Here is a 57,671-nt window from a genome sequence, read left to right as displayed (position 1 = left end):
CAAAATTTTGTCGCTATTTTTTTGTCCGCGATCGACTCTTGCGATGCCAAAAACAACTGGATCTTTGTAACCATCTTTTTTTCTAAATTCTTCAAAAAATTCCTTAAATTCGTTTGCGTCTTTGAACTCTTTAGACATCTATTCTCCTTTAAATTTTTTCTTAGTCTAGCCAAAAATGGCTAAAAATTTTATGATTTTAAAGCATTTGAGTTTTTTGATAAATTTATAAATTATAATAATGATTAACCTTATCATAAAGAAAATAGAAATAAAATGTCGCAAATTTTACAAGGAGACAAAATGTCAAATCTAGCTACCAAACCAAAATTTGCCTTAGCTGCGTTGATCGGCCTCGTCGCTGGCGTAGTTTCAGCTTTTGTCAAATGGGGTGCAGAAGTACCGCTTCCGCCAAGAAGCCCTATGGATATGTTTAACGCAGCTTGCGGACCAGAAAGTGCCATCAGAGCGGCTGATGCGATCGACTGCTCGAGAAATTTCTTAAACCCGCCTTATGTATTTTTAAGAGATTATGTCGGTATCGCCGATCCAAACGCTGCTATCTACGAGTTTGCAAGACATGCCTTTAACTACGTGATGCTAACGCACATCATATTTTCAGTAGTCTTTGCCGTTGGCTACTGCGTCGTGGCTGAGAAATTTCCAAAGATCACGATGTGGCAAGGCGTGATGGCGGGCATTTTAGCAACTATCGCAGTTTATGGTATCTCACTGCCGCTTCTTGGCCTCACTCCTCCACTTTGGACACTTCCTTGGTATGAGTACGTCTCTGAGCTTGTAGGTCACATGATCTGGTTTTGGTCAATTGAAATCATCCGCCACGACCTAAGAGCTAGGATCACAAAAGAAAAAGATCCAAGCGACTGCTGCAACGCTTAGCTTATAAATTTGCTGTTTTGGGCGCAAAACCTAAGACAGCAAAATTTAATCATTTAAAAACTCTAGTGCCTCTTAGATCGCAGCCAATACCTAAAGACAAAATTTTCATCATTTTTGCAAAGCTTGAAAAACTTAAATTTATATAGCTTTTAATTTAAAAATTTAAGCACTTAGCACTCACTACTAAGCTCTAAATTTTCTAAACTAAGCGGCTTTTCGCCCTCAAAGATCACCCCAATACCAAATGGCTCACAGATATCTAGCGCACCCTCGGCAAAGCTCATCAACCACTGCTTATCACGCGCATAAAAGGTGCATTGCGGCGAGCTAAAGGGCAGGTCACAAACTGGCACGTCAAGCAAGCTAAGCTCGTCCTCACTCAATTGATACTTTTGCTTAAGCTCATCTTTTAAAAAGACAAGCGCCTCTTTTATGTGTTGGTCGATATCACTGGCAATTCGCTCTGCTAGCAAAGTAGTCTCATCGTCTGCGACAGTCTCGTCTTTACAGACAAGGCAAAACGGCACTTCTCCAAAGCTCTCGCTTTTTAGCTTCAGCTGCGCGTACCAAATAAAACCATCATCTACCGCGACTTTTTCAAGCTCGCCAAATTTCAAAGTCATTTTTTATTCTCATTTTTGTGATTTTGCTACTCTTATGAAAAAGAGCCAATTTTAAGCAAATTTATCGTGATTTAAAATAGAGACAGCTTGTAAATTTGCCCTTTTAACATAAAGCAAAAGCTAAATTTACAAGCAAATTTTCAGTTTTTCTGACTATTTAAAAGCAAAATTTATCGTCAGTGCCATTTTGCTTGCGCATAGCTTTAAAGTTAGCAAGATTGTCTTTGTCTAAAAAGTAATCTTTCTCCTTTTTATTGCGGGCTTCAAGCTTTTCTATGCCTTTTGCAAGGGCTGCTTTTCTATCTTCGTGAGGCGAGCTAAATTCTGGCGAAAACATCGCTTCATAGGCATTTTTCTTAGTCCATTCAAGCGCTTTGTCAGCGATCTCTTGTTGCTTTTTGATATCGCAAAATGCATAAGGATTGACCACGTCGCCAACAAGCTTCATAAACGCCCCTATCGCAGCCACCACATCAGCGAATTTCTCGCCCTCCATGTCTATAACGCCTCTTAGCAAGATCGCGCGATTTTTTGCCGCATAAAACCAAAATACCGCATCATCGCGAAGTCCAAGATCATAAGCGCGAGCTGAGAGGACAAAAAGAGTTATCGGACTAACTAACTGCGAAGCGTCCTGCACGATCTTTTCTGCCTTTTTAAAATCCTCTACTTTGCCACTTTTTAGTAGCTCATCTATCTTGTCATAGACCTTGACATATTCCACCTTGCCAGCATTTGCTGAGTAGTATGGCGTGACGTAGATGTCGATACTTCTTACTTTGCCATCATTTGCAAAGCCAAATACCGCTCCAAAAAGTAGCGCCGTAAGCAGTGATAAAATTTTCATTTTAGCTCCTTGATTTAAATTTTTTATTATTTTAACTAAAAGCAGTTGAAAAGATTAGGATAAATTTAAGAAAAAGTCCGCAAATTTAAAGCGGACTTTGAATTAATTTTTAAAACTATGGATAGGTGCTGGAATTTGTCCGCCACGAGCGATGAAGTCTGCGCTCGAAGCCTTATTTATCTTCATCACAGGCGCTCTTCCTAAAAGGCCGCCAAACTCGATCATATCGCCCTCACGTCCAAGAGGTATGATACGAACGGCCGTTGTTTTTTGATTTATCACGCCGATAGCCGCCTCATCAGCGATCATCGCAGCTATACTCTGGCTTGGCGTATCCGCAGGTATGGCGATCATATCAAGCCCCACCGAGCATATCGCCGTCATCGCTTCAAGTTTTTCTAAATTTAGCGATCCTGCGCGCACCGCAGCTATCATGCCCTCGTCTTCTGAAACCGGGATAAAGGCACCACTTAAGCCGCCCACTTGATTGCACGCCATGACGCCACCTTTTTTGACCGCGTCATTTAGCAGAGCAAGTGCCGCAGTCGTGCCGTGCGTACCAACAGCCTCAAGCCCCATTTCCTCAAGCACTCTAGCCACTGAGTCGCCAACAGCTGGCGTTGGGGCAAGAGAGAGATCAACGATACCAAATTTCACCCCAAGGTGCTCGCTCGCCATTTGACCGACTAACTGACCGATACGAGTGATCTTAAACGCCGTTTTTTTCACAGTCTCAGCCACCACGTCAAAGCTCTCGCCACGCACCTTTTCAAGCGCTCTTTTTACTACACCTGGGCCTGAAACGCCGACGTTTATCACCACATCAGCCTCGCCCACGCCGTGAAATGCACCAGCCATAAAAGGATTGTCCTCGACTGCGTTTGCAAAGACAACGAGCTTTGCACAGCCCATCTCTGAAGCTGCCGCCGTCTCTTTTATGATGCGCCCCATGTCACGCACCGCGCTCATATTTATGCCACTTTTTGTTGAGCCGACATTGACACTTGAGCACACTTTTGCAGTTTGAGCGAGCGCTTGTGGGATAGAATTTATCAAAATTTCATCGCCCTTTTGATAGCCCTTTTGCACTAGAGCCGAAAAACCACCTATAAAATCAATACCAACTTCAATAGCCGCCCTATCAAGCATCTTTGCGATCATCACGTAGTCTTTTGCATCCGTTGCGGCGCCGATTATCGAGATAGGCGTCACGCTCACTCTTTTATTGACGATTGGTATGCCTAGTTCAGCGGAAATTTCGTTGCCCACTCTAACTAGGTCTTTGGCTTTAGTGGTGATTTTTGCGTAAATTTTATCGCAGGCTTTGTTGATGTCAGGGTCGATGCAATCAAGCAAACTAATGCCCATCGTGATCGTTCTGATGTCAAAATTTTGCTCCTCGATCATCGAGATCGTTTCGGTTACATTTTTGATATCCATCTTTTGTCCTTAAATTTTGTGCATCGCATCAAAAATGGCTGAGCTTTGGATATTTATCTTTACTTTTAGGTTCTCTCCAAGCTTATCTAGCTCCGCTCTTAAGGCTGTAAAGTCCTTATTTTCATCGCTTGAAACCACCGCCATCATCGTGAAAAAGTCGCTCAAAATAGTCTGGCTTATATCATCTATATTTAGCCCTAGCTCGCTAAGCTTTGCTGAGACGCCAGCAACGATGCCAACTCTATCTTTTCCGACCACGGTTACGATCGCTTTCATCTTTTCTCCTGTTAAATTTTCTTTTTAATGATTGCATTTTGGCTCCAAAATTTAAGCCCTGCATCAAGCAAAGCCAAATTTTGGTAGCCAAATTTAATTAAAATTTGCTCTAAAATTTATCTTTTGCAAATTTACTTCGAGCAAGCACTCTTGCCGTCATTTACTGGCTGGATCGCTGAGTTATCAGCCCCGCCGCCGTTATTTATATTTTCTATTATCTCCCAAAGTCTTGCAGCTGCGCTCTCGTAGCGTTTTGCAGTGACTGAGTTTGGCTCGTAAAAGCTAACTGGCTTGCCACTATCGCCACCCACTCTAACCGCTGGCTCGATAGGAATTTCAGCCAAAATTTGAGTGTTGTAAGCCTTTGCTACCTCTTCAGTCGTGCCTTTGCCAAAAATATCATACTCTTTGCCGTTATCTGGGCAGATAAAGCCACTCATGTTCTCGATGACGCCAGCGATTGGGATGTGAAGCTTCTCAAACATATCAAGCGCACGTTTGCTATCGTCAAGTGCTACTACTTGAGGCGTTGTGACACAGACACCTGCTGTTACTGGCACGCTTTGAGCTAGAGTTAGCTGTGCGTCGCCCGTTCCTGGAGGCATGTCGAGAAATAAGACATCAAGCTCGCTCCAAAGCACGTCTCTTAGTAGCTGCTCGATCGCTTTCATTATCATCGAGCCACGCCAGATAAGGCTCATGCCCTCTTCCATCAAAACGCCCATACTCATCATCTCCACGCCGTGACTAAGTATTGGCTTTAGCTTGTTGCCAACGACTTGTGGCTGAGTATTTACTTCGCCAAGCATTCTTGGGATATTTGGTCCGTAGATGTCAGCGTCTAAAATTCCCACTTTTTTGCCTAGTTTTGCCATTGAAATGGCTAAATTTAGCGTTGTGGTTGATTTGCCAACGCCGCCTTTGCCTGAGCTTACCATTACGAAATTTTTAACTTGAGGCGCGATATTTTTGCCACTTTGAGTGTTGCTTTTCTCCTCAGGTATCTTTGGCTGTATCAAATTTAGCACGTACTCATTTGAGCCCATGACACGTTTGATGTCTGTTTTTAGCTCGTTTGCCACATCAGAGCTTGAGCTAACGATCTCGACTTCGATTAAAATTTTATCGCCAAATTCGATATTTTTTACAAAGCCAAAGCTAACTATATCCTTCTCAAATCCCGGATATATGACACCTTTTAGTCTATTTAAGACCTCTTCTTTATTTAACATTTTTCTCCTTTTTCTAGATCTTTTGAAATTTTATATGCACAAAATTTTGGTCCGCACATCGAACAAAAATGAGCGCTCTTAAACGCATCTTCTGGCAAGCTCTCATCGTGAAGCTCTTTAGCCTTTTTTGGATCAAAGCTAAGCTCAAACTGCTTGTTCCAGTCAAATGCATATCTCGCATCACTCATCGCATGGTCTTTTTCGATGGCTCCAGCCTTGCCAAGTGCGACGTCTGCGGCATGGGCTGCTATCTTGTGAGCTACGATGCCCTCTCTTACGTCATTTTCATTTGGTAGTCCTAGGTGCTCTTTTTGCGTCACATAGCAAAGCATGCTAGCGCCGTGATATGCTGCCATCGTGCCACCTATCGCTGATGTGATATGGTCATACCCCGCGCCGATATCGCTAACAAGCGGCCCAAGCACGTAAAATGGGGCGTCATGGCAGAGCTCTTGTTCGATTTTCATATTATACTCAATTTGACTTAATGGCACATGACCAGGGCCCTCTATCATCACCTGCACATCTTTCTGCCACGCACGAAGTGTTAGCTCTCCAAGCACCTTTAGCTCACTAAGCTGTGCCTCGTCTGTTGCGTCATAAAGACATCCCGGTCGAAGTCCGTCGCCAAGCGAGAGCGAGACGTCGTATTTAGCGCAAATTTCTAAAATTTGATCAAAAATTTCATAGAAAGGATTTTGCCTATTTAGCTTTGACATGTAGCTAGCGCTCAAGCTGCCACCGCGGCTAACTATGCCCATTTTACGCTTTTTAACAAGCGGCAAAAACTCACGCAAAAAGCCAGCGTGTATCGTAAAGTAACTAACTCCTTGCTTTGCTTGCTTCTCAAGCACGCTTAAAATTAGCTCATTTGTGATATTTGTAACCTCTTTTGCCTCTTTTAAAATTTCATACATAGGCACCGTTCCAACTGGCACGCTTGAATGCTCTATGATCGCACTTCTAATGGCATCCAAATCGCCGTCCGTGCTTAGATCCATAACCGTATCAGCGCCAAATTCTAGGCAAATTTCAAGCTTTCTTAGCTCAGCGCAAATGTCACTGCTTAGGCTTGAGTTGCCGATATTTGCATTGACCTTTGTCTTTAGTTTTCTGCCTATACCCATTGGCTTTAAATTTATGTGATTTACATTTGCTGGGATAATGATCCTGCCGTTTGCCACCTCATCCATGAGCAAATTTTCGCCTATCCCCTCGACCTTTGCCACATAGCTCATCTCCTTTGTGAGCTCACCACGCCTAGCATAATACATCTGCGTCTTTTCTCTCATGAGTAGCCTTTTTAAATTTATAAAAAAGCTAATTTTAATCCTTTTTATATTTGAACTAACTAAATAAATCTAAATTTCTACTCTTTTTTAAAAAGATTTTTTCAAGTTTTAGAATGTATAATTCCGTAACAATCTTCAAAGGAGCTACCTTGCTTGATATCTCACTTATAATGCTTGGAGCCGGAAATTCCAGCCGTTTTGAGCTACCTGTAAAGAAGCAATGGCTTCGTATAGGCAGTGACCCACTTTGGCTATTTGCCACTAAAAATTTGAGTAACTTTTACACATTTAAAGAGATAATAGTCGTTAGTAAAGAGTGTAAATATATGTCTAAATTTGCTCCAAATTATAAATTTGTTGATGGTGGCGAGACAAGGCAAGATAGCCTAAAAAACGCACTTGAGCTAGTAAGTAGCGAATTTGTCCTAGTTAGCGACATCGCGCGCCCTTGCATATCAAGCGAGCTCTTTCACAAGATCATAGAGGCGGCCGCTCAGGCTGACTGCGTGGTCCCTGCGCTAAAGATCGCAGACACTGCTTATCTTGGCGAAAATGCAATCGATAGAGAAAAGGTAAAACTTATCCAAACGCCGCAGCTCTCGCGCACAGCACTTCTTAAAAAAGCTCTTAGTAGCGGAGAAATTTACACAGATGATAGCTCGGCTATGAGAGGCATTGGCGCAAGTGTTTGGCACATTTTGGGCGATGAGATGGCTAGAAAGATCACTTTTAAAGAGGATCTTGCCAAAATTTCAGCCCTAAAAGCACCAGAAAACGAAGTCTTTGTCGGCAACGGCTTTGATGTGCATGAGTTTGAAAAGGGCCGTCCGCTTGTGCTTTGTGGCGAAAAGATCGACTATGAGTTTAGGCTAAAGGCTCACAGCGACGGCGATGTGGCACTTCATGCGCTAACAGACGCTATCTTGGGAGCTGCTGGGCTTGGCGACATAGGCGAGCTCTTTCCTGATACGGACGATAAATTTAAAGATATTAGCTCTATTTACTTGCTTGAGGAGGCCTATAAAAGAGTGCAAAGCGTGGGCTTTGTGCTAACAAACGCTGACATAACGATAATGGCGCAAAAACCAAAAATCTCAAGGCTAAAATCAAAAATGGAGGCAAACATCGCGCAGGCTTTAAATTTGAGCCAAAACCGCATAAATGTAAAGGCGACGACGACTGAGGGGCTTGGCTTTGTCGGTAGATGCGAAGGGATCGCTGTCATGGCAAGTGCTAGCCTTAAATTTTACAACTGGACACAAATATGAAAATTTTAATAGTAGAAAACGAAATTTACCTAGCTGGCTCGATGGCTAGCAAACTAGCTGACTTTGGCTACGACTGCGAGATTGCAAAGAGCGTCAAAGAGGCTTTGAAATTTGAAAATTTTGACGTAGTGTTACTTTCTACCACACTCCCAGGGCAAGACTTCTACCCAGTCATAGAGAAATTTAAAAGCTCTATCATCATCTTGCTCATCGCCTACATCAACAGCGACACCGTGCTAAAACCGATACAAGCGGGCGCGGTGGATTACATCCAAAAGCCATTTATGATAGAAGAGCTTGTTAGAAAGATAAGACATTTTGAAGAGTTTAGAGGCTTTAAAAACGAGATCAAAAACTACGAAAACTATATAAATTTCGCTCTAAAAGATTACGAGATACCTTGTTTTGAAGCTAAAAAGATCAAATTTCCACTTCTTTTAAAATCAAGCAAAAATGGCTACAGCGATAAATTTATCTTTAACTATGTAAAGTCAAACAAAACTCCATTTTTGTTTTTGGGCAAAGCCTGTTTTAGTGAGCTTGAAAAAGCACTTTCTCAAAGTGGCAACGAGCTAATATACATCACAAATCTTGAAGAGCTAAAAGATGATGAAAAAGAGAAAATTTTAGAGCTTTGCAAGAAGAAAAAAGTAGCTATCCAAACTAGCGATTTTGCGCAAAGTGCGCCATTTGACGAGCTTGAACTATCCATCAGAGATAAAAACTTTGACATCGGCGAGATCGCCACGATCGATGAATATATAAAATATATCATCGTTAATTATCAAGATAAATTCCCCGACACCGAGCTAAGTAAAAAGCTTGGAATTTCTAGAAAATCACTTTGGGAAAAGAGAAAGAAATATGACGTCAGCAAGAAAAAATAGTGAAATTTCTATAAACACCGAAGTTTATGGCGCCTTAGAGCTTATCAAAAACAAAATTCTCTCAAATTTTAGTGCCCTGATGAACGATGAGCAGATAAAAGAGGTCGCAAAAAAGGGCTACTTTAACGGCGAACCGATGCCCTACTCTTTTGGCTTTGCCCCATTTGGCGAGGTCAATCAAAATATCGCTAGCAAGCTGCATGCTGGGCAAAGAGTAAATTTAAATATGGACGGCAAGATCGTTGGACACATCGACGTGGCAAAGGTCTTTAAATTTGATGAGAGCATGCGAGCTAAAAATATATTTTTAGCAAATGAATCAAACAGCGAAATGTCGCTAAATTTAGGCAAATACGGCATAAGCGGCGAGTTTGAGCTATATGATGAGAGCCTCCAAATAAGTAAAGATGCGCTAAATGAGCTGATAAAAGAGAGTGGCGCCAAGAAGATAACGGCTGTCTTTTTAACGGCTGATCCATTTAACCGCGCGCATGAACGCCTAGTTAGGATGACTATCGACAAGGCCGATCTCGTGGTCGTTTTTCTCATCAGAACGCGCGAAGAGAGGCATATCGACTATGAGATCAGAAAGCAGGTGCTTGATTATTTCAACCAAAACTATTTGCCGACAAAAAAGGTCTTTGTTTTCGCACTAAAAAACACGACCCTTTTTAGCTCGCACGCCAACCCAACGCTTGAGTGTATCGCGGCCTCAAGGCTTGGTGCAAACAAGCTCGTCATCGGACAAAACCACTCAGGTATCGGAATGTTTTTTGACCACAACGAGGCACACACGATCCTTGATATCTACAAAAATGACCTAAATTTAGACGTGATCGTCCTGCCTGAGCTAGTTTATTGCAACAAGTGTAAGACGCTAGTTAGCACCAAAAGCTGCCCGCACGGACAGCACCACCAGATCAAATACCACCCAGACGTGATCAAGGAGTTGCTATTTAATGGCATAATGCCACCAGCCATACTAGTAAGGCCTGAAATTTCAGCGCTCATCTTAAGCAAACTCTATGTAAATCGCTTCAAAGACATACAAAAGCTCTGCGACGATCTCTTTGTAAATTCTGGGCTGCTTGAAAACAAGACCGACCGCGACTTTTATGAGGAGCTCATGAAGCTCTACCAGACATCGTCACTCACTTAAGGAAATTTATGCAAAAGCTATTTTTGACATTTTTTGGATTTGGACTTTTACCAAAGGCACCTGGTACTTGGGGCTCGGCGGCTGGAGCTGTGGCAGCTTATTTTGTGCTATATTTTTTCTCAGCGACCACGCTTTTACTAGCTAGCATTTTGTTATTTTTGGTGAGCATTAGTGTCATTGATGATTTTGAAAAAAAAGTAAATTCACACGACGAGAGCTTTATCGTGATCGACGAGGTTGCTGGCGTTTGGCTTGCTATCGCCATTAGCGGAGCTACGATCTCTCAGCTAGTTCTCTCGCTCGTGCTCTTTAGGGCGCTTGATATCAAAAAACCATCAATCATTGGCCGGATCGACCGCAACGTAAAGGGCGGACTTGGTGTCATGGGTGATGATATGGTCGCTGGATTTTTCGCTGGTATTATTAGCGCGATGATATATGGTGTGGCTATGAAATTTGGCCTGGTTTTGCCGTAAGCTGAGCTAGCTATCTTGCTGGCTCTTTTTAGATTTAGCCCTCTCTGCTCTTTTTCCATTTTAAAAATTCATCCCACTCTTCTTTTGAGACTAGAACTTTGTCGTTAGAATTTTTCTCATCCCTGCTGAGAAATTTATCTTTGTCGTGATTTTTTCTAAAGACGATCATATTATAAAGTGAAAATTTTAGCTCTTCAAAAAGGCTTAAATTTTTCACATTTTCAGGGGTTATCTCATTGCCATTTTTGTCACGTCCTTTGCCACCTAAAAATAGCAAATAAACAAGCGGAGTCATGAAGCTAAATCTTAAAAGAAGCGCCCAAAAGCAGTTTATAAAGCCGTGATTGTATTTAATGCAAACGTAAAAGCCAAAAACGGCGTAAATAGCTATTATAAAAAGCATAGTGTAAAAAATATAAGCTAACCCATCATCGTTTGAAACGTCAAAATACTCACATACTGCACAAAAGATAGCTACAAAGATGGGAAATATCACGAGTGGAAAAATGAGATGCAGTCCGATCAAGTCAAATTTACTCAGATAGACTTTTATATTTCGCCTGCCAGCAAAGATCATCAACAAAATAGCTAGCACTATCGGCAAAAAGACTAAACTAGCATAGAGATCATTGATGTCCAAATTGCACTCCTATTTTTGCTTTGTAAATTTGAGTTTTGCTAACGACGTTTTGCGTTCTTAAATTTAAAAAAGTTAATTTTACCTGCGATTTTTGCGGTTTTCTATGCCTATCCTCTCACTATCTTCGATCTCTGCAACATAGCTTGGATTTTTCTTTTTAGCCTCTTTGTCTAAAAAGCTAATAAGCTTTGCGTCGGCATTTTGATGAGAGCAGATTAGGATTATAAAATTTATGTAGTTGCTAGCTTCTTTTGGAGCAACCTGATTTTTTTTCGCTGGTATTATAAATTTCTCTCCAAAAATTTGTATAAGCTCGAAAAGCTCGTTTTTGCTTAGAGTTTTATCACCAGCAAGTTCTTCAAGCTTTTCGATCGTGATCTCTTCTTCACTCTCAGCTTCTAGCCCTCTTGCCAAGACTTGATGATCTTTGTTTTTTAGCAAAAGATAGACTAGCGCACAAATGGCCACTATAAGCAAAAAAATAAAAAAGACTATCAAGCCTTTAAGAAGCATCTATAACCTTGTGCAAAGAGAGCGTTTCGTAAATGCAAGAACGCTCATCGCTATCATAATGGCGATGCTTATCCAGACAAAATCAGGCACTGGAAGCGGATCTCCAGCTGCGTATGAGTGCATGCCAGCTAGATAGAAATTTACCCCAAAATAGGTCATTATGATCGACCAATAGGCAAAAAATGATGCAACAGCAAATGCGTATTGATTATTAAGCTTTGGTATAAATCTCATGTGAAGCACTGCCGCATAGACAAGGATCGAAACTAGTGCCCAAGTCTCCTTGCTATCCCAGCCCCAGTATCTACCCCAGCTCTCATTCGCCCAGACGCCACCTAAAAAGTTTCCAAGCGTGAGCAAGCTAAGACCTAGTATCATCGCCATCTCATTTATGCGTGTCGCTTCAGTGATATTGCGCGCGATCTCTGTATTTGGCTTTTTCTTGTTTTGCAAGATGATAAGCAGCAAAGTAAAGCCGCCAAGCAGTGAGCAAAGACCCAAAAAGCCATAACTTGCGGTTATGATAGAGACGTGGATAGTTAGCCAGTAGCTCTGAAGCACAGGCACAAGCGTCGTGATCTGCGGATCCATCCAGCTAAGGTGTGCGACAAATAGCGTAACACCAGCTAATATAGATGTAAGCGCAAGTGCGATCGGACTGCGTTTTGCAAAGATGATGCCTGAAAGTCCAAGCGCCCAAGCGATATAAACCATCGACTCGTATGCGTTACTCCAAGGTGCGTGCTCGGCGATATACCAGCGAAGTCCAAGACCTACCGTGTGCGCAAGAAAGGCTAGTAAATTTATAATATATACGGCTTTAACTATGCCATTTATCTGTACTTTTGGTGCTAGCATCTTGACAAAAACAAATAGTAAAAGCGCAAGTCCAGCCAAAAGATATATCGGCGTCAAGCGGTCAAATACTTGAAATTTATTAAATAAAATTTCTATGTCTATTTTTTTCTCACTTGGCATGACGGCAGAGCCGTATTTGTGCTGATAGGCTGAAATTTTCTCAAGCGCCGCATCCGCCTTACTCCAGTCATTATCCTTTGAGGCTGCATCAACAGCTGAGAAATACTCTCTCATCATACCAACGACTAGCTCAGCCTCTTTTGGCGAGAAGTACATCATCGCACTAGCTGGCGAATACCAAGAATTTGACGGATCATCTTGTTTTGGGAAAATTTTGAAAATTTCACCGATAAATATCATATAAAATACATTTAGTCTCTCGTCGATCTTTATCACATCTTTGTCAAAAGTATTGCGTGAGCCTGGGTGTTTGCGGTTTGCTATCTCGGCAAATTTTGTTAGTTTATACTCGCTTCCACCATCTTTTGTCGCTTTAAAAAATTCATCAAAGCTTGCGTATCTTGCATTTTCATCGACGCCTAGCTCTTTTTTTAGCTCCTTGCTTTGACCAAGTGCGATGATCTTCTCATTTCGCCAAAAATCAGGCGTTACCATTATAGAAAGCATCGCTTGGTTTGAATTTAGGCCACCTATGCTCTCGCCTCTATGAATTTTGTTTAAAACCTCTTTGCTAAGCGTATCAAATGGCTTCATCCTGCCATCTGGACTTTGCACGATAAGCCTAGCAAGCTTGTCTGCATGCTCTTTGCTGATATGCGGCAAGAAATCCTCTGCCTTTAGCGAGCTAAAATTTAAGCCTAAAAGTAAGACCGCTATGAGAGTAGCTACTTTTTTACCGCTTTTTGTTGATTCATTATCTATTAGTTTTGCGAGCTTTCTAAAGCGGCTGTTAGGATTTATGACATTTAGCAAGAAGCCAAGACCTAGCAAAAAGTAGCCGATATATGTCGGGATCTTGCCTGGGTCTTTATTGACAGAGAGGATCGTACCTTTCTCGTCAGTATCGTATGAGCTTTGGAAAAATCTATATCCATCATAATCAAGCACGTGGTTCATATAAATTCTATAATCAAACCCAGGATCATTTGTGCCATCTTTTACCACAACCTCGCTTGAGTAGCTCATAGGAGAATTTGAGCCAGGATATCTTTTTAGCTCAAAGTCCTTTAGGTAGAGGCTAAATGGAAGTTTTATCTGCTGAGCTCCCCATGAAGCGTTAAATTTCTGTCCAGCCACAGCGATACGTGAAGGCTCCATTAGGTTGTAAAATACATGCATCTCTTTACTCTCACCTTTGTAGTTTAGCTCAGCTATCAATGCGTTAAACTCACTATCCTTTGAGCTAACTAGCTTTCTTGTGGCGTGTGCTGAGACTAGCCTTGGGGCAAAATTTATATTTGAGATAGTATATAAGCTGCCTGTGCCAAATTCATTCACGCTGCCAGCTTTTAGCTCAGTTTTTGAGCTATCTGCCATAGTAAATTTTGAAAGATCAGCATTTGAAGTAACAGTGAAATTTCCATCATTTAGTCTAAAAAGAACATATTTTTTATTTTCATCTGGTTTAGCATTAAAGATAAAGCTGATATCTCCAACCCTCGCCTCTTCTTCTTCAAGTAAAAATATCTCTTCACTTTCGCTCTCGTTTGAGACTACAAACTCAACGACAGGCTTTCCGCTATCATCATTTACAAATTTATAACTTGCATTTGGCACAAATTCTTTAAATTTTAAACTAGCCTCTCCATCTGCTGTTTTTAGTTTTAGATCAAAGCCCTTCTTTACATCAGCAAGTCCTAAGGGCATAGCCGAGCTGATTTCTTCGCCTTTGTCGTTAAGCGCTGTTAAATTTATATATGAAACCTTCGTGCTAACGACGTTTGAAGCAGTGTTTTCACGTATATGCATATCGGCTTCAAAGCCAAGGTATCTTGTGATGCCAGCACCGATTAAGATGACGATAAAACCTAAGTGAAAGATGAGTGATGGCAGTTTTTTAGGATCGATTAGGTTGTATCTAAATATATTGAAAGCTAAATTTATACCAAGCAGTAGTTGGATAAGCGCAAACCAGCCAGCGCCATAAACATAGTACCAAGCTGCTTCAGTGCTAGTTTTGCTCTCTATTATTGTGGCGGCTCCACTAGCTATGGCAAAGATTATCATCAAAACGATAGCTGAGCCCATACTTAAAAATAATGTTTTTGGATTTAACATCTGCTTCCTTTTATTTATATTGTGGCAAAGCTACCGAAGTGAAATTTATCTTAAATAACTGCCCTGCTTTGTTTCGGTTGAAACTGGTTTATTTTCGTTTGTATCTTGATCTGCAAGTGCATCTTTGCCTTTTAGATAGGCTAGTATTGCGCCTAGATCATTGTTTGAGACGATCTTAGCTTGGTTTTGCATAACGTTTTTACCGCTACCACCAAAGCTTGAGTCACTTCTATAAGAGATGATGCTATCTTCTATATCTTTAGCATCCATGTTTTTAAGTGGTGTTGAGCCAAATGGTCTTTTATCTGCGCTTTCACCATGGCAGCTAGCGCATTGTTTCTCATAAAGCTCTTTTCCTAAAGAGACGCTATATCTACCTTTTCTATCAACGCCAAATTTTAAAATCCTATTGTCTTTATAGCGTCTTGGATCTTCATCGACATAGACATTTACTTTTTCATTTCTGTCATTAGCCTGCTTTTTTGCCATTTCGGCAAGCTCTTTACCAAACTCACCACGAGCCTCTATATAATAAACCTGAGAAGCTGCAAAGGCATTTGCCACCAAAAAACACGCCAAAAAAGAAATTTTGATATTTTTCATGAGTTTCCTTGAAATTTTGCTCTAAATTTAAAAATCCCGGATCAGATTGCTCCGACCCGGGATTATATCATAAGTTGATTAACGAGCTATGAATTAGAATGAGTATTTAGCTTCAAATCTAAATTTGTCATCTTTTGTCTTCACATCATTAGGTAGTTTGTGAGTTTGGAAAGAATAAAATGAGCTAAATGTTAGCTTTTTGTTGTATTGGTAAGCAAATCTTGGAACAAATTCCTCAACTTTATCTTTTTTATCTGGGTTGCCAACACCATTTGATGTTTTTTGAGTACCTTTTACGTAATCTAAACCAACTTTGAATTTATCAAATGTATACGCACTTGTTGCATAGAAGAAGTTACCTTTACCCTCTGCATATGTCCAGTCAAATACATCTTCACCAGCAGTTATTAGACCACCTTGATCTTCAAAGCTAAAAGATGTTACTCCTTTATCTTGTGCTTTCCAGCCGATATAACCAGCAGCTAGATCAAGACCAAATAGTGAAGTTGAAAGTTCACCAGCATAGAAGTTACCATCATTGTATTTAGTACCACTCTTTGATGTCAAATGTCCTTTTGCTTCTTTATCGGCTGTACTATTTGCATAGTTAAGTCTTGCACCTACAGAGACATCACTAGTGATAGCAAAATTTGCAGAAACATCGGCTGCAAGAACATCAGCTAGATTTGTTAAGCTTGCATACCATAGTTGGAAGTTAATAGGATCATATGAACCAGCAATGCCAGCTGCATATAGATTACCAACATCATAGTCATCTAAAAGATTAGTAGCTTTAAATTTAGAGTTTTTTGGATCCGGTCCAGCATACAAAGTGCCATCACTCTCGCCATTACCTTCAAGAGCATCAAAAGCTAAAGCTGTTAGAGTAAGACCTTCGATATCTTCATTTACTACTCTTACACCAGTACCGATAGCATCATCAGTAAAGTATGAGCCGATCTCTTGTTTACCAGCTGTTATAGTAGTACCACCGATCTTATAGCCAAGATAGAATTGGTGAACATTAAATCTTTTAGTTGTGTCTGTTTTATCTGTACCAGTACCTGCATTGTCACCTGAGCCGTCAAGAGAACCATATCTCAGTCCAATAACACCAAAGAAGTTATCATCAATAGCGGCTTTAAAATTTGTGATCATTTTAAAACCATGACCATCACCATCGTTAGTTCCATTTTCTTTAAAAACGTCTTTTTGTTCCTTATTATACTGATGCGTATGAGTATATCTATATCTTGCAAATCCTGAAAGATCTACATTTTTTATAGCTTCTTCAAGTGGAGTAGCACTCGCTACGCTTGAAAATGCGCCTAAAGCAACCAAAGCGGCTAAACTAATTTTTGTTAGTTTCATTTTTTCTCCTTTTAAGGTTTTTGTGTTGACGATTATAATCAATAAATTTTAATATGAAGCTTAAAAAATCATAAAAATTTGCATTTTTGTTACCGATCGTTTACCGATTTTGACCAAAAAGAGGTGTATTTTGATAATTTAACCTTTACAAATGAAACTTTTAAAAAAGGTATAAAAAGAAAAAGGGGCCGTTGCTTTGCCCCTTAAAAGGAGTTCTAGTTTTGATTGCTGATGAAATTATATATGCTAGCAGTAAATCAACGGTAATCTAAAAAGAAATTTTCTCCTCTTTTGGTACTTCAATATTTGTTTTTATATTTTTTCTTTTTACGACTACTTCATTTTGTGGTTTTCTTATGCCATTAAATGCGCCTCTAGAGCCGCCCTCTTTTATAAGAAGCATGTCTATGAGCTTATCTGCGTAAAAAGTCGCATAGACAAGATCGCCTTTATCGTAATAATATCTGTTTGCACAAAAATTTGCTTTGTTTAGTTTGTGATTTTTCACATCGCTGGCTACTATCTCGTAGCAGTATTTCGAATCTTTATAGCTAACATCTTTTATGAAGCCTTTAATGGAGCTTTTTGCAGGTATGGTTTTAGTAGCTTGCCTTGGTTGCTTGCGGACTGGTGGGTTGTCATCAAAAAATGAACATCCCAAAAACATAGTGGCTACTGCTATAGGAAATAAAATTTTAGCTTTCATATTTTCTCCTTAATATAAAGAGCAAAGTATAGCTTTTAAGATTAAATAAAATTTGCTGGTTTTTAAAATTTGAGTTTTGTGCTTACATTAATATATAAATTTCTTGGGAGAGACTCCCAAGAAATTTAGGCTGATACGTTTAAGACGTTACCACCAAGCTCGGCGATCTTTTTATCGAGCGTCTCAAGGGTCTTTTCGATAGTCTTTTGTGAAATTTCAGGAAGCTCTCCGCCCCAAATTTTCTTTGCATCCTCAAAACCCTTTGCCACGCCCTCTCTACCAGCTTTTAGCTTCTCTACATCATCACCTGCGCCATTTAGCACAAAGCCAGCTATCCTCTCGGCTGTATTTGCAATGCCGAAAAAGCCATTTTCACTAACTAGCTCACTCGCCTCATCACTACTTAGCTCTCCTAGAGCTTTGCCATTATAGCCGATGCCTGCTAGATCAAGTCCAGCTAAAATGTCTGATAAATTTTCAGGTGTGTTAAAGCTTAGACCACCTTGTGCTAGTAAATTTGAGCTAGCGCTTTGAGTGATCTCTTTTTGATACTGCAAAAAGTAGCTATTTGAGATCTCTTTTGCGCTTAAATTTGAAACCTCAGGCTGCTTTTTAGAAACCTCTTTTTCATCTTTGTGAAGTGAAATTTCTGATTTTACATTTTCTTTTACACTTGAAGTGTTGTATGAACTTACGATTTGACTGATTTGCATATTTGGCTCCTCTAGGTTTATAAAAACTATATCGCCAAAAGGTGGAATTTATTTAGGATAAAGCGGGAGAGCTCCCGCTGTAATTATTTGCCAAGTGTTGCGTTTAGCATCCAGATGGCTTTTTCAAATTTCGCTATTTGATCTTGAGCATACATTTGAGTTGTTGTGTCACCCTCTGCAAGCTCATCAAGCTTTTTAAACTCACCCAAAAGGTGCTTGTAATCAGCCAAAACAATATCCAAAACTTCAGTCGGAGTGTAGCTCTCTTTTGGCTCGTGTTTTATGTGAGCGACTTTTGCTAGCTCCTCAGCCTTTGCGATAGGTCTGCCGCCAAGCATAAGAGCTCTTTCTGCAACTGCATCAAATATCTCACTCATATCTTCATAAGCTTTTTCTGTGTATTCATGGACGCTAAAAAATTGAATACCTTTTACATTCCAGTGAAGATCGTGAAATTTAATGTAAAGTGCGTTTGCATCGGCTTGAATTGTGTTTAACTGTAAAATAACTTTTGACATTTTTGTCTCCTTTTTTATTGTTTAAATGTGATGAAATTATATGTAGTTAGAGTTAATCACTGGTTAATCAAATAATAAAATTTATTATTTAGTATAAATTTTGACTACAAAATAAATTTATCTTGTAGTCAAATGTAGAATTTGGAGATTTGTCTATTTTTTATAAGGTGTAGTTTTGTAACCTTGCTCAATCAAACTACTCATGCCACCATCTAAATTTATAATCTTAAGATCTGAATTATCTATCGCTGCAGCTGCTGCCGTGCTTCTTCTGCCACTTCTACAAACAAGTGCGATAGGCTTTTTGATATCAACCGCCTTTGAAAGCTCATCTAAAAATGTACTCTTGTCACTTGGATCAAAAGTAATGGTCTTCGCACCAGTTATAATGCCAGTCTCTTGCCACTCAGATGGAGTTCTAATATCGACAATCTGATCATATTTTTTGATCTCATCTGGGCTTATACTAACAGTTTTGACATCAGCTGACAACATACAACAAACGGCTCCTAAAAGTAAAATTTTTTTCATCTACTCTCCTTAAATAAATTTTTGAAATGTTAGCATGGATTATTAAATATATAAAATTTTTGTTGATAAATTTTATCGATGATGAAGAAATGTAAATAATACAATTAAGAAAGAAATTTTACATATCAAAACTACTTATAAAAGAATATAAATTTAAATATAAAAGATTAAACACTCTATAAAAGATTTTTATTGCATGATATTAAAAGCAGGAGTGGTGTCCCCAACAGGGTTCGAACCTGTGGCCTTAGAATTAGGAATTCTACGCTCTATCCAGCTGAGCTATGAGGACAAATTTGCAAGTTAGTTTTAAATTTTTATCCGAGTAGTTAAATTTTAAAGGGCAGAACGCTCTGCCCTATTTTGGCTAATTATCCATTTCTCTTTTTAATAATCTCTTCACTTACGTTTTTAGGAACTTCTTCGTAGTGATCAAATTCCATAGAGTAAGTCGCACGACCTTGTGTCATTGAGCGAAGATCTGTTGAGTAACCAAACATTTGAGCGAGTGGACAATAAGCTGCAATGATTTTTACACCATTTCTATCATCCATTGAATTTACTTGGCCGCGGCGCTTATTGAGGTCGCCAATAACATCACCCATATACTCTTCTGGAGTCTCGACTTCAACTTTCATCATAGGCTCAAGGATAACCGCACCTGCTTTTCTAGCGCCCTCTTTAAAGCCCATTGAAGCAGCAAGTTTAAATGCCATCTCAGATGAATCCACTTCGTGGTAGCTACCATCGAAAAGTGTAACTTTAACATCTTCAACTGGATATCCAGCAAGAACACCGCTTTGAAGCGCTTCTTTACAACCTTTTTCAACAGCTGGGATGTACTCTTTTGGAACAACACCACCTTTGATGTCGTTAACAAATTCAAATCCGCTAGCAGCTGGAAGTGGCTCGATGCGTAAGAATACGTGACCGTATTGACCACGACCACCTGATTGTTTAGCATACTTATACTCTTGCTCAACTGCCTTACGGATAGTTTCGCGGTAAGCGACTTGTGGCTGACCAACTTCAGCATCAACTTTAAATTCACGAAGCATACGATCAACAATGATCTCTAGGTGAAGCTCACCCATACCGCTAATAATAGTTTGTCCGCTCTCTTCATCAGTGCTAACTCTAAAGCTTGGATCTTCTTGAGCTAGTTTTTGAAGAGCTATCGCCATCTTCTCTTGATCTGCTTTTGTTTTTGGCTCAACTGCGACACTGATAACTGGCTCTGGGAAGTCCATTCTCTCAAGGATAACTTTATCTTTTTCACTTGCAAGAGTATCGCCAGTTAGGGTATTTTTTAGACCAACAACAGCGCCGATCTCACCAGCGAAAAGTTCTGTAATCTCTTCACGTTTATTTGAGTGCATTTTTAGTAAGCGGCCAATTCTCTCTTTGCAGTCTTGAACTGTGTTGTAAGCATAGCTACCACTTTCAAGGCTTCCTCTATAAACACGGATAAATGTTAGCTGTCCAACAAATGGGTCAGTCATGATCTTAAACGCAAGAGCAGCAAATTCGCCATCATCTGTACTTTCAACAGTCACTTCAGTGCCATCTTCGTAAACACCATTTATCGCTGCGATCTCATCTGGAGCTGGTAGATAATCAACTACTGCGTCAAGTAGAGGCTGAATACCTTTGTTCTTAAACGCAGTTCCGCAAAGCATAGGCGTGATAGTCATTCTTAAGCAGCCTGCTTTTATACCTTTTTTGATCTCTTCTTCAGTTAGCTCTTCGCCTGCAAAGAATTTCTCCATCAAGCTATCGTCTGTCTCAGAAACAGCTTCGATTAGTTTTGCGCGGTATTCTTCAGCCTTATCTTTAACTTCAGCTGGAATTTCTTCTTCTACATAGTCAGTTGGTTTTTTCTCATCATTCCAAACGTATGCTTTCATTCTTACAAGATCAACCACACCTTTAAAGTTATCCTCTGCACCAATAGGAATTTGGATAGGTACTGGATTTGCTTTTAGTCTTTCTCTGATCTGCTCTTCAACTCTAAAGAAATTTGCACCAATTCTATCCATTTTATTGACAAAAACGATTCTTGGTACGTGATATTTATTTGCTTGTCTCCAAACAGTTTCAGACTGTGGCTGAACACCACCAACAGAACAAAACACAGCAACAGCACCGTCAAGAACACGCATAGAACGCTCAACTTCGATAGTAAAGTCAACGTGTCCCGGAGTGTCGATTAGGTTTACTTGGTAGCCCTTCCAAAACGCTGTAGTTGCAGCTGATGTAATAGTAATACCACGCTCTTTTTCTTGCTCCATCCAGTCCATAGTAGCAGCGCCATCATGAACCTCACCTATTTTATGGCTCATACCAGTGAAGAACAAAATTCTCTCGCTGGTAGTTGTTTTTCCAGCATCAATGTGAGCCGCAATACCGATATTTCTTACCTTATGTAAAGGCGTTTTTCTCTCTGCCATACTAATTCTTTCTTACCAGCGGTAGTGAGCAAATGCTTTATTAGCCTCTGCCATCTTGTAAGTATCTTCCTTCTTCTTGAAAGATGCACCTTTTGAATTTGCCGCATCTAAAAGCTCATTTGCTAGTTTATCAACCATTGTTCTTTCGCTTCTTTTTCTAGCAAAAGTTATAAGCCAGCGGATAGCAAGAGCTTGTTGGCGAGCTGGGCGAACCTCAACTGGCACTTGATAAGTAGCACCACCAACACGGCGTGATTTAACTTCTAAAATAGGTTTTACATTTTCGATAGCGTCGTTAAAAACATCGATGCCTTTAACCTCAGCATTTTTCTTTTCGATAGCTTTAATAGCACCATACATTATCTCTGTAGCGACGCTTTTTTTGCCATCATACATAAGAGAATTAATAAATTTAGTGATTATTTTATTTCCGTAAATCGGATCAGGTAAAACTTCCCTTACAGGAGCTTTTCTTCTTCTCATTTTGATTTTTCCTTCAAATTTTTATGAAATTTTACTCAAACGTTTGCAAATTTAAGCAACGTCTGCGAACCTAATTTTTTACTTTTTTGGAGCAGCAGCACCAGCTTTAGGGCGTTTTGCACCATATTTAGAACGAGAAACTGTTCTTTTTGCAACACCAGCAGTATCAAGTGCACCACGAACGATGTGATATTTAACACCTGGTAAGTCTTTAACCCTACCGCCGCGAACTAAAACGATACTGTGTTCTTGTAGGTTGTGACCTTCACCGCCGATATAGCTGATGACTTCAAAACCGCTTGTAAGCCTAACTTTGGCAACTTTCCTCAAAGCTGAGTTTGGTTTTTTAGGAGTTGTAGTATAAACCCTAGTGCAAACTCCTCTTCTTTGAGGGCACTCTTTTAACGCTGGAGATTTTGACTTAACAGTCACTTTCTTGCGTTCATTTCTGACCAATTGATTTATGGTTGGCACAATAATTCCTTTCAACTAAATTTATTAAAAAGACCTAATTTTATTTAAAAAAAGCTTAAATAACGGTTAATAAGTTAGACTTATTCATACGTTCCTTTTTTTATAAAACCGCTGTCATCTTTTAAAATTTCGCCCTTTGCAACGACAAATTTAATCTCAAATTTATCATCTATCAGCAAAATATCTGCATCGAAATTTTCTTTTATCTCGCCTTTTTTATTTTGTAAGGCCACACTTTTTGCCACGTTTGTCGTAAAATATGGCAGTGCCTCCTCGATACCAAAGCCATCTTTTACGAAATTTATAAACTCTTCATATAAGCTCTTAACGCTAGCGATGCCAATTTTTAGTAAATTTCCGTCGCTATCATAGCTAGAGTAGCTACCAAAGCCGTCTGAGCTAATTGTTATCTTATTTGTCGGTAAATTTTCTTTTTTGACGCGCTTTACAGCCTCAAGTGGCGTAAGTCCTGGCATGCAGGTAAAGTCGATATAGCCGCCATCTTTTATAAATTTAAAGCTTTGTTTAAAAAGCTCCTCGTTTCTATTTACGTGCGTTGGCTGAAATAGCGTGATCGGCATGTCGTACTCATTTAGCACTTCGTAAATCAAATTTAAGCCCTTTTTGCCATCACCCATATGAAGCGTGGTGTGGCCTGACTTCGAGCTGATCATACCAGCCACCCTGCCAGCAGAGACTATGTGAGCGAGTTCATCTTTGCTCACGCTTGATGAACGGTGGTCGCTTATGGCTAGCTTAGTGCCGATTATGGGACCAACAAAGACGATATCTTTTTCGATCTCGCCAGTTATGGTTGGCGTTTTAGAGCTGTATGCACCGGTGTGAGCGTAGCATGTGATACCCTCGTCGTTTAGCGCGTGTGCTTTTGCGACTAAATTTTCAACGCTTCTTGTCGTGCTGTCAGTTCCAAGTAGGCCAACAGCCGTCGTTATGCCAGCTTCTATTAAATTTGATAGCATGATCTCAGGCACTCTAGTCTTAAAGCCACCCTCGCCGCCACCTCCAGTGATATGCACATGCTTATCGATAAGGCCTGGTATGGCTGTAAAATTTGAAGCGTCGATCACCTTTACATTTGGTAAATTTGGCTCTAAATTTTCAGCTATGCTAACGATCTTACCATTACATATAAATATATCTTTTTTGCCAAGAAATTTTGGCGAGTAAATTTTGACGTTTTTTATGAGTATCATTTGGCGTCCTTGTTTATCTTGGCTATGCCGATGCCAGTGAGTGCTAAAATGATGGCAAAGACAACGCCCATGTAGTTTAGTATCGCCCATGGCAAATACTCTACCGTTGGCACGCCAAGTGTAGCTGTCATATATGCGCCTGCTGCTGACCAAGGTATGAGTGGGACGATCACGGTGCCAGAGTCTTCAAGCGTTCTTGAGAGGTTTTTGGCTGCTAAATTTTTCTCTTTGTAGAAATCTTTAAACATCTCACCAGGGATGAGGATAGAAAGATATGAACTACCTGTGACAAATGCGACAGTTAGGCATGAGCCGATAGTCGAGATGATGACGCCTGCTGCTGATTTGACCTTTGCCATGATAGTGTGAAGCACCTTTGTAAGCATGCCGGTTTTTGAGATGATGCCAGCAAAGCCCATAGCGCAGATGACTAGGATGGTGGTTGAATTTACCGAGCTCACGCCGCCTCTATTTAAAAGCTTGGTGATATCTTTTGAAAACTCCATATTAATGCCGCTCATCGTGACGTTAAAGCCAGTCATCACTGAGATAAAGCCATTTTTAAAGCTAAAATCTTGAACGATAACACCAAGAAGCACTGAAAATAGCGAAGCTATGATCATGACAGGTATCGTTGGCCACTTTAGCACCGAACCAGCCAAGACAAAAAGCACAGGCAAAAGCAAGATGATGTTCCAGTGAAAAATTTTATCAAGCTGACCTTGAAGTGCCAAAACCGACTCTGAAACATTTGCGCCACTGCTTGCAGCTTCGCTACCAAAGAATAGATAAGCTGCTATCGCAACGATAGTTGCCGGGATAGTCGTATAAAACATGTGTTTGATGTGCTCATAAAGCTCTGAGCCAGCTGCTATCGGAGCTAGGTTTGTCGTGTCTGAAAGTGGAGAGAGTTTATCGCCAAAGTATGCTCCTGCAACTACCGCACCAGCAGTTGCTGCTAAATTTACATCAAGACCTTGGGCTATACCCATGATGGCGACACCGACTGTGCCAGCAGAACCCCAAGATGTGCCAGTTACGGTTGAGATGATAGCTGCGATGACAAAAGCAGTTAGGACTAGATACTGCGGACTTATAAGATCCACGCCGTAGTAGATGATCATAGGGATAGTGCCTGAAAATACCCACGAGCCAATAAGCAGACCGACTGCCCAAAGTATCATAAGCGCCGGGAGTGAGCTAGAAATTTTCTCTATGACGCCCTCTTGAAGCTCGCTCCAGCTATATCCTAGTCTCCAAGCGATGCCACCAGCCACGAGGGCTGCTATCAAAATGATCGGCTCAACCTTTAGCTTCATATAACCAACGCCAAGCGCAAGGCCTACGATCATAACCAAGATAGGCGTAAGGGCTAGCAGAAACGAAGGCTCTTTTTTTGTCTGTTCCATCGTGTGTCCTTTAAATTTGAGATAATTTTCAAAATTTAAAGGCAAAAAACTTAAAGTGTTATAAAAAAATAAACTAAATTTAAATTTTAAATAAAATGTGTGAAAATTTAGCACATTTGATATGTGCTAAATTTAGATCAGTCTTGCTTGATAGCGTATTTACCGCTGCCAGTCGAGATGATGCAAAGTGATATAGCGATATAAAGATATATAAGCTCTGCTTTAAAGCCATTTACATTAGTTAGTTCAAGTAAATTTGATAAACCAAAATATGAATACAAAATGACAAGACTAGAGCCAAAAACTAGGAGCGCGCCAAGCCTTGAGTAAAAGCCAACAGCGATCATTATAGGGGCTAAGACCTCGCCAAGATAGGCAAAATACGCCAAAAAGCCTGGCAGCCCAGCATCAACTAAAATGCTCTTTACACCGCCAACTCCGTGTAAAATTTTGCCAAAGCCATGCATAAAAAGGCAAATTCCAAGACCTAAGCGTAGAAATAAGAGTCCGAGATCGACATTTTTCATAATATCTCCGTTACATATTTTTAGTTAGGGATTTTATTTAATATTGATTAATGGCTTGTAAATTTTGAAATTTTGTAAATTTAAGTGGGAAATTTATGAGAGGTTTAAGCCCCAAAAGCGGGGCTTAATATATTAGTTTTCTTTGATCTTTATCTTTTTATCTTTGTAAAAACCAGTACCAACTGGGATCATACGTCCAAGGATGACGTTCTCTTTTAGATCTTCAAGATAGTCAAATTTAGCAGCGATTGACGCTTCTGTTAAGACCTTAGTTGTCTCTTGAAATGACGCAGCAGAGATCACACTATCACTTCCGATAGCCGCTCTTGTGACACCAAGAAGGATCGGCTCAGCGATAGCTGGCTCGCCACCCATTTTCATAATACGCTCGTTCTCTTCTTTAAATTTGTTTCTTGAAACCATGTCGCCAACGATGAAATTTGTATTTCCACTATCGACGATTTTGACTTGGCGAAGCATTTGAGAGACGATGATCTCGATATGCTTATCAGCGATCGCAACACCTTGGCGGCGATAAACTTGCTGAATTTCACTGATCAAATAGTAGTGAAGCGCCTTTTCACCAAGAATTCTTAAGATATCGTGGCTTGAGATAAGTCCGTCTGTTAGTTTCTCACCAGCATGGACAAATTCGCCGTCTCTTACTTGGATCTGGCGGCTCTTTTCTATCAAATACTCAGCTGTCGTGCCATCTTCTGCTTGGATGATGATGCGCTCTTTTGAGCGAAGTGGCTTGTCAAATCTAACAACGCCATCGATCTCTGCAACGATAGCTGTATTTTTAGGACGTCTTGCTTCAAATAGCTCACTAACTCTTGGAAGACCACCGGTAATGTCTTTTGACTTGGCAACAGCTTTTGGAGTCTTAGCCAAAATGTCAGCTTGAGCTACTTCGTCGCCACTTGAAACAAAGATCGCAGTTTTTGGATCAAGCGGATACTTGATCAAATGTCCGCTCTTTGTAGTGATAATGATCGCTGGTTTTACGCCACTTGGCAAATACTCGTTGATAACAAGACGTCTTTGACCAGTTGCCTCGTCAGCTTGCTCAGTCGCACTATATCCTGGCTCAACATCTTCAAAGCTAACCACACCAGCCTCTTCTGCGATAGTTGGAGTTGAGTATGGATCCCACTCAGCGATTATTAGCTTATCATCTTTTTCAGGTAGTGAGACCACTGTCGCTCTTTCTACCGCATCATTATCTGATACTTGGATGATAGAATTTCTTGGGATGTAGTGGCGAACTGCCTCACGTCCGTCCTTGTCAGAAACGACAACAAAAAAGCCTTTTTCAGTTACTTTGTGACCTTTTTTGATATCTTTTAGTCTATCAAGGAAGTCACCTTTTAGTATGAAAAATTTAACCACACCATTTGCATCTGCTGTGATCTTTCTAGTTACTGGATCGCCATCTGAAATTTTAAGCTCACTTGCGTATGGGATACGATTTGGAACGTTCCAGCCCTCTTTTATTATCTCGACGATACTTTCGTTTTCTTTTACTTTGTCGCCATTTACATAAGGGATATACATCTTGCCTTCGATCTTACCGCTAACGCCAGCTAGTTCGTTTGGTTTAGCAAGGTCGTTTCTTCTGATAGTATATTTGATCTCTTCTTTTTTGCCTTTGATAACGATATTTACGTCTTCGTGAGCATATTCGATCTCGATTTTACCATCAATTGTTGATTTTATCTTTGGCTCAACAAGTAGCACAGCTGCACTTCTTCTGTTTGCAACGATTTTCTTGCCGTTGTTCTCGTATGTACTAAGGTTGTAATACCTAATAAAGCCCTCTTTTTGAGCGATGACTTGGCGGTCTTGTTGCTCAGTAGAAGCCGTACCACCAATGTGGAATGTTCTTAGCGTTAGCTGAGTACCTGGCTCACCGATTGATTGAGCCGAGATGATACCGACAGCCTCGCCTGGTTTTACAAGTTTGCCCTCACCCAAATTTAAGCCATAGCATTTTGCACAAACGCCTTTTGGCGCCTTGCACGTGATAGGTGTTCTAATGCTTACTGATTTTATGCCAGCTTCTGTTATAGCCTTAGCTTTCTCTTCATCAAGCAATGTGCCTTCGCTAAATAAAATTTCATTTGTTATAGGATCGATCACATCATCTGCTAAAACACGGCCTAATACTCTCTCTTCAAGGCTCTCTATTAGCTCGCCGCTCTCTGTGATATCTGTGATCTCAACACCTTCGTGCGTACCGCAGTCATGCATAGTGACTTTAACATTTTGAGCAACGTCGATTAGCTTTCTTGTTAAGTAACCAGCGTTGGCAGTTTTTAGCGCAGTATCTGCAAGGCCCTTTCTAGCTCCGTGGGTTGAGTTGAAGTACTCCATTATGTTTAGACCTTCACGGAAGTTTGAAATGATCGGTGTTTCGATGATCGAGCCATCTGGTTTTGCCATAAGACCACGCATACCGGCTAACTGACGAATTTGCGCTGCACTACCTCTCGCACCAGAGTCAGCCATCATATAAATTGAGTTAAATCCGCCCTTATCATTTTGGATAAGCTTCATCATCTCGCTTGCAACGCTGTTATTTGTATCTGTCCAGATATCGATGATCTTGTTGTATCTCTCACTATCTGTTAAAAGACCAGCGCCGTATTGCTTTTGAATTTCACGAACTTTTTTCTTGGCTTCGTCGATATATTTTTGCTTGCTATCTGGCACGATGATGTCTGCGATAGAGATAGAAATTCCCGCTTTTGTAGCATATCTAAAACCTAAATTTTTAAGCTTATCAAGGAAGTCAGCCGTTACTTCAAGGCCGCCATTTCTATAAACATAATCAACCAAATTTGCAATGTCTTTTTTCTTCATGATCTTATTCCACATATTTTCAGGGACAAAATCAGGTAGTATCGCTCTTAAGATTAAGCGACCAGCCGTTGTGAAGATGATCTTATTATCAACCATTGTCTTAATTTTAGCGTGAAGGCCAAGGGTATTAGCCTCCTCAGCGATCATTACTTCATCGACGCTTGAGAAAATTTTATTTGCACCTTTTTCGTCATTTCTCTCTAAGCTTAGGTAATAAATTCCCAAAACCATATCTTGTGAAGGGACTGTGATAGCCTTACCACTTGCAGGAAGTAAGATGTTCATTGAGCTAAGCATCAAAATTTTACACTCAGCGATAGCCTCTTGAGATAGTGGCACGTGAACAGCCATTTGGTCACCGTCGAAGTCAGCGTTGAACGCCGCACAAACTAGCGGGTGAAGCTGGATCGCCTTACCCTCAACAAGCACTGGGTGAAACGCTTGGATAGAAAGTTTATGAAGTGTCGGAGCACGGTTTAGCATGACTGGATAGTCTTTAACAACCTCTTCTAAGCACTCCCAAACCTCATTTGTCTTATCTTCTATCATCTTTTTAGCTTGCTTAACGGTTGTCGCATAGCCTTTTTCTTCAAGGCGAGCAAGCAAATGTGGCTTAAATAGCTCTAAAGCCATCTTCTTTGGAAGACCGCACTGATCCATCTTTAGCTTTGGACCAACGACGATAACAGAACGTCCAGAGAAATCAACACGCTTACCTAGCAAATTCTGACGGAAGCGTCCTTGCTTACCTTTTATGATCTCGCTTAGTGATTTTAGTGGGCGCTTATTTGCACCTTTTACTGCATTTGCTCTGCGGCCATTGTCAAATAGCGCATCAACAGCCTCTTGAAGCATTCTCTTTTCGTTTCTGATAATGATCTCAGGTGCGTCAAGCTCAAGCAGACGTTTTAGACGACTATTTCTATTTATTACACGGCGATATAGATCATTTACGTCCGAAACAGCAAATTTACCACCATCAAGATTAACAAGTGGTCTAAGATCAGGCGGAAGAACTGGTAAATTTGTTATCATCATCCACTCTGGGCGGTTGCCTGAATTTAAAAAGCTCTCGATAACTTTTAGGCGTTTTACGATGGTCTTTTTCTTAGCCTCAGAATTTGTAGCCTCCATCTCTTCTTGTAGCTGATTTAAAATTTGAGTTAGATCAAGCTCAGCTAGCATATCATAGATGACCTCGCCACCCATTCTAGCACTAAAACCACTCTCTTCATATCTTGAAGCTAGGCTTTGATATTGCTCTTCGTTTAAAACGTCATATTTTTCAACTTTTTTAGAATTTTCATTGTCATAATAAGCCTCGCCAGCATTATCAACAATATATGCCTCATAGTAAAGTACGCGTTCAAGGTCTTTCATCTTAATACCAAGAAGCGCACCTATACGGCTTGGCAAGAAATTTACATACCAGATATGAGCAACTGGAGTTACAAGCTCAATGTGACCCATGCGAGAGCGACGAACTTTAGATGTTGTTACTTCAACACCGCATTTTTCACACTTGATGCCCTTATAACGCATCTTTTTATATTTACCACAAAGGCACTCGTAGTCGCGAATCGGTCCGAAAATTTTGGCACAAAACAAGCCATCACGCTCAGGTTTTAGCGTGCGGTAGTTGATGGTTTCTGGTTTTTTAACCTCACCATAACTCCAAGATTTTATCTTCTCAGGACTTGCTAAACGAAGTTGAAAAGCTTCAAAATCACGAGGTCTATGCTCTTCTTTTATCTCAACTGGTTTTAAATTAGTTAGTTTCATTTGTCTCATCCTCATCATATACTTCCACATCAAGAGCTAGTGATTTTAGCTCGTTAGTTAGAACAAAGAACGTCTCAGGGATACCAGTCTCAGGAACGTTTTCACCTCTTGTTAAAGCTTTGTAAGCAGAAAGTCTTCCCTCGACATCGTCTGATTTTACAGTTAGCATCTCTCTTAGTGTATGAGCAGCACCATAAGCCTCAAGTGCCCAAACCTCCATCTCACCAAACCTTTGACCACCAAATAGCGCCTTACCGCCGACTGGTTGTTGCGTAACAAGACTGTATGGTCCAGTACTTCTTGCGTGAACTTTTTCATCAACCAAGTGGTGAAGTTTTAGCATATACATACAACCAACATTAACGCGTTCTCTTATCTTTGAGCCTGTGCGTCCGTCATATAGCTCAGTTTTACCGTCACTATCTATCTTTGCCATCTCAAATAATTTTGCAAATTCGTCAGCCTTAACGCCTTCAAAAATTGGAGTTGCAAATCTTACGCCATTACTCCAATCTTTTGCATACTCAAGAAGCTTCTCATTACTCATCTTACCAAGAGCTTTTTTAGCATCCATTAGCTTAGCAACGCTTGCGATCTCTATCATCTTAGCTCTTAGCTCTTTTATCCACTCGCCTTTTTTGGTCTCAAAAATTTCATTGATCTGCTCACCTAAGCGGTAGCCAACAAGACCAAGGTGGCTCTCTAAAATTTGACCGATGTTCATACGGCTTGGAACGCCAAGTGGGTTTAACACGATATCAACGATCTGACCACTTGGAAGATACGGCATATCGACTTCTCTAACTATATTTGAAACGATACCTTTGTTGCCGTGACGTCCAGCCATCTTATCGCCAACTTTTAGCTTGCGTTTTGTAGCTATATAAACTTTTACAAGTTTTACAACGCCGCTTGGTAAAATGTCATCTTTTTCTAAAATTTCTATCTTAGCGTCGTGCTCTTCTTTAAGCTTTTTCTTCTCATTTTGGAAGTAATTTTTTAGCTCATCATATTTCTTTTGGATATCTTTTGAAAAGCTCTTTACGATAGCATTTAGGGTAAATCTGTTGATATTCTCAAAGTCAGCTTTGTTGATCTTTGAGCCTTTTTTATACTCTTTTTTATTTACCTCTTGATCGCTCGCTAGTGGGTTTTTAGAAAGAAGCGCTGTAACTTTTAGCATCTCTTCTCTGTCTAGCATAAGCAATCTATCATGGTGCTCTTTTTCTAAAAGCGTCTTCTCTTCTTCATAAGCTTTGTTCGTTCTGCTATCTTTTTCATAACCTTTTTTGGTGAAAATTTTAACATCAACAACCACGCCTTCCATTGAAGCTGAAGCATAGAGCGATTTATTTACCACATGGCCAGCTTTTTCACCAAAGATCGCACGAAGTAGTCTTTCTTCTGGAGTTGGCTTAACCTCACCTTTTGGCGATACTTTACCAACAAGGATCATACCAGGCTTAATCTCTGTACCGATTTTAACGATACCACTTTCATCAAGGTGCATAAGCTCCTCTTCTTTGACGTTTGGTATATCTTTTGTTATCTCTTCAACGCCGTCTTTTAGCTCACGAGCTTCGATCTCTTTTTCATAGATATGAACGCTTGTAAAGGCATCTTCACGTATCATTTTTTCACTAATAACGATCGCATCCTCGTAGTTGTAGCCATTCCAAGGCATAAACGCGATTAGTGCGTTTTTACCGATAGCTAGCTCGCCTTTTTCCATACTTGGACCGTCAGCTATGATTTGATTAGCAACGATCTCATCGCCTTTTTTAACGATCGGATGTTGTGAAAATGTCGTATTTTGGTTTGTTCTTAAATTTTTCTCTAAAGAGTAGTGATCGATATATGGACCAGCTTCATCTTCACCAAGGATAAAGATATTTTTATTATCAACCTTTTCAACCACGCCGCCTCGTTTTGCTTTTACGCTCTCCCAAGCATCTCTTGCGATAACGCTCTCCATGCCTGTTCCAACAATAGGGGCAGTTGAACGAAGTAGCGGCACTGCTTGACGTTGCATGTTTGATCCCATAAGCGCACGGTTGGCGTCATCGTGCTCTAGAAATGGGATAAGCGAAGCTGCAACACCAGCTATCATACCAGAGCAAAGGTCGATCAGAGTAACATCTTCTCTACGAGCAAGCATCATCTCGCCCTCTTTTCTAACCTCGATCAAGTCCTCAACGATATGTCCATTTTCATCAAGTTTAGTTGATGCTGGAGCGATAACATTGCCCTCTTCTTGAGTCGCTGTTAGATAGACTATCTCATCAGTTACCTTGCCATCAACGACCTTTTTATATGGCGCTTCAACAAAGCCAAGCTCATTTACTTTTGCATAAGTTGAAAGGGTGTTAATAAGACCGATATTTTGACCTTCTGGAGTCTCAACCGGACAAATTCTGCCGTAGTGAGTTGGGTGAACGTCACGCACCTCAAATCCAGCACGCTCTTTTACCAAGCCGCCCTCACCAAGCGCAGATAGACGACGCTTATGAGTAACTTCACTAAGTGGGTTTGTCTGATCCATAAACTGGCTTAACTGACCGCCTGTGAAAAATTCCATGATTGTTGCTGTGATCATTTTTGGATTGATAAGATCATAAGGCATGATCTCGTCAGTATTGTTGCTCAGGCTTGTAAATTTATCACGGATAGCCTTTTGCATCTTAACAAAACCAAGGTGAAGCTCACTAGCAAGCAGCTCACCTATCGATCTTATACGGCGGTTGCCAAGGTGATCGCGGTCATCAATGTGGCCTTGTCCATTTTTAACTTTTATAAGATATTTTGCAGTTTTGATGATATCTTCGCTAGTTAGCAAAGTAACATACTCTGGCACATCAAGCGAAAGCTTGTGGTTCATCTTCATACGACCAACTTTTGTTAAGTCATATCTTTCAGGGTTAAACAATATATCATTTACAAAGCTTTTTGCGGCCTCTTTAACTACTGGCTCGCCAGGTCTCATGACCTTGTAAATTCTAATTGCAGCAAGGTCATTTTCATCATCAACGCCCTCGGTTTGTTTTAGAACTTTAAGCATGTCATTGTCAGCTATAAATGAATTTATGATAGCGTCGTCAACACCAGCTGCGGAGTTGTTTATGATCTCGATACTTTCATGCTCAGCTAAAATTTTTGCAAGTTTATTCTCATCAAGAGCAGATAGTGTGTCATATAAAATTTCGCCGCTTTCTGTGTTTATCACAGGGTTTGCCAAATATCTACCAATAAGTGCTTCGATCGGATACTCGACAAATTTAACGCCATCTTCGATTAATTTATCAGCTTTTTTCTTTGTTAGGCGCTTGCCAGCTTGATGAAGAACATCACCCTCTTCATTTTTTATATCATACTCAACTCTTCCTAGATAATCCTCTGGGTTAAAAAGAGTTAAAAATTTATTATTTTTAATAACTAAATTTTGTATCGGATAAAATAGCTTAATAATGTCTTGTTTTTTATATCCTAATGCCCTAAACAAGATAGTTACAGGCACTTTTCTGCGCTTATTTATCCTAACATATAAAATATCTTTTGTGTCATATTCAAAGTGCAACCAAGAGCCACGATCTGGGATTATTTGGGCTGTATAGATAAGTTTATTTGCAACAGTCGCACTCTCTTCTTGCTTAAAGATAACGCCAGGGCTTCTATGAAGTTGATTTACAACAACACGCTCAACGCCATTTATAATAAATGAAATTCTATCTGTCATCAACGGAATTTCACGTATGAAAATTTCTTGCTCTTTTATATCTTTAACACCGACTTTATCACCAGTCTTATCATCTTTTTCATGGACAATAAGGCGTATTTTCATTTTTAAATTTACAGAGTACGTAAGACCCCTTTCTATGCACTCTCTGATTGTATATTTTGGTTTTCCAATCTCTGAGCTAACATATTCTAAAGTCAAACGATTTTGCGGATCATGTATAGGAAAAATCGATTTAAAAACTTTTTCGATACCGCTTTCTGTCTGATTGTTATTTAGATTTAAAAAATTATCAAAGCTCTTTTTTTGTAGTTGTAGTAGGTTCGGAACGTCTATCTCTTTAACGACATTAGAGAAGTCAACTCTAAGACGATTTCCTGAGTATAAGCTATTTAACATTGCATCTACCTCGTGGTAATTTTGAAAGAAAAGTATAGCCTTTTGCAAGGCATCTAAAATTTAAAAAAGAGAGAGCCTCTGCCCTCTCTTGAAATATTAAGCCTAAATAATAAAAAATTATTTAAGTTCAACCTTAGCACCAGCCTCTTCAAGCTCTTTTTTAGCTGCTTCAGCTTCGTCTTTGCTAACGCCTTCTTTAAGAACAGATGGAGTTCCTTCAACTGCGTCTTTAGCCTCTTTAAGGCCAAGACCAGTAAGTGCTCTAACAACCTTAATAACGTTGATTTTCTTATCACCAGAATCAACAAGAACGATGTTAAATTCTGTTTTTTCTTCAGTAGCAGCTGCACCAGCAGTAGCAGCTGCACCACCAGCTACCATTACAGGAGCTGCACTAACGCCAAATTTCTCTTCAAACTCTTTTACAAGTTCGCTAAGTTCAAGTACAGAAAGATTAGATATAAACTCTAATACGTCTTCTTTTGTAATTGCCATTTTTTAATCCTTATTATTTTAATTAAGCTGATTGTTCTTTTTTCTCTTTAAGCGCATTCAAACCAATTGTGAAATTTTGAATTGGCGCATTCCAAACTTGCAAAAGCATCGCAATAAGCTCATCACGGCTAGGCATTTTAGATAGAGCTTTAACTTTATCAACGCTTGCAACTTCGCCATCAATATAAGCTGTTTTAATTTTGAAAAGGTCAGCATTAGCCTCTTCAAATTTTGCGGCTACTTTAGTTACTGCTAATTGATCTTCACTCCAAAGATAGATATTTGTATCTTTAAGTTCCATTCCGACTTTATCAGAATTTTTAAGAGCAATATTTGCAAGAGTATTTTTAATAACTTGAACTTTTACATTTTGTTCTTTTGCAGAATTTCTTAAAACTTCAAGTTTTTTAACTGAAAGACCACGATAGTCACAAACTACAATAGCTTCAGCAGTTTTAAATTCACTCTCTAATTTTGCAACAACTTCAGTTTTTTCGTTACGTGTCACTTTTTCTCCTTTCCGACCGGTAATTTCAAGCAGAGCGGGTCGAATCAATTAAGCCCAGTGGCCTCGGCTATCTCCAATCTAAGATATAAATTTGTCTAAATTCTTATTTTAAGTCCATAACCTCTTGAGTATCAAGAGTTACAGAAGGGCTCATTGTTAATGACAATGAAGCATTTTTTACATATCTACCTTTTGCAGTCGCAGGTTTATGCTTATTAATAGCTTTAATAAATGTTGAAATATTTTCATTTAACTGCTCTTTAGTAAAATTGACCTTACCAAGACCTGCATGTATATTTCCTTGCTTATCAACACGGAAATTTACTTGACCACTTTTTGCATTATTAACAGCTTGTGCAACATCCATTGTAACTGTTCCAGTTTTTGGATTTGGCATTAAACCTTTAGGTCCTAAAATTCTACCGACTTTACCTACAAGACCCATTAAATTTGGAGTAGCAATAAGAACATCAAAATTCATTACACCTTTTTGGATATCCTCAACTAGATCATCAGCACCAACTATGTCAGCACCAGCAGCTTTTGCCTCATCAGCTTTAGCGTCTTTTGCTATAACAGCAACTCTTACAACTTTACCTGTACCAGCTGGCAAAACAACTGAACCACGAACCATTTGGTCAGCATGTCTTGGATCAACATTTAATTTCAATGCAATCTCAACTGTCTCATTAAATTTAGCAGAAGCTAAAGTTTTAACTGTATCGATAGCCTCACTAAGGTTATAAATTTTATCTTGCTCTACTTTTTTGAGCAATTCTTGAAATCTCTTACTAGTTTTTCCCATAAATTTCTCCGCATATAAATTGCTTCCGTCTTTTGAAAATCAACCTGACGGTAAAGGTTTTAGTCTATTACTTCGACACCCATTGAACGAGCTGAACCAGCAATAATCTTAGCTGCTTGCTCTTTATCGTTTGTATTTAAATCAACAAGTTTTTTCTCAACTATTTCTAAAACTTGAGCTTTTGTTAATTTACCTACTTTATTTTTTAAAGGATTATCTGTTCCTTTTGTTATACCCGCAGCCTTTTTGATAAGGTCTGTAGCAGGTGGTTGTTTTGTGATAAATGTAAAACTTTTATCAGCATAAACAGTAATAACAACTGGGATATTAAATCCAACCATATCTTTTGTTTTTTCATTAAAGGCTTTACAAAATTCCATAATATTAACGCCTTTTTGTCCTAATGCTGGACCAACTGGCGGGCTAGGATTTGCTTTTGTTGCGGCAATTTGTAATTTTATTTCACCTATAACTTTTTTAGCCATTTCTTGCTCCTTAAATTATCTTCTCAACTTGTGAATACAAAATATCAACAGGGGTACTTCTACCAAAAATAGAAACATTGAGTCTAAGCTTGCCATGTATCATATCGTATTCTTCAACAATACCTGTAAAGTTAGCAAAAGGACCTTCTGTTATGCGAACGCTTTCACCATCCTCAAAAAATATTTTAGGTTTTGGTGCCGCTCTTTTTTGAACTTTCTCCAAGATAGTATTTATATCTTTTTCAGTCAATGGTGTAGGCTTTTTAGCCTCACCGATAAAACGTCCAACCTTTGGCAAAGACTGAATCTTATGCCAAAGAGCTGTATCAAGATCTAAACATGCAAAAGCATATCCAGGATAAAGAGTTCTTTCATTAATTTTTTGCTTACCGTTTTTTATCTCTATTACGTCTTCTGTAGGAACGATAACTTCTTTTAGTTGATCTTCAATACCGTGGTCTCTAACTAAATTTTCAATTCCTCTTTTTACTGCCATTTCGCTACCAGCGTAAGTTTGTATAGCATACCATTTATGTGACATTATTTTTCCTTATCCTATATAACTTTAGAAAGAACAAAGGACATAATAACATCAACAAGAGCTAAAAAAAGTGAAACAACAGCGACCACGATAAAAACTGCAATAAAAGCATTTCTAATTTGTTCTTTAGTAGGAAAGATAACTTTCATTATTTCCAATTTAGATAGCTTTATATAATTTATAAATTTTTCCATAATCTTAACCTTAATTGTGGCAGGGCAAGAGGGATTCGAACCCCCAACCATTGGATTTGGAATCCAGCGCTCTACCGTTGGAGCTATTGCCCTAATAGCTACTTATTCTTAATTAGCTTTTTAACTTAACTTCTTTATGAACAGTATGTTTTTTTAATCTTGGGCAATATTTTTTGAGCTCAACCTTATCTGTAGTGGTTTTACTGTTTTTTGTAGTAGTATAATTAATATCACCACACTCAGAGCATTTTAAACCGATTTTAATTCTCATATATATTCCTTATAGAAAGCCAAAGGGTTTCCCCTTTGGCATAATTTTATAAATTAACCAAGTATTTTTGAAACAACACCTGAACCAACAGTTCTACCACCTTCACGGATAGCAAAACGAGTACCTTCTTCAAGTGCAACTGGAGCTATAAGCTCAACAGAAATTCTTACGTTATCACCTGGCATAACCATCTCTGTGCCTTCTGGTAATGTAATAGAACCAGTAACGTCAGTTGTTCTTACGTAGAATTGTGGTCTATAGTTGTTAAAGAAAGGAGTATGGCGACCACCCTCTTCTTTAGTTAGGATATAAACCTCACCCTCAAATTTTGTGTGAGGAGTAATTGATTTAGGTTTGCAAAGAACCATACCACGTTCAACATCTTCTTTTTTAGTACCACGAAGAAGAACACCAACGTTATCGCCAGCTTCACCTTGATCCATCTCTTTTCTAAACATCTCAACACCAGTAACTGTTGTTGTTTGTGTAGGTTTGATACCAACGATTTCTATAGTGTCACCAACTTTAACAACACCTTTCTCAATTCTACCTGTTACAACTGTACCACGACCTGAGATTGAGAAAACGTCTTCGATTGGCATAAGAAGATCTTTATCTGTAGCACGAACTGGAGTTGGGATATAGCTATCAACTGCATCCATTAGTTCCATAATTTTTGCTGACCATTCACCATCTTGTCCAGCTTTTGCCTCTTCAAGAGCTTTAAGTGCTGAACCAGAAACTATCGGAGTATCATCACCTGGGAAGTTATACTCGTTAAGTAGTTCGCGAATTTCCATTTCAACTAGTTCAAGTAACTCAGCGTCATCAACCATATCTGCTTTGTTCATGAAAACAACAATGTAAGGAACACCAACTTGGCGAGATAGCAAGATGTGCTCTCTAGTTTGTGGCATTGGGCCGTCTGCTGCAGAAACAACAAGAATAGCGCCGTCCATTTGAGCAGCACCTGTAATCATATTTTTTACATAGTCGGCGTGACCTGGGCAGTCAACGTGAGCATAGTGACGTTTCTCTGTCTCATACTCAATGTGTGAAGTAGCAATTGTAATACCACGCTCTTTCTCTTCTGGAGCATTATCAATATTATCATAATCTTTTAGCTCAGCAAGACCTTTGCGTGAAAGAACAGCAGATATTGCAGCTGTTAAAGTAGTTTTACCATGGTCAACGTGACCGATAGTGCCTATGTTTACGTGTGGCTTGTTGCGTGAAAATTTTTCTTTAGCCATCTTTTCCTCCGTTATGATATGTGTCTTTATCTAATTCAAATTCGTATAGTAATATAAAATCATATAAACCAGTGGAGCTCATAGCGGGACTTGAACCCGCGACCTCTTCCTTACCAAGGAAGTGCTCTACCTCTGAGCCATATGAGCGAAAAACGCTTGGCTGAGATGATTTTAATCAACATACAAACAACTAAAAATTCATGAAAATAAAGATGGAATAACTGTGTTTAGTAAAATCTAGATACAGCTCCCAGTTTACTTTCCCAAATTTTGGAGCGGGAAACGGGGCTCGAACCCGCGACCCTCAGCTTGGAAGGCTGATGCTCTAGCCAACTGAGCTACTCCCGCATAACAATGGTGGTGAGACGTGGATTCGAACCACGGAAGACATAGTCAGCAGATTTACAGTCTGCCCTCGTTGGCCGCTTGAGTATCTCACCTTAAACATTAATAAGTTATTTTGGTATTTTCTGGTCAAACACTGTTACAAAATGGAGCTGGTGAACGGACTTGAACCGCCGACCCACTGCTTACAAGGCAGTAGCTCTACCAACTGAGCTACACCAGCACCTGTTTTGTGAAGTGGCAATTATAGCCCAAAACAAAATAAAAGTCAAGGAGATTTTGAAAAATATTTCATCTAACTTTTTTTGCAATCAAAACTAGATGAAATTTACAAAAATTTCAAAAACAGCCCACTAATCTGAGCCACTTTTACCAAAAATCGAAAATAAATTTTACATATATAAAATTTCATATTTTCATAGTTTTATTTTTTTTAAAAGCTAAAATTTCTATAATTACGAAAAATTACAAAGGATTTAATATGCAATTTTTACCTTGGGCGGTAATTTTACTGCTAATTTACGTGATCTACTTCTTAATGATCCGCTATGAAAAAAAGATAGCGACGCTAAGTAAGATGATCGAGCAAAACAGTGATGGTATCAAAGAAAATAGAGACCTTATAGGTCAAAACAGATCACTAATCGAGAAAAATAAACATAACATTGAGAAAAATACTAAAGATATTACAACAAATGTTGAAAAAATAGACATCGACTTGGAAGATTAATTCTTCCAAAATTTCTCTTCTTTTTCCTTTTTTATCAAATTTTCGTAAGTTTGCATTCTTATATTTAAAGGCTCTAAATTTATGCCATCTTTTTTTATCTTAAAATATTTCCCGTCCATCAAGCAATACTCTAGCACCAGGTCGTAGCGCTTCGAAAGTGGCAAAACTCTAAAGCTTAGATTATCAAGTATCAAAGGCTCTTTGTGCAAATTTTCCCAAACAGCTAGCACCATATGATATTTTTTAGTATTTTTTTCCTGAACGACTAGAAGACATTTTTGATTATCCACACCAAGATCTTTTAGGCTATCACGCTTTGATATCGCGTACTCCTCGCAGTCTCCGCCACCTCTCCTTAAAAACTCGCTCCTAGTGCTCCACACATCGACATTTGTATTGTAAAAATCATCATATCTTGGCATCAAAGAATTTAAGTATGAATTTATGAGTTCTAGCTTTCTTATAAAGCTTTCGTGTTCTATTTTTTTCATAAAATTTGCATAGTGATTTAGGATATTTTTGCAAATTTGATTTTTGCACTGAGATATATTTTTTGGAGAAATTTCAAAATTATTTGCAAAAAGTGAAGAGACAAAAAAGAAAAGAAGCAAAATTTTACGCATGTAGCTGCTTCATCAAAAGCACAAGACCTATTCTATCTTTCACATTTAGTTTGCTATAAATCGACGTGGTGTGTGCCTTTACTGTCCTTAAAGTAATACCTGTTTGCTCTGAAATTTCATTGTTTGTTAGACCTTGATAGATTAAGTTTGCGATCTCTTTTTCACGTGAGCTAAGCTCGCTTAGATCAGACTTTTTCTCTAAAGTTTCACTTTCATTATTTATATATGAGCCAGTTAGCTCTCCGATCATCGCTTGGATAAATTCTGGATAAAGCCAAACTTTGCCATTTAAAATCGTCTCAAAGGCATCTTCAAAGTGAGTTTTTCTCATGTGTGAGTTTGCATAGCCCTTAACGCCAAGTGCTAACAGATGTTTGCCTTCACTAAATTTTGGTTCGTTTGCGAGGATTAGACATTTTATATTTGGAAAACTTTCATGAATGGTTTTAATATTTTCATCAAGGCTATCTTTAAAAGCATTTGTGTCGATACCGACGATATCAACCTCGTCGTTTAAATTTGCAAAAAAATCCTTTTTATTGTGAGTAAATTTCACATCGTCATCTGAAAAATACCCTCGCCAAAGATTATTAAGCGAACCATTTTGAGTAAAAAAAACCACATTCATAACCATATTTCCTTATATCACATATAGGTTTGCTCGTAAATTTTTGACTCATTTACGAATACTATCACGTGGCGCTCCTTGCCACTATTTGCCTCAAATTTATAGCTAAAAGTGGATAAGAATTTCTCAACCACTTCTTTGCCTTCTTTTAAAAAGATACTCATCTCAAAACAACCATTTGATATGGCATATCTATATGGCACACTAAGAGATAGTAAATTTAGATCAAAGTCCAAGCTATCGCTACTTTCATCGTAGCCGCTAATAGATATCTTGATGCTCTTTATAAGCTCATCTTTAATCTCTACGCCAGATAAATTTATGCAATTTTCTCTTTTTAAATTTACTATCTCATCAAAGCTTTTTTCACAGTCTTTAAAGAGAAATTTAACGATCCCTCTTCCGATTAGATCGCATATTTTGCCATCATTTAAAATGACAAATTCATCAGCCAACTTCGCTCTTGAAATTTGATATTCGCTAAAATTTCGCTCAAAGCTAGCTGATTTTTGCATTATCGCTCCGTTAAAGCGTTTTGTTTTGCTTTTAAGATAGGTTTTAGCAGATAGTCAAGTATAGTCTTTTTACCAGTGATAATATCAGCTGAAACTATCATACCAACCTTGATCCTAAGTGGTTTCTCCTCGCTACCAAGATAGTTTTTCTCAGTTTCTATCCTGACTAGATAGTAGCTCTCGCCTGTCTTTTCATTTGTCTCAGTATCGGCACTGATCTGCGTTACTTTACCTTTTAAGCCGCCATAAATACTAAAATCATACGCCGTAAATTTAACCATCGTATCAAGTCCAGGTCTTAAGAACGCAACGTCAGCTGGCTTAACCTTTACCTCAGCGATGAGTTTATCTTCTAGTGGGACGATCTCTGCGATATTTTCACCTGGCTTGATGACGCCAGAAACTGTATGCACCATCATCTTACTAACGATACCATTTACTGGAGATCTCACATAAGTTCTTTCGACCCTGTCGCTTAGGCTGATTTGCGACTCGTTTATCCTTGCGATCTCAGCAGAGACTTCGTTTAGCTCTTTTTTTGCATTATTTTTAAACGCCAGCTTTGCCTCTTCTATCTTATTTTTCGCCTCTTTTATGGTTGATTCGACCCTTGGCACGGCAAGCACAGATGCGTCAAGCTCGCCCTTTAGGTCATTTACACGTCTTTGAAGCTGGATATACTCGACCTCACTAACAAGACCTTTTTTAAAGATAGGCTCCATGATCGCTTTTTCTTTTAAAACAAGGTTATAACTATTTTGAGTTTGAGAAATTTTATTTCTAAGCTCGGTTAGCTCACTTTGGCGCTGGTGAATTTGCTCTGTTAAAATTCCTATTTGCTCGTTTAGGTGATCGATGTTTGAGTTATGCAAACTTATCTCGTATCTTACAGCTTTGCTATTATTCGCATCTCTTGTTTCGTTGTAGTCAAATTCTTTATCATTTGCTTCAGCATCAAGCCTCATAAATTTAGCCTGAAGCTCATCAAGTCTTAGCTTTGACTCGCCGTAACTACTTGTAAAGTTTTTATTATCAAGCCTGATTAAGATCTGATCTTTTTTAACCTCATCGCCCTCTTTTACAAAAATTTGATCTACGATACCGCCCTCAAGATTTTGTATCGCTTGGTTTTTACCTGATGGGATGATCTTGCCACTACCTCTTGTTATCTCATCTATCTGTGCCCATGAAGCCCACAAAAGTAGCCAAAATACAGTTATACTAACTGCATAAAGTATCTTTTTTGAGGTTGATGGAGCCTTTGCTAAAACCGCTTCTGAGAGGCTTGACATAAATTTTAAGTCATAGGCATCGTAGTTTTTAGCTTGGATGTTTGACTTGATGCCATCTACGCTATTTAAAATTTGATCCCCAGCGCTCTCTTGCTCTTTTATGTCGCTTTTTTGAACTGGCTTTTCGTCTGGCTTTAAATTTTCATTTTGTTGATTTTTTATATCTTCTTGCATAATCACTTCCCACTAAGTCTAGCTAAAACTTCGTCTCTTGGACCATCTAGTAAAATTTTGCCGTTATCCATCACTATGAGTCTATCTACAAGATCGAGCATCGATGTTCTGTGAGTTACTAAAATCATAGTTTTATTTACGGTATTTACCTTTAAATTTGCTTTTAGCTTGCTCTCAACTGTATTATCAAGCGAATTTGTAGGCTCGTCAAGCAAGATGATAGGACTATCAAGCAAAAATGCCCTAGCCACGGCTATACTTTGACGCTGACCGCCACTGATGCCATCGCCTCTTTCAAAGACAGGCATATCAAAACCAAGTGGGTGAGCATTGACATATTCATCGACGCCACTTACCTTAGCCGCCTTAATGATCTGCATATCATCGACATAAGGAGCTTTTTGAACGATATTTTCTCTAACCGTTCCCTTAAATAGCACAACATCTTGTGGCACGTAGCCGATATTTCTTCTAAGGTCGGCTGGGTCTATTTGATTTATATCGATACCATCAATTAGCACTGAGCCCTCAGTCGGTGCGTAAAGACCTAGGATTATCTTTTGCAAGGTTGTCTTACCAGAGCCATTTCTACCGATGATGCCTACTTTCTCACCCGGCTGAATGACAAAATTTATCCTATCAAGTGAGCCTTTTGTGGTGTCTGGATAAGTAAAGCTAACGTTTTTAAACTCTATCTTGCCATCAAAAGAATTTCTTCTAACAAATTTCTTGCCCTCAGGTCTTTCAACTGGCATCTGCATGATCTTGCTAAGGCTTTGATAAGCTGTCTTTGTCTGCTCGAAATTTGCAGCTAGTGAGGCTACTTGACCCATAGGCGCAATCGCACGAGAACTAAGCATAACAGCAGCGATCAAACCACCCATAGTAAGGTGCGTATCTTGTATCATATAGACACCAAGAACGATGATGGCGATAGTATTTAACTGCACCAAAAACGACGTAACTGTCGTTATTGAAGTAGTGATTATTTTTGATTTGATACTTCTATTTGCTATCTCACCAGTCGCCTCTTCCCAGTTCCACTGCACATGGCCGCTAGCACCAAGAGTTTTAATGGTCTCTAAGCTGCTAAGGCTCTCTATCAAAATTCCATTTTTCATAGCTGAAGCTTCAAATGTGCTTTTAATCGCGTTTTGAAGCGGATCTTTTATAAAAAATGTGTAGCACAAAATAGCTATCATGATAACAATAGGCACAAGCACAAGGTAGCTTCCTATAAAGTAGGTAACTATCAAGAAGATTAACGCAAATGGTAGATCCACAATGGCAGCAAGCGACGCAGATGAGAAGAAATTTCTAACTGTGTCAAATTCTTTCAAGTTACTAGCAAATGAACCAACTGACTTTGGCTTATTGCTAAATTTCATATCCATTACGCGCTCAAACAAGATAGAGCTCATAATGATATCGCTCTTCTTGCCTGCGATCTCAAGAAAATATGAACGGACAAATTTTAAAAATAGATCAATGCCATAAACGACGCTCACGCCAAGTGCTAGAACCCAAAGTGTCTCAACTGCATTATTTGGCACAACGCGGTCATAGACGTTCATCGTAAAGAGCGGGCTTGCAAGGACAAATAAGTTTATGATAAAGCTTGCAACAACCACATCTAAATAAATTTTCTTAGAGCGCTTTAAAGTGCCCCAAAACCAGTGATCATTGCCAGCGTCGATAAGCTTTGTTGAGCTTGTATCTTCTGGGACAAATTCACGTTTTAGGTAGTAAGCATAGCCTAGATACTCATCTTTTAGCTTGCTTGTTTCTATCGTACTAGTGCCAGTTGAAAGATCAGGCGTGATGATGTTTGCCATCTTTTTGTCTTCGCTGAAAGATTGCAAGATGCACGCTTTTTTGCCTCTAAGCATCAAGATACAAGGCAAAACTAAAGGCGAAATTTGATCAAGGTCTTTTCTGACAAGCGTCGATGCAAAACCAGCACGTGAAGCTGCACGAGAAAATAAAGACTTCGAGCTCTTTAGTGAAAAAAGCTCAATTTCTTCGCCATCTTTTACAGGCAGACCGATAGTCAAAGCATCGGCACTATATGGGTTGTTATGAAGCTTGGTAAAGATCACCAAACATTGAAGCAGTTCGTCTTTTATCTTATCGCTATGCATCTATCATCCAATATTTTTGATTTCATCTATGTAAATTCCTTGCATATTTTTAATGCCAATCTCAATTAGCTTACTCTTTTGCTCTTCACTCTCAACACCAATCGCAATCAAAATGATATCTTTTGAGCTTAAAACAACATCTAGTGATTGTTTTGTGTTTGCTCCTGATTTATCACTTAAAAAGTCGATTAAGACGCTTGACTGGATCTTTACGTAGTCTGGATTAAATTCTTTTAGCTTCTCAATGCCTTTTGCGCTGAGTTCAAAGTGGTCAAATCCAAAACCAAAGCCGAGTTCTTTTAATTTTTTAGTAAGTCTAACTATACTTTCGATACTAATATCGTCTTTGTTTGGAATTTCTATATAGTTTTTATATTTTGAAATTTGAGCGATTTTTTTAAGTGTGGCTTCAAGTTTTGAGAAATTTTCATCCGAGCTTAATATCTCTTTACCCAAATTTATCGCCAAGCTTCCTTGAGGCAAGATATTTTCAGGCAAAATTCTAGCGATCCTGTTTAGGATATGAAGATCAAGCATCGCACCTAAATTTAGCTCATTTACCATTGGCATAAAGTATGATGCCATGCGCCATTTGCCCTCGCTATCAACTAGCCTTAGATAGAGCTCATACTGCTCAAAGCTTGAGTCAAAACCAACTACTTTTTGAGCTGCAAATTTAAATTTATCCTCTTTTATAGAGTCAAAGATAAGCTCTTTGTATTTCTCTTTGCCGATGACTAGGGTGTTTTGATTTGCATTAAATTCTTTGCAAGTAAAGCAGCCAGCCAGTCTTGCACTAGCTAAAGTAACGTCAGCCGATGTAAGTAGCGTCCTCATATCAGTGCTTGGCGAGTACTCGACAATAGCAGCATTGACTGGACATTCGCTATCATTTATAGAGAAATTTGCATAGAGTTTTTTAAACTCAGCCATGATCTTATCGTCTAAAGCTGAGAAATTTGATGAGTTTTTACCGTAAGAAAGCAAGATAAAGTCGTTGTCATTTAGCCTTGCAACGATCGCATTTTGGTCATTTTCGGTAGATTTTTCTTGTAAAATTTGAGCTATTTTTATGATGACGCTTTGCCATTTTTCAAAGCCAAGAACGCCTTTTAGCCCAGCTAGATCTTTAAAGCTAACAAGTGAAGCAACACCGCTTGAATACTCTTCACTTGCTAAATACTCACTAAATTTAGTTTGGAAAAATCTTCTATTATAAGTGCCGCTCATAGAGTCTTTATATAAAAGCTCTTGATACTTGCTAAGCGTAGCCGCCTCTCTTTCAAAGATGTCTTGAACCTTGCTAACCATCGAGTTCATGGCGAGCACCATCTTTTTAAGGTCGGTTGTAAATGGAATTCTCTTTTGGATGATAAATTTATTATCAAGTATCGCTTCAGCTTGATCCTGCACCTTAACAAGTGGTCTAAATATCGCCTTTAGGGCGAAAAATGCCACGACAAGAGCGATGATGATCATTAAAGCTAGAAAGTTAAAAATATTTTTTGAGTTTGAGTAAAGCTCATTGTAAGCAAGTGCTGTGCTACCTTGAACATAGAGTGTACCAAATTTTGCCCAGCCAGTCATGATCTCGCTAGTTGCAACAGGAGCTTCAAATTTAGCAATCTTATAAAACCACTCTGGGATATCTTTAACAATAGTTTGTTGAGAATTTTCTATAAGTACCTTACCATCGACATCTTCAAGTTTAATGAGCTTGTATCTGCCGCTATCAAACATAGAATTTATCATCGTTTGTGCTAAAGACATATCCTCAGGATCAACAATCGGCTTTAAAGCAAGTCCAAGTGAGTTTGCTGTGTGTCTTGCGTTTTCACCGAGCTGGTCGTTGATGTATCCATTTAGGCTCTTAAAATTTAAGTAGCCAACAGCCATAAAAATCACGATGCCAAAAGCTATCACAGCGATCATAATCTGTTTAAATAGCGTCATAAATCCTCTTTTCCTATCCTATCTATTAGTTCCATCCACTTAGGATTTTGTTTTTTATTTCCACCTGGTATTGCCTGACCAAGACCTTCTTGTTTTGCCAAGTATAGCGAATCACCGTTGAAACTATAAACTGGCACGAGGTCTGTTCTTTGCGTTGCGATTTTTATTTTACCATTTATGTTGTCTAAAATTAATGGAATAGACTTTGGTGTATCATAATATGCCAAAACCATATGTGCTTGGTTGTATCTTAAGGCTTTAACGTATGTGAAGTATAATTTTTGAGTTGGAATTCCAAGTTGCTTTAGGGTGAAATATTTTGCGATAACGTAATCTTCGCAGTCACCAGCGCCTTTTCCTACAAATTCCATTCTGGTAGCCCAGTAATCTTTTTTGTGCCAAAGTTGCATATCATCAACCCACCTAAAAGAGTTAAAAAAATCATTTACTTTTATTAATTTCTCTTGTTCGGTTGCATCTTGCAATGAAGTCATTAAAGAATTTAATGCCGATGCCCTTCTTCTTGCATCTTCTCCATAAATTTTAGCCACCTTTGCTATCGTTGTTTGTTTTACAAAATCCCCAACAGCATTTATTGCTAATAACGAAAAAAGGACGCTTAAAGTAAGCGTCCAAAATTTTGCTTTGACCCTCATGGTCATCACTTTTTAAATTTTTATCTTAAGTCGTTTTGAATACTGCAAGCGCCTTGAATATATCTCTTAGCAAAGCCTGGCTCAAAACTATCTGAAACCATACCCATGTTATCTAGCAATCTATATTTTGCATAAGATAGCGCAGTCTCAGTTGTAGCGATCTCTTTTAAAGCTGTGTTGTACTCGTTTTCTGCATCAAGTAGGTTGATAAGGTCACGGCGGCCGATTCTAAACTCATCTTGGTATGCATCAAGAGTAGCTTTTGAATATTCAACGTGTTGATTTAGATATCCCATTTTTTCTTGGTTAAGAACATAGTTTTGCCATGAAAATTCCAAAGACTCTTTAAGCTCTCTTACAAGGTTGTCCATAGTTTGTTGCTCTTGTTGAACAGCAAGTTGACTCTTCTCTTTGTCTAGCTTATCATTACCTTTGTTGTAAAGGTTATAGTTTAGTCTTAAAAGAGCATCAAATGTTTGCTCTTCATAATCATCATATAAAACATTTGAGTGATCATAAGCACCTGATACAACAAGATCTAGTTTAGGCAAAAATGGTGCATTTTTCTCTTTTACAACAGACTCTGCCATAGCGATGTTTGATCTTTGAACTAGAAGTGTTGGGTTGCAAAGAACAGCTTTGTCATAAACAGCCTCTTTAGTGCTTGGTAATGGCAGGTTAAACTCAGGCATTACTAGATTTTTAGCAGCAACTTTTCTTCCATATAGTTTTTCAAATGTAGAAAGTGCATCCTCGTAATTGTTTTTAGCAGCTACATAGTTTGATTGAGCCAAAGTATAGCGTGATCCAGCTTGTCTCTCTTCAGAAGCTACGCCATAACCTGATCTTGCTCTATCTTTGATTTGATTATAAATTTCTTCATGGCTTTTTACATTTTCTTCTTCAATGTCAAGAATTCTCTTTGTTTGAAGAACTTGTAGATAAGCATTTGCAGCGCTTAGTGTTAGTCTATCTGCAGCTTGAGCTACTGTGTAAGCAGCTGAGTCAAGTCTTGCGCTTTGAGAGTTGATTCTGTTTTTATCAGCGCCACCATTGTAAAGGTTTTCAACTAAAGTTAAAGATGCGCCAGATACTCTGCCATCGCCTCTTCTTGTTGAGATACCATCATCAAGACGTTTTCTCTCATATCCTACTCTAGCAGCCGCATCGAGTGTTGGATAGTAAGCATTTTTAGCTATTTTTAGATCTTTACCAACTTGTAAGTAGTTAAATTCTGTAGCTTTTAAACTTGGGTTTTCATTTAAAATAGTTTTTACAACTTGATCCAAAGTCAATACACTATCATCAGCTTGTGCTGTAGCTGCTGCTTTAGGCTCAGTTGATATAGTTTGCTCTATATTAGATTTCTTAGCTGATTTAGTATTTGTGACAGGTGACTTAGCTCTCATTAAAGCATCTTTGTAACCTGACTCATTTTGAACTTTAGCTAACAACTCATTAGCTTCATTTTCAGAAACTGGAGTTGTATCAACATATAAGAACTTTCTTCCACCAACTTCATAAACGCCAGTAGTTAGTCTGCTATCTGATATTTTGCTGTTTACTTTGCTAACAGCACTATCGATTCTAGCAGCGCTATCATTTTGAGCGAATGAAGCTAGAAAAATCCTATAAGGGACATCTTGAGCAGACAGCAGTGTTGCTGCGGCCAAAGCACTAATTGCTAACATCTTTTTCATAACTAGATCCTTTTACCTTTTATTGCCAAGCTTTTGCTTGACTTTTGGTGCGAATTATACACCAAGAAATATTAAACGTATTTTAAATATCTTATGACAAAAAAATAATTTTTATATCGTCTTAGAAAATCGCCTTAAATTCTCTGGAATTTTCTTAAGATACTCATCAAAACACATTGCAATATTTCGTATTATTAGCGTTCCTGTCTCATTTACGCTGATCTTATCTGTCGTAACATCGACAAATTCACTTAAATTCTTTAGCTCTTCAAGCTCATTTTTGAAATGTTCAAAGAAATTTATATGAAATTCATCCTCGACTGCCTTGATATTAAGCCCAAAATTGCTCATCAAACTCATGATCACACTTTTTCTAAGCAAGTCTTCATCGCTTAGATAAATTCCCTTTGCGTATGGGAGTTTTCCACTATCGATCGCTTTTTCATACTCATCCATATCTTTATGATTTTGCGCGTAGTGTCTTTTACACTCACCAATACTTGTCACGCCAATACCAATGAGATCAGCGCCGCCCTTTGTCGTATAGCCTTGGAAATTCCTATGCAAAGTGCCATTTGCCAAAGCGCCAAAAAGCTCATCATTTGGCTTTGCAAAGTGATCCATACCTATCATTTTGTAGCCATTTTTAGTTAAAAACTCAGCTGTAAATTTTAAAATTTCAAGCTTAACTTCTGGATTTGGCAGGGTTGTCTCATCAAATTTACGCATCGACTTTTTTATCCATGGCACGTGAGCGTAGTTAAATACCGCAAGCCTATCTGGATCAAGCGTGAGAGCCAGCTCAAGCGTCTTTTTAAAGCTCTCTAGGCTTTGATATGGCAGGCCGTAGATCAGGTCCATATTGATTGATTTTATGCCTTTTTCTCTAGCCATTTTTACGGCATTTTGAGTGATCTCATAAGGCTGAATTCTATGAATTTCTTTTTGCACCTTCTCATCAAAATCTTGCACGCCGTAGCTTATGCGGTTAAAGCCGTGAGATATGAGCACATCAAGCTGTTCGTTTGTCAAAAATCTAGGATCTATCTCGCAGCTTATCTCAGCCTCTTTTGAGAAATTTCTAAATTTAGCTTTTATGAGTTTGATGATCTCATCAAGTTGTTCGGCATTATAAAATGTCGGAGTGCCACCGCCAAAGTGCATCTGCAAGACCTCGGTGCTTGTATCTAGGTGTCGAGCTAAAATTTCAAGCTCTTTTTCTATATATCTTATATATCTCTCTTTGCGGTCCTCTTTGCTCGTGTAGATGACGTTACAGCCGCAAAAATAGCAAGCACTCCTGCAAAATGGCAGGTGCAAATAAAGCGAAAGTGGCCTTTTTTTATCGCGGTTTTCAAGCTCTTTTATATAAGCCTCATAGCTAAATCTATCACTAAACTCCGGCGCTGTCGGATAGCTCGTATATCTTGGCCCTGGCCTTGAATACTTCACATACGCACTAAAATCAATCATCTGCCCTGCTCCTTGCCATTTGGATCATCTCTTTTATATCTACAAATAAATTTGGATGCTCTTTTTTTATATTTTTTACTAATTTTTCAAGATCTATGTTAAACTGCCTGCTCTTTTTATCGTGAGCGATCTTTTTGATCTCATCCATCGCAACCACCCAAACATCGCTAAAATCAACTGGGATATTTTGCCAGATCGTCTTTTCAAGCCTCAGGTCAAAATTCTCTTTTTGCGTCTCTTTTAAGGCTTCTATCAAAGCTGAGAGCGATTGTACTGAAATGACCGTGTGTAAATTTTGATTTTCATCAATGCCAAACCACGGCTCTTTTGAGTCCCAAGAGCCACTTTTTAAATTTAAGATATGCTCGTTTGGATTTTTCGTTGAAACTATCTCAAAGACTGTTTTTTCAGGGCTACTTAGCCCAAGTGTAGTGCCGATCTCATCTATCTCATCATATATATTTTTCTCTTCACTCATTTTCTTCTCTCGTCTAACCAGACCATCACGCCTTTTTGGGCATGAAGTCTATTTTCCGCCTCGCTAAAAATTTCATCCGCGTGCCTCTCAAAGACCGCTTCGCTCACCTCGTAGCCTCTATAAGCTGGCAAGCAGTGCAAAAATATCGCATCTTTTTTAGCTAAGCTCATCAAATTTTCATCCACGCAGTATCCAGAAAAGTCTTTTAACCTCTTTTCTTTCTCGGCCTCTTGCCCCATCGATACCCAAGTGTCCGTAGTCACTACATCGGCACCATCTACCGCTTCTTTTATATCATTTGTGATAAAAATTTTAGCCCCTGAAATTTTTGCGTTTTCATTAGCTATTTTTAAAATTTCAGCATCCACTTCGTAGCCTTTTGGCGTAGCCACTCTTAGCTCAAGTCCTAGTTTGCTTGCTAGCATGAGCCACGAGTGGGTCATGTTGTTGCCATCTCCTACGTATGCGACCTTCTCGCCTGCGCTAATTTCAAGCATAGTTAGATAGTCTGCCATAAGCTGCACTGGGTGAAATTTATCGCTTAAGCCGTTTATTACTGGCACGCTTGAAAATTTAGCAAATTCTTCTAGTGTCTCGTGCCTATCAACTCTAAGCATCGCCATGTCGCACATCCTGCTTATCACTCTAGCGGTGTCGCGGATCGGCTCGCCGCGGCCTATTTGTATATCATTTTTACTTAAAAATAGCGCATATCCACCAAGCTCATGCATGCCAACATCAAAGCTCACTCTCGTTCTAGTCGAGCTTTTTTCAAATATCATCGCAAGCTTTTGATCTTTTAGATATGGCTTAAATTCTCTAGCCTTCGCCTCTTTTTTGATCTTGCGGGCTAAATTTATCATTTCTAAAATTTCATCTTTGCTAAAGTCATTTAGCGTCAAAAAGTGCCTCATCTTAGCCCCTTAAAATTTTAGCCGCTTCTTTTGCGTGATAGGTGATGATCAAATTTGCCCCTGCTCTTTTAAAGCCGATCAAGGTCTCCATCATAACGCGCTCATAGTCGATGATACCGGCTTTTGCGCCAGCTTTTAGCAGTGCGTACTCGCCACTTACGTTATAGACGCAAAGTGGCAGAAGTGTCAAATTTCTAAGCTCTCTAACGATGTCAAGATAGGCAAGCGCTGGCTTTACCATCAAGATATCAGCGCCTTGCGCCTCGTCTTGCAAGCTCTCGTTGATCGCCTCCAAGCGGTTTGCGCTGTCCATTTGGTAGCTCTTTCTATCACCAAAGCTTGGAGCGCTTTGTGCCACATCGCGAAATGGTCCGTAGTATGCTGAAGCAAATTTAGTCGAGTACGCCATCACTGGTAAATTCTCAAAGCCATTGCTATCAAGCGCCTCTCTTAGCGTTGCGATGATGCCATCCATCATGCCGCTTGGTGCGATCATGTCGGCGCCATTTTGAGCATGCACCAAGGCTTGCTTAGCTGAAATTTCAAGCGTTGCGTCGTTGTCGATGGTGTTATGCACGTGGTCGATTATGCCGCAGTGGCCGTGGTCTGTGTATTCGCAAAAGCAAAGATCTGTTATGACAAATAAATTTGGAAATTTATCTTTTATGGCTCTAAGCGCAGTTGCGATGATGCCGTCGTTGCTTAGTGCGTCGCTACCAACGCTATCTTTTAGGCTTGGTATGCCAAATAAAATGATCGATTTTATGCCTAAATTTACTATCTCTTCACACTCTTTTAAAATTTCATCGATACTCATTTGATAAACACCTGGCATCGAAGCGATCTCGTTTTTAACGCCCTTGCCCTCGACTACAAAGAGCGGATATATGAAGTCATTTACGCTAAGGCTAGTCTCTCTTACCATGTCTCTTAAAGCTGGATTTATTCTTAATCTTCTAAAACGTTTAAACATATTTTTGCCTTTTCTTTGTTAAAATGCGTGATTTTTAGCTAGTTTAGCACAGTTGGAGTAAATTTAAAATGAAAATAGAAATTTCAAACGCAGCAAATCTACCCTCAAGATTTGGTACTTATAAGGTTCAAGCATTCAAAGAAGGGGCAAAAGAGCACCTTGCGATCTATAAAGAGCCTTTAAGTGAAGTGGTAAATCTTAGAATTCACTCTGAGTGCCTAACTGGCGATGCGATCGGAAGCCTAAAGTGCGACTGTCGCGACCAGCTCGAAGCGAGCCTAAAATATATCGAAGAAAATGGCGGCATGGTCATCTACCTGCGTCAAGAGGGCAGAAATATCGGGCTTTTAAACAAGATAAACGCTTACAGCCTGCAAGACAAGGGCTTTGACACCATTGAGGCTAATCACCAGCTAGGTTTTAAAGCCGATGAGAGGACATATGAAGTGGTTGATTTTATCCTAAATCACTACGGCATAAAAGAGGTAAATTTACTCACAAATAACCCTTTAAAACTTCACGGACTAAGCTCGGTAAAGATCGTAAAACGCGTGCCTATCGTCATAAAACCAAATAAATTTAACGAAGGCTACTTAAAGGTCAAAAAAGAGCAAATGGGGCACATCTTGTGATGAAAAATGAGCTCTGCTTGCCAGCTTATTTTGATGAAAAAGTAAAGGCTTATGCTCAAATTTTTGCTAAATTTAACAAAGTTCATAGCTTAAGCAACTATAAAGATATAAGCGAGCAGGTGCTTGATAGCATAAAGCCGCTTGAGATTTTTGACCTAAGTGCCAAAAGTGCGATAGATGTTGGTAGCGGAGCTGGCTTTCCAGCGATATTTTTAGCGCTTGCGATGCCTCAAACGAAGTGGCATCTTTTTGAGCCGATAGCCAAAAAGTCATCATTTCTAAGCTACGCTAAGATCGAGCTTGGTTTGCAAAATTTAGAAGTTCATAGCCAAAAGATCGAGCTTGCAGATAAATTTATGGCTGATCTCATCACCTCAAGGGCGCTTAGCAAGACAAAAGAGCTTATAAAAATTTGTGAGGGATTTTATGATGAGAGCACTAAATTTCTCATCTACAAGGGCTCTAGCGTCATGGATGAAATTTCAGGCATCAACGCGCAAATTTATAATGAAAAAAACAGAAACTACATATTTTTTAATCTCAAAAATCAAGGGGAGATACGTTGAAATACTTGCTTTTTGTAGCGATTTTGGTTGCGATTTACATCATATTTTTTAAAAATAGAAAAAAAAGCGACAAGATAAGCACCAGCAACTTCGAAGAGTGCAGCAAATGCGGTGTCTTTAGCGACATCGATCAAATGGTGCTAAGAGACGGAAAATACATCTGTAAAGAGTGCATAAAGGGCGAGAGATGAAAATTTTGGGTGATGAGCTGATCAAATTTGAGCCGCTGTTTCTTTGCAAAAGCGAAGATGAAATTTCAAGCGGCAGGCAAAATCTCTTTAAATTTGATAGAAATTTGATAAAAAAAGCGTTAGGTCTTAGCGCTAGCTTTAGCGTTTTTGTCTCAAATTTAAACGAAGCGATCGTCGCAAACGCCGCTGGAGCAAAATTTATTATTGCCGATATTACGCTAGCAAAAGATCTAGCTGCGGTTGCGAGTGAGTATCTATTTGACGCACTTGTGGCGGTTTTGATAGAGAGCGAAGATGAGCTGGAAAAGCTTTGCAAGCTCGGCATCGACGCAGCGATCTTACCAAATGCTATAAAATAAGGACAAAAATGGAAATTTTCAAAACCGCTTTTTTAATGGTTGCTTTAATGCTAGTTTTCATCGCTGTTGGCGGCTACGTGGGCGGCGAACAAGGCATGATGATCGCCTTTTTGATGGCAGCTGGCATGAACCTATTTTCTTATTTTTTCAGCGACAAGCTCGTGCTAAAAAGATATAACGCCATCCCAGTCGATGAGAGCAACGCTCACGGCCTTTACGAGATCGTCTCACGCCTCACACAAAAGGCGAATTTGCCGATGCCAAAAATTTACATCATCCCAGAAGAGGTGCCAAATGCCTTTGCCACAGGCCGCAACCCAAGCCACGCAGCCGTCGCAGTTACTGAGGGGCTTTTAAAAATTTTAAATGAAAATGAAATCGAAGGCGTACTAGCTCACGAGCTAAGCCACGTAAGGCACTACGACATCCTAACTGGCTCAGTTGCTGCCATACTAGCTGGGGCTATCGCAATGGTCGCAAATTTTGCCAAGATAGGCACCCTCGCCGGTCAAAATCAAAACTCGCAGCGAAACGCCAACCCAGTGATTATGCTAATCATTGCCGTTGTGATGCCTCTAGCTGCCACAGTCATCCAAATGGCGATCTCAAGGGAGCGCGAATACAAGGCGGACAAAGGCGCAGCCTATCTAACAGGGCACCCAGAGTGGCTAGCTAGCGCGCTAACAAAGCTTGAAAACTACTCGAATTCTTACGTCATGCAAAACGCAAGCGAGCAAAGCGCGCATATGTTTATCGTAAATCCATTTGGCTCGCTAACTAGCAAGCTTAGCGTGCTTTTTAGAACGCACCCAAGCACTAGTGACAGGATCGCTGAGCTTCAAAGGCTAGAACAAGAGATAAAAAGAGGTATGTAGATTTTAGCCCTTAGTAAAATTTGGGCTAAATTTTTTGTTTTTTGGTTTAAATTTTAAATATAGTAGTCAAATTTTAAGGCGAGTATTTCGCTCTAAAATTTGAGCTAAGCTGTTGGCGAAGTTAAAATTTAGCAGTCGCTCATGCAAGCGTGTGAGACTTTAACAAATTTTAAAATTAAAGCTGGCATATCACGGCTCTAAATTTAGTGCTAAACATGGTGAAGCCTAAATTTAGTAGTCTGCCAAGGCGAGTGAGTAAAGTTTTAAAATTTGCAAAATAGCTTTATCAAGTCAGATAAGTGTCAGCAAATTTTAAAATTTCATGAACGAGTAATTTCGACTCTAAAATTTGAGCTAAGCGATAAGCGAAGCCAAATTTTAGTAGTCAATCCTTGCGAGCGAATGGAATTTTAAAATTTGCAAAATAGTAAATTTCTATTCTTTAAAATACAGACTTTATTTTTTAGGTTCTTTTATTCAAAAGGGAGACAAGGGGACTTGAATTACGAAGCCGTCCCCTTATCTCCCTTTAGATCCCACAATCCCCTCGCACGTTCAAGGTGCATGCCCCAGTGCTAACGCACTGCATGCGGTCTAAAAACTCTGACAAATTTTAAAATTTCATGAATGAGTAATTTCGGCTCTAAAATTTGAGCTAAGCTGCAGACTAAGCCAAATTTTAGTAGTCAATTCTTGCGAGTGGGTGGAATTTTAAAATTTACAAAGCAACTTACAGAAATTTACAACCCAAAAACTGAAATTTAACCCCAAATTTCACTGAAGTCTCTTGCAGTCTTCATCTTTTATAGTGTATTCAAAGATTAGTTCGCCGTTTTCTGAGTAGAAAATTTCATCCAAGCTAACGCCGATGCTTAGCATATTTAAAATTTCTTTGTCCTTGCAAGCAGTTCTTAGATTCTCTTTTTTTATAGCCTCGATAAATTCCAAAAGCTCTTTTTCTTCAAGCCTTTTGATCTCTTGCTTTCTTGCGTGTTTAACGACGTATCTGTAGATGAGCGTGTCGCCAACGTTTAAGATATCGTTAAGCGTTAGCGTCGGCGTGCAGATAAATGGGAGCTTTTTTTTGTAGTATGTTGCGTGATTTTTCGCTGCCATATCTGGCGTCAGAGCCAGAGCTAGCGAGCAAAAAACCAGAGCAAAAATGGCTACTCGCAACTACTCTTATCCAGCTTCAAATCAAAAAGATGCCTGCCCTCAAAGCCATAGCTACCACTTAGCGTGATGCCGCGATTTAGCGCAGCTCTTGCCATGCCTGAGTTGCAAAGCGCCTTTTTTCCGTTTTGATAAAATTCATCTTTTAAAGCCGAAATTTGAGCCTTGTTATAGCCTTTTAGCTTCTTTGTCTTGGTCTCATTTAAGACAAACTCGCCATGTATATTTAGCCCGTCGCTGCTTACATCTTTTAGCGTGATCATCTCATCGACCCTGCTTGGTAAATTTGGCTTTGCGGTTTGGA

Annotated in this window: 57 protein-coding genes and 6 tRNA genes (2 of these 63 cut by a window edge); 11 read left to right on the top strand and 52 right to left on the bottom strand. The window is 39.2% G+C overall.

Going from position 1 to position 57,671, the window contains the following annotated elements:
* Positions 1-138, bottom strand: partial view of a tetrahydrodipicolinate N-succinyltransferase N-terminal domain-containing protein gene (locus FZ945_RS00585; RefSeq protein ID WP_148801753.1) — the 5' portion only. It extends 1,062 nt beyond the left edge of the window; the window shows 138 of its 1,200 coding nt (coding positions 1-138); its start codon is at positions 136-138; its stop codon lies beyond the left edge, outside the window.
* A gap of 162 nt (positions 139-300) precedes the next feature.
* On the opposite strand from FZ945_RS00585, the gene FZ945_RS00580 reads away from it, so the two are divergent.
* On the top strand, positions 301-897 hold the full coding sequence (locus tag FZ945_RS00580) for a YagU family protein (protein ID WP_148801751.1): 597 nt from the start codon (positions 301-303) through the stop codon (positions 895-897).
* A gap of 170 nt (positions 898-1,067) precedes the next feature.
* Here FZ945_RS00580 and FZ945_RS00575 read toward each other — a convergent pair whose 3' ends face one another.
* From FZ945_RS00575 to thiC, 6 genes are all read right to left on the bottom strand, one after another.
* Positions 1,068-1,520 (bottom strand): hypothetical protein, encoded by a 453-nt coding sequence (locus tag FZ945_RS00575; protein ID WP_148801749.1) that lies wholly within the window; start codon positions 1,518-1,520, stop codon positions 1,068-1,070.
* Between the two features lie 157 nt (positions 1,521-1,677).
* Positions 1,678-2,367, bottom strand: coding sequence for a cytochrome-c oxidase (locus tag FZ945_RS00570; protein ID WP_148801747.1), 690 nt, complete (start codon positions 2,365-2,367; stop codon positions 1,678-1,680).
* A 102-nt stretch (positions 2,368-2,469) separates the two neighbouring features.
* A complete protein-coding gene (locus FZ945_RS00565; protein ID WP_148801745.1) occupies positions 2,470-3,807 on the bottom strand; it encodes a PFL family protein in 1,338 nt (445 codons plus the stop codon).
* 9 nt (positions 3,808-3,816) lie between these two features.
* On the bottom strand, positions 3,817-4,083 hold the full coding sequence (locus tag FZ945_RS00560; RefSeq protein ID WP_148801743.1) for an ACT domain-containing protein: 267 nt from the start codon (positions 4,081-4,083) through the stop codon (positions 3,817-3,819).
* A gap of 131 nt (positions 4,084-4,214) precedes the next feature.
* Positions 4,215-5,315, bottom strand: a complete 1,101-nt coding sequence (locus FZ945_RS00555; RefSeq protein ID WP_148801741.1) for an Mrp/NBP35 family ATP-binding protein — start codon at positions 5,313-5,315, stop codon at positions 4,215-4,217.
* Positions 5,309-6,607: a phosphomethylpyrimidine synthase ThiC gene (gene thiC / locus FZ945_RS00550; protein WP_148801739.1), complete on the bottom strand. Its 1,299-nt coding sequence runs from the start codon at positions 6,605-6,607 to the stop codon at positions 5,309-5,311. The genes FZ945_RS00555 and thiC overlap by 7 nt, the downstream gene beginning before the upstream one ends.
* A gap of 149 nt (positions 6,608-6,756) precedes the next feature.
* Here thiC and FZ945_RS00545 point away from each other — a divergent pair, with 149 nt between their 5' ends.
* The 4 genes from FZ945_RS00545 to FZ945_RS00530 are packed head-to-tail and all read left to right on the top strand — an operon-like array spanning position 6,757 to position 10,397.
* On the top strand, positions 6,757-7,875 hold the full coding sequence (locus FZ945_RS00545; RefSeq protein WP_148801737.1) for a bifunctional 2-C-methyl-D-erythritol 4-phosphate cytidylyltransferase/2-C-methyl-D-erythritol 2,4-cyclodiphosphate synthase: 1,119 nt from the start codon (positions 6,757-6,759) through the stop codon (positions 7,873-7,875).
* Positions 7,872-8,762, top strand: coding sequence for a response regulator (locus FZ945_RS00540; protein ID WP_148801735.1), 891 nt, complete (start codon positions 7,872-7,874; stop codon positions 8,760-8,762). The genes FZ945_RS00545 and FZ945_RS00540 overlap by 4 nt, the downstream gene beginning before the upstream one ends.
* Positions 8,740-9,921 carry a sulfate adenylyltransferase gene (locus tag FZ945_RS00535; RefSeq protein ID WP_148801733.1) on the top strand — a complete coding sequence of 394 codons (1,182 nt, stop codon included), beginning with the start codon at positions 8,740-8,742 and terminating at the stop codon, positions 9,919-9,921. The genes FZ945_RS00540 and FZ945_RS00535 overlap by 23 nt, the downstream gene beginning before the upstream one ends.
* A gap of 8 nt (positions 9,922-9,929) precedes the next feature.
* Positions 9,930-10,397, top strand: coding sequence for a phosphatidylglycerophosphatase A family protein (locus FZ945_RS00530; RefSeq protein ID WP_148801731.1), 468 nt, complete (start codon positions 9,930-9,932; stop codon positions 10,395-10,397).
* A 34-nt stretch (positions 10,398-10,431) separates the two neighbouring features.
* Here the strand turns inward: FZ945_RS00530 and FZ945_RS00525 are convergent, their stop codons facing one another.
* From FZ945_RS00525 to FZ945_RS00375, 31 genes are all read right to left on the bottom strand, one after another.
* Entirely contained in the window at positions 10,432-11,037 is a 606-nt protein-coding gene (locus FZ945_RS00525; protein WP_148801729.1) for a hypothetical protein, read from the bottom strand.
* A gap of 78 nt (positions 11,038-11,115) precedes the next feature.
* On the bottom strand, positions 11,116-11,550 hold the full coding sequence (locus tag FZ945_RS00520; protein ID WP_148801727.1) for a fatty-acid--CoA ligase: 435 nt from the start codon (positions 11,548-11,550) through the stop codon (positions 11,116-11,118).
* A complete protein-coding gene (locus tag FZ945_RS00515; protein ID WP_148801725.1) occupies positions 11,551-14,646 on the bottom strand; it encodes a cytochrome c biogenesis protein CcsA in 3,096 nt (1,031 codons plus the stop codon).
* 45 nt (positions 14,647-14,691) lie between these two features.
* Positions 14,692-15,249 (bottom strand): c-type cytochrome, encoded by a 558-nt coding sequence (locus FZ945_RS00510; protein ID WP_002941036.1) that lies wholly within the window; start codon positions 15,247-15,249, stop codon positions 14,692-14,694.
* A gap of 93 nt (positions 15,250-15,342) precedes the next feature.
* Entirely contained in the window at positions 15,343-16,620 is a 1,278-nt protein-coding gene (locus FZ945_RS00505) for a major outer membrane protein (protein WP_103610991.1), read from the bottom strand.
* 268 nt (positions 16,621-16,888) lie between these two features.
* Positions 16,889-17,326, bottom strand: coding sequence for a hypothetical protein (locus FZ945_RS00500; RefSeq protein WP_103610992.1), 438 nt, complete (start codon positions 17,324-17,326; stop codon positions 16,889-16,891).
* A gap of 125 nt (positions 17,327-17,451) precedes the next feature.
* Positions 17,452-18,039, bottom strand: coding sequence for a hydrogenase-4 component G (locus tag FZ945_RS00495; RefSeq protein WP_148801723.1), 588 nt, complete (start codon positions 18,037-18,039; stop codon positions 17,452-17,454).
* A gap of 83 nt (positions 18,040-18,122) precedes the next feature.
* On the bottom strand, positions 18,123-18,557 hold the full coding sequence (locus tag FZ945_RS00490; RefSeq protein WP_103598912.1) for a Dps family protein: 435 nt from the start codon (positions 18,555-18,557) through the stop codon (positions 18,123-18,125).
* Between the two features lie 153 nt (positions 18,558-18,710).
* Positions 18,711-19,088, bottom strand: a complete 378-nt coding sequence (locus FZ945_RS00485; RefSeq protein WP_148801721.1) for a rhodanese-like domain-containing protein — start codon at positions 19,086-19,088, stop codon at positions 18,711-18,713.
* Between the two features lie 215 nt (positions 19,089-19,303).
* Positions 19,304-19,380 (bottom strand) — tRNA-Arg (locus FZ945_RS00480).
* A 79-nt stretch (positions 19,381-19,459) separates the two neighbouring features.
* Positions 19,460-21,538, bottom strand: coding sequence for an elongation factor G (fusA, locus tag FZ945_RS00475; protein WP_021090006.1), 2,079 nt, complete (start codon positions 21,536-21,538; stop codon positions 19,460-19,462).
* Between the two features lie 12 nt (positions 21,539-21,550).
* A complete protein-coding gene (rpsG, locus tag FZ945_RS00470) occupies positions 21,551-22,021 on the bottom strand; it encodes a 30S ribosomal protein S7 (protein ID WP_002941142.1) in 471 nt (156 codons plus the stop codon).
* A 78-nt stretch (positions 22,022-22,099) separates the two neighbouring features.
* On the bottom strand, positions 22,100-22,495 hold the full coding sequence (rpsL, locus tag FZ945_RS00465; protein ID WP_002941121.1) for a 30S ribosomal protein S12: 396 nt from the start codon (positions 22,493-22,495) through the stop codon (positions 22,100-22,102).
* An 80-nt stretch (positions 22,496-22,575) separates the two neighbouring features.
* On the bottom strand, positions 22,576-23,709 hold the full coding sequence (gene iadA, locus FZ945_RS00460) for a beta-aspartyl-peptidase (RefSeq protein WP_148801719.1): 1,134 nt from the start codon (positions 23,707-23,709) through the stop codon (positions 22,576-22,578).
* The gene (gene nhaC, locus FZ945_RS00455; protein WP_148801717.1) at positions 23,706-25,118 is read right to left on the bottom strand and encodes a Na+/H+ antiporter NhaC; all 1,413 of its coding nucleotides are present in this window, start codon (positions 25,116-25,118) and stop codon (positions 23,706-23,708) included. Before nhaC ends, iadA begins: the two co-directional genes overlap by 4 nt.
* Before the next feature lie 137 nt (positions 25,119-25,255).
* Positions 25,256-25,645, bottom strand: a complete 390-nt coding sequence (locus tag FZ945_RS00450; protein ID WP_148801715.1) for a DoxX family protein — start codon at positions 25,643-25,645, stop codon at positions 25,256-25,258.
* A gap of 132 nt (positions 25,646-25,777) precedes the next feature.
* Positions 25,778-30,292: a DNA-directed RNA polymerase subunit beta' gene (rpoC, locus tag FZ945_RS00445; RefSeq protein WP_148801713.1), complete on the bottom strand. Its 4,515-nt coding sequence runs from the start codon at positions 30,290-30,292 to the stop codon at positions 25,778-25,780.
* A complete protein-coding gene (rpoB, locus tag FZ945_RS00440; RefSeq protein WP_148801711.1) occupies positions 30,279-34,424 on the bottom strand; it encodes a DNA-directed RNA polymerase subunit beta in 4,146 nt (1,381 codons plus the stop codon). Before rpoB ends, rpoC begins: the two co-directional genes overlap by 14 nt.
* 117 nt (positions 34,425-34,541) lie before the next feature.
* Complete coding sequence (rplL, locus tag FZ945_RS00435) at positions 34,542-34,919, bottom strand: 50S ribosomal protein L7/L12 (protein WP_148801709.1); 378 nt, start codon at positions 34,917-34,919, stop codon at positions 34,542-34,544.
* 22 nt (positions 34,920-34,941) lie between these two features.
* Positions 34,942-35,427: a 50S ribosomal protein L10 gene (gene rplJ / locus FZ945_RS00430; RefSeq protein WP_103567743.1), complete on the bottom strand. Its 486-nt coding sequence runs from the start codon at positions 35,425-35,427 to the stop codon at positions 34,942-34,944.
* Between the two features lie 103 nt (positions 35,428-35,530).
* A complete protein-coding gene (gene rplA, locus FZ945_RS00425; RefSeq protein WP_103567742.1) occupies positions 35,531-36,232 on the bottom strand; it encodes a 50S ribosomal protein L1 in 702 nt (233 codons plus the stop codon).
* A 59-nt stretch (positions 36,233-36,291) separates the two neighbouring features.
* Complete coding sequence (rplK, locus tag FZ945_RS00420; protein WP_021092996.1) at positions 36,292-36,717, bottom strand: 50S ribosomal protein L11; 426 nt, start codon at positions 36,715-36,717, stop codon at positions 36,292-36,294.
* Positions 36,718-36,727: 10 nt separating this feature from the next.
* Complete coding sequence (nusG, locus tag FZ945_RS00415; protein WP_180385147.1) at positions 36,728-37,261, bottom strand: transcription termination/antitermination protein NusG; 534 nt, start codon at positions 37,259-37,261, stop codon at positions 36,728-36,730.
* An 11-nt stretch (positions 37,262-37,272) separates the two neighbouring features.
* Positions 37,273-37,452 carry a preprotein translocase subunit SecE gene (gene secE / locus FZ945_RS00410; RefSeq protein ID WP_002941070.1) on the bottom strand — a complete coding sequence of 60 codons (180 nt, stop codon included), beginning with the start codon at positions 37,450-37,452 and terminating at the stop codon, positions 37,273-37,275.
* 17 nt (positions 37,453-37,469) lie between these two features.
* Positions 37,470-37,545: transfer RNA gene (locus tag FZ945_RS00405), tRNA-Trp, on the bottom strand.
* A gap of 19 nt (positions 37,546-37,564) precedes the next feature.
* Entirely contained in the window at positions 37,565-37,723 is a 159-nt protein-coding gene (rpmG, locus tag FZ945_RS00400; RefSeq protein ID WP_002941157.1) for a 50S ribosomal protein L33, read from the bottom strand.
* Positions 37,724-37,776: 53 nt separating this feature from the next.
* Entirely contained in the window at positions 37,777-38,976 is a 1,200-nt protein-coding gene (gene tuf / locus FZ945_RS00395) for an elongation factor Tu (RefSeq protein ID WP_002941132.1), read from the bottom strand.
* Between the two features lie 72 nt (positions 38,977-39,048).
* A tRNA-Thr gene (locus FZ945_RS00390) sits at positions 39,049-39,123 on the bottom strand.
* A 124-nt stretch (positions 39,124-39,247) separates the two neighbouring features.
* Positions 39,248-39,324: transfer RNA gene (locus FZ945_RS00385), tRNA-Gly, on the bottom strand.
* Positions 39,325-39,331: 7 nt separating this feature from the next.
* Positions 39,332-39,416: transfer RNA gene (locus tag FZ945_RS00380), tRNA-Tyr, on the bottom strand.
* 52 nt (positions 39,417-39,468) lie between these two features.
* Positions 39,469-39,544, bottom strand: a tRNA-Thr gene (locus FZ945_RS00375).
* A gap of 258 nt (positions 39,545-39,802) precedes the next feature.
* On the opposite strand from FZ945_RS00375, the gene FZ945_RS00370 reads away from it, so the two are divergent.
* Positions 39,803-40,051 carry a hypothetical protein gene (locus FZ945_RS00370; RefSeq protein WP_002941090.1) on the top strand — a complete coding sequence of 83 codons (249 nt, stop codon included), beginning with the start codon at positions 39,803-39,805 and terminating at the stop codon, positions 40,049-40,051.
* Here the strand turns inward: FZ945_RS00370 and FZ945_RS00365 are convergent.
* The 12 genes from FZ945_RS00365 to hemB form a co-directional block, all read right to left on the bottom strand.
* Complete coding sequence (locus tag FZ945_RS00365) at positions 40,048-40,674, bottom strand: transglutaminase-like cysteine peptidase (RefSeq protein ID WP_148801707.1); 627 nt, start codon at positions 40,672-40,674, stop codon at positions 40,048-40,050. The two genes, FZ945_RS00370 and FZ945_RS00365, sit on opposite strands and share 4 nt — an antisense overlap.
* Positions 40,667-41,302: a response regulator transcription factor gene (locus FZ945_RS00360; protein WP_021085439.1), complete on the bottom strand. Its 636-nt coding sequence runs from the start codon at positions 41,300-41,302 to the stop codon at positions 40,667-40,669. The genes FZ945_RS00365 and FZ945_RS00360 overlap by 8 nt, the downstream gene beginning before the upstream one ends.
* A 17-nt stretch (positions 41,303-41,319) precedes the next feature.
* Complete coding sequence (locus FZ945_RS00355; protein ID WP_148801705.1) at positions 41,320-41,817, bottom strand: DUF5416 family protein; 498 nt, start codon at positions 41,815-41,817, stop codon at positions 41,320-41,322.
* A complete protein-coding gene (locus tag FZ945_RS00350) occupies positions 41,817-43,283 on the bottom strand; it encodes an HlyD family type I secretion periplasmic adaptor subunit (RefSeq protein ID WP_021092966.1) in 1,467 nt (488 codons plus the stop codon). The genes FZ945_RS00355 and FZ945_RS00350 overlap by 1 nt, the downstream gene beginning before the upstream one ends.
* A gap of 2 nt (positions 43,284-43,285) precedes the next feature.
* Positions 43,286-45,424, bottom strand: a complete 2,139-nt coding sequence (locus tag FZ945_RS00345; RefSeq protein ID WP_103574047.1) for a type I secretion system permease/ATPase — start codon at positions 45,422-45,424, stop codon at positions 43,286-43,288.
* 3 nt (positions 45,425-45,427) lie between these two features.
* Positions 45,428-47,377: a bifunctional diguanylate cyclase/phosphodiesterase gene (locus tag FZ945_RS00340; RefSeq protein ID WP_148801703.1), complete on the bottom strand. Its 1,950-nt coding sequence runs from the start codon at positions 47,375-47,377 to the stop codon at positions 45,428-45,430.
* Positions 47,374-48,033: a transglutaminase-like cysteine peptidase gene (locus FZ945_RS00335; RefSeq protein ID WP_103636458.1), complete on the bottom strand. Its 660-nt coding sequence runs from the start codon at positions 48,031-48,033 to the stop codon at positions 47,374-47,376. Before FZ945_RS00335 ends, FZ945_RS00340 begins: the two co-directional genes overlap by 4 nt.
* Positions 48,034-48,053: 20 nt before the next feature.
* The gene (locus tag FZ945_RS00330) at positions 48,054-49,733 is read right to left on the bottom strand and encodes a TolC family outer membrane protein (protein WP_148801701.1); all 1,680 of its coding nucleotides are present in this window, start codon (positions 49,731-49,733) and stop codon (positions 48,054-48,056) included.
* A 111-nt stretch (positions 49,734-49,844) separates the two neighbouring features.
* Positions 49,845-51,206 (bottom strand): oxygen-independent coproporphyrinogen III oxidase, encoded by a 1,362-nt coding sequence (hemN, locus tag FZ945_RS00325; RefSeq protein WP_148801699.1) that lies wholly within the window; start codon positions 51,204-51,206, stop codon positions 49,845-49,847.
* Positions 51,199-51,684 carry a DUF2603 domain-containing protein gene (locus FZ945_RS00320; protein WP_103558393.1) on the bottom strand — a complete coding sequence of 162 codons (486 nt, stop codon included), beginning with the start codon at positions 51,682-51,684 and terminating at the stop codon, positions 51,199-51,201. The genes hemN and FZ945_RS00320 overlap by 8 nt, the downstream gene beginning before the upstream one ends.
* Positions 51,681-52,598 carry an ornithine carbamoyltransferase gene (gene argF / locus FZ945_RS00315; protein ID WP_148801697.1) on the bottom strand — a complete coding sequence of 306 codons (918 nt, stop codon included), beginning with the start codon at positions 52,596-52,598 and terminating at the stop codon, positions 51,681-51,683. The genes FZ945_RS00320 and argF overlap by 4 nt, the downstream gene beginning before the upstream one ends.
* 1 nt (position 52,599) lies before the next feature.
* Positions 52,600-53,571 (bottom strand): porphobilinogen synthase, encoded by a 972-nt coding sequence (gene hemB, locus FZ945_RS00310; protein ID WP_148801694.1) that lies wholly within the window; start codon positions 53,569-53,571, stop codon positions 52,600-52,602.
* Positions 53,572-53,639: 68 nt separating this feature from the next.
* Here hemB and ribA point away from each other — a divergent pair, with 68 nt between their 5' ends.
* The 5 genes from ribA to htpX are packed head-to-tail and all read left to right on the top strand — an operon-like array spanning position 53,640 to position 56,194.
* A complete protein-coding gene (ribA, locus tag FZ945_RS00305) occupies positions 53,640-54,203 on the top strand; it encodes a GTP cyclohydrolase II (RefSeq protein WP_103648043.1) in 564 nt (187 codons plus the stop codon).
* Positions 54,203-54,769: a 16S rRNA (guanine(527)-N(7))-methyltransferase RsmG gene (rsmG, locus tag FZ945_RS00300; protein ID WP_148801692.1), complete on the top strand. Its 567-nt coding sequence runs from the start codon at positions 54,203-54,205 to the stop codon at positions 54,767-54,769. Before ribA ends, rsmG begins: the two co-directional genes overlap by 1 nt.
* Complete coding sequence (locus tag FZ945_RS00295; RefSeq protein ID WP_009294554.1) at positions 54,766-54,960, top strand: hypothetical protein; 195 nt, start codon at positions 54,766-54,768, stop codon at positions 54,958-54,960. The genes rsmG and FZ945_RS00295 overlap by 4 nt, the downstream gene beginning before the upstream one ends.
* Entirely contained in the window at positions 54,957-55,319 is a 363-nt protein-coding gene (locus tag FZ945_RS00290; protein ID WP_148801690.1) for a hypothetical protein, read from the top strand. The genes FZ945_RS00295 and FZ945_RS00290 overlap by 4 nt, the downstream gene beginning before the upstream one ends.
* Before the next feature lie 8 nt (positions 55,320-55,327).
* Positions 55,328-56,194: a zinc metalloprotease HtpX gene (htpX, locus tag FZ945_RS00285; RefSeq protein ID WP_107937306.1), complete on the top strand. Its 867-nt coding sequence runs from the start codon at positions 55,328-55,330 to the stop codon at positions 56,192-56,194.
* A gap of 774 nt (positions 56,195-56,968) precedes the next feature.
* On the opposite strand, the gene FZ945_RS00280 is transcribed toward htpX, so the two are convergent.
* Complete coding sequence (locus tag FZ945_RS00280) at positions 56,969-57,310, bottom strand: hypothetical protein (protein ID WP_187424136.1); 342 nt, start codon at positions 57,308-57,310, stop codon at positions 56,969-56,971.
* 50 nt (positions 57,311-57,360) lie between these two features.
* Positions 57,361-57,671, bottom strand: the 3' portion of a protein-coding gene (locus tag FZ945_RS00275; RefSeq protein WP_148801686.1) for a peptide deformylase. The gene runs 121 nt beyond the window's last position; 311 of the gene's 432 nt are visible here — the last part of the coding sequence; its start codon lies off the right edge, out of view — the gene reads right to left on this strand; it ends in the stop codon at positions 57,361-57,363.

The sequence above is a fragment of the Campylobacter concisus genome (genome assembly GCF_902460535.1).
Taxonomy (GTDB): Bacteria; Campylobacterota; Campylobacteria; order Campylobacterales; family Campylobacteraceae; genus Campylobacter_A; species Campylobacter_A concisus_AS.
The sequence above is the reverse complement of the archived record's forward strand: the minus strand, read 5'-3'. Positions and strand labels throughout refer to the sequence as shown.

Excerpts from the sequence above, each read along its gene's own strand:
- FZ945_RS00580 (WP_148801751.1), top strand. The coding sequence starts at position 301 with ATGTCAAATCTAGCTACCAAACCAAAATTTGCCTTAGCTGCGTTGATC.
- fusA (WP_021090006.1), bottom strand. The coding sequence starts at position 21,538 with ATGGCAGAGAGAAAAACGCCTTTACATAAGGTAAGAAATATCGGTATT.
- FZ945_RS00340 (WP_148801703.1), bottom strand. The coding sequence starts at position 47,377 with ATGACGCTATTTAAACAGATTATGATCGCTGTGATAGCTTTTGGCATC.
- rpoB (WP_148801711.1), bottom strand. The coding sequence starts at position 34,424 with ATGTTAAATAGCTTATACTCAGGAAATCGTCTTAGAGTTGACTTCTCT.
- FZ945_RS00515 (WP_148801725.1), bottom strand. The coding sequence starts at position 14,646 with ATGTTAAATCCAAAAACATTATTTTTAAGTATGGGCTCAGCTATCGTT.
- FZ945_RS00320 (WP_103558393.1), bottom strand. The coding sequence starts at position 51,684 with ATGAGTGAAGAGAAAAATATATATGATGAGATAGATGAGATCGGCACT.
- FZ945_RS00510 (WP_002941036.1), bottom strand. The coding sequence starts at position 15,249 with ATGAAAAATATCAAAATTTCTTTTTTGGCGTGTTTTTTGGTGGCAAAT.
- FZ945_RS00350 (WP_021092966.1), bottom strand. The coding sequence starts at position 43,283 with ATGCAAGAAGATATAAAAAATCAACAAAATGAAAATTTAAAGCCAGAC.
- FZ945_RS00530 (WP_148801731.1), top strand. The coding sequence starts at position 9,930 with ATGCAAAAGCTATTTTTGACATTTTTTGGATTTGGACTTTTACCAAAG.
- nhaC (WP_148801717.1), bottom strand. The coding sequence starts at position 25,118 with ATGGAACAGACAAAAAAAGAGCCTTCGTTTCTGCTAGCCCTTACGCCT.
- rsmG (WP_148801692.1), top strand. The coding sequence starts at position 54,203 with ATGAAAAATGAGCTCTGCTTGCCAGCTTATTTTGATGAAAAAGTAAAG.
- FZ945_RS00500 (WP_103610992.1), bottom strand. The coding sequence starts at position 17,326 with ATGAAAGCTAAAATTTTATTTCCTATAGCAGTAGCCACTATGTTTTTG.
- ribA (WP_103648043.1), top strand. The coding sequence starts at position 53,640 with ATGAAAATAGAAATTTCAAACGCAGCAAATCTACCCTCAAGATTTGGT.
- FZ945_RS00570 (WP_148801747.1), bottom strand. The coding sequence starts at position 2,367 with ATGAAAATTTTATCACTGCTTACGGCGCTACTTTTTGGAGCGGTATTT.
- FZ945_RS00535 (WP_148801733.1), top strand. The coding sequence starts at position 8,740 with ATGACGTCAGCAAGAAAAAATAGTGAAATTTCTATAAACACCGAAGTT.
- FZ945_RS00490 (WP_103598912.1), bottom strand. The coding sequence starts at position 18,557 with ATGTCAAAAGTTATTTTACAGTTAAACACAATTCAAGCCGATGCAAAC.
- FZ945_RS00290 (WP_148801690.1), top strand. The coding sequence starts at position 54,957 with ATGAAAATTTTGGGTGATGAGCTGATCAAATTTGAGCCGCTGTTTCTT.
- rplK (WP_021092996.1), bottom strand. The coding sequence starts at position 36,717 with ATGGCTAAAAAAGTTATAGGTGAAATAAAATTACAAATTGCCGCAACA.
- FZ945_RS00450 (WP_148801715.1), bottom strand. The coding sequence starts at position 25,645 with ATGAAAAATGTCGATCTCGGACTCTTATTTCTACGCTTAGGTCTTGGA.
- FZ945_RS00335 (WP_103636458.1), bottom strand. The coding sequence starts at position 48,033 with ATGAGGGTCAAAGCAAAATTTTGGACGCTTACTTTAAGCGTCCTTTTT.
- FZ945_RS00355 (WP_148801705.1), bottom strand. The coding sequence starts at position 41,817 with ATGCAAAAATCAGCTAGCTTTGAGCGAAATTTTAGCGAATATCAAATT.
- rpsG (WP_002941142.1), bottom strand. The coding sequence starts at position 22,021 with ATGAGAAGAAGAAAAGCTCCTGTAAGGGAAGTTTTACCTGATCCGATT.
- secE (WP_002941070.1), bottom strand. The coding sequence starts at position 37,452 with ATGGAAAAATTTATAAATTATATAAAGCTATCTAAATTGGAAATAATG.
- FZ945_RS00520 (WP_148801727.1), bottom strand. The coding sequence starts at position 11,550 with ATGCTTCTTAAAGGCTTGATAGTCTTTTTTATTTTTTTGCTTATAGTG.
- FZ945_RS00360 (WP_021085439.1), bottom strand. The coding sequence starts at position 41,302 with ATGAATGTGGTTTTTTTTACTCAAAATGGTTCGCTTAATAATCTTTGG.
- tuf (WP_002941132.1), bottom strand. The coding sequence starts at position 38,976 with ATGGCTAAAGAAAAATTTTCACGCAACAAGCCACACGTAAACATAGGC.
- FZ945_RS00365 (WP_148801707.1), bottom strand. The coding sequence starts at position 40,674 with ATGCGTAAAATTTTGCTTCTTTTCTTTTTTGTCTCTTCACTTTTTGCA.
- FZ945_RS00565 (WP_148801745.1), bottom strand. The coding sequence starts at position 3,807 with ATGGATATCAAAAATGTAACCGAAACGATCTCGATGATCGAGGAGCAA.
- FZ945_RS00560 (WP_148801743.1), bottom strand. The coding sequence starts at position 4,083 with ATGAAAGCGATCGTAACCGTGGTCGGAAAAGATAGAGTTGGCATCGTT.
- hemB (WP_148801694.1), bottom strand. The coding sequence starts at position 53,571 with ATGTTTAAACGTTTTAGAAGATTAAGAATAAATCCAGCTTTAAGAGAC.
- rpmG (WP_002941157.1), bottom strand. The coding sequence starts at position 37,723 with ATGAGAATTAAAATCGGTTTAAAATGCTCTGAGTGTGGTGATATTAAT.
- FZ945_RS00575 (WP_148801749.1), bottom strand. The coding sequence starts at position 1,520 with ATGACTTTGAAATTTGGCGAGCTTGAAAAAGTCGCGGTAGATGATGGT.
- FZ945_RS00280 (WP_187424136.1), bottom strand. The coding sequence starts at position 57,310 with ATGGCAGCGAAAAATCACGCAACATACTACAAAAAAAAGCTCCCATTT.
- FZ945_RS00330 (WP_148801701.1), bottom strand. The coding sequence starts at position 49,733 with ATGAAAAAGATGTTAGCAATTAGTGCTTTGGCCGCAGCAACACTGCTG.
- FZ945_RS00495 (WP_148801723.1), bottom strand. The coding sequence starts at position 18,039 with ATGCAAATCAGTCAAATCGTAAGTTCATACAACACTTCAAGTGTAAAA.
- rplL (WP_148801709.1), bottom strand. The coding sequence starts at position 34,919 with ATGGCAATTACAAAAGAAGACGTATTAGAGTTTATATCTAATCTTTCT.
- rplA (WP_103567742.1), bottom strand. The coding sequence starts at position 36,232 with ATGGGAAAAACTAGTAAGAGATTTCAAGAATTGCTCAAAAAAGTAGAG.
- argF (WP_148801697.1), bottom strand. The coding sequence starts at position 52,598 with ATGAGGCACTTTTTGACGCTAAATGACTTTAGCAAAGATGAAATTTTA.
- hemN (WP_148801699.1), bottom strand. The coding sequence starts at position 51,206 with ATGATTGATTTTAGTGCGTATGTGAAGTATTCAAGGCCAGGGCCAAGA.
- FZ945_RS00485 (WP_148801721.1), bottom strand. The coding sequence starts at position 19,088 with ATGAAAAAAATTTTACTTTTAGGAGCCGTTTGTTGTATGTTGTCAGCT.
- iadA (WP_148801719.1), bottom strand. The coding sequence starts at position 23,709 with ATGATACTCATAAAAAACGTCAAAATTTACTCGCCAAAATTTCTTGGC.
- rpoC (WP_148801713.1), bottom strand. The coding sequence starts at position 30,292 with ATGAAACTAACTAATTTAAAACCAGTTGAGATAAAAGAAGAGCATAGA.
- FZ945_RS00540 (WP_148801735.1), top strand. The coding sequence starts at position 7,872 with ATGAAAATTTTAATAGTAGAAAACGAAATTTACCTAGCTGGCTCGATG.
- FZ945_RS00370 (WP_002941090.1), top strand. The coding sequence starts at position 39,803 with ATGCAATTTTTACCTTGGGCGGTAATTTTACTGCTAATTTACGTGATC.
- FZ945_RS00555 (WP_148801741.1), bottom strand. The coding sequence starts at position 5,315 with ATGTTAAATAAAGAAGAGGTCTTAAATAGACTAAAAGGTGTCATATAT.
- FZ945_RS00505 (WP_103610991.1), bottom strand. The coding sequence starts at position 16,620 with ATGAAACTAACAAAAATTAGTTTAGCCGCTTTGGTTGCTTTAGGCGCA.
- htpX (WP_107937306.1), top strand. The coding sequence starts at position 55,328 with ATGGAAATTTTCAAAACCGCTTTTTTAATGGTTGCTTTAATGCTAGTT.
- thiC (WP_148801739.1), bottom strand. The coding sequence starts at position 6,607 with ATGAGAGAAAAGACGCAGATGTATTATGCTAGGCGTGGTGAGCTCACA.
- FZ945_RS00345 (WP_103574047.1), bottom strand. The coding sequence starts at position 45,424 with ATGCATAGCGATAAGATAAAAGACGAACTGCTTCAATGTTTGGTGATC.